Raw genomic sequence first — 54,158 nt, forward strand, 5'->3', positions numbered from 1 at the left:
CAATCGCCGGCCATGACGTGCACGCCGGGCATAATATCATTCGCCGGCAGCCGCGAGGTGCCCGAACCGGCCGACGATTGGCCGTCTCCCATCATCGCCATGCCCGACATGGACATGCCGTGTTTTTCCGGCGTCGTGGATTGTGGCGGAGAAGGCCGGGCCGGCATCGCCATGCCGGGCATGTCCATACCTCCCATCGATTGCGCCAAGACGGCGCCGGGCGCGTGCGCGCATAGCGCCGCACCGATCACGGTTCGAATCATCGTTGAAACTCCTGTCGCGTGGGCTCGTCGGCGCGACAGGAGACATCCCGCCGCGCTCAGGCCGCGCGCGGCGGAGGAGGATCGAAGCCCGGACGGTGATCGGACAGAGCCGGGATCGGTCGCGCGATCGCCGCCGGAATCGCGACGAACAGCATCGGCTCGACGCGCGCCGGCTTGGCCGGATCGACTGCGCAGCCGAGACACATATGGACCGCCGCCCGCCCGTCGTCTTTGCAATGGCCCGGCGGCAGAGCATGGTGATGCGCTGCCGTCGGCATCGCCTGCGCGGGCGCCATCGGCAGCGTCGTGCCGAACGCCAGCAGACCGAGCAGGAGGAGGAGCAGATGCCGCATAGCATCGCCGCGCTACCTCGGCCCGATGCCGCTTGGCAAGGCGCGCGGGCGCGGCGACAAGGGGCCATGCACAGCCTGCCCCTCTTCCTGCGGCTGCAAGGGCGCCCGATCATCCTGCTGGGGGATGGCGACGCGGCCGTCGCGAAGCGCCGCCTGCTGGAGCGCGCCGGCGCCGCGGTCGTCGGCGAGGCGGAAAACGCCACGCTTGCGATCGTGGCGATCGATGATGCCGGCGGAGCCCAGGCGGCCGTCGCCCGGCTTCGGGCACGCGGCATCCTCGTCAACGCAGTCGATCGCCCGTCCTTGTGCGACTTCACGCTTCCCGCCATCGTCGATCGCGATCCGGTGCTGGTCGCGATCGGCACCGGCGGCGCCTCGGCGGGACTCGCCAAGGCGCTGCGCCAGCGGATCGAGGCGTTCCTGCCCGCCAACCTCGGCGCGCTCGCCGAACGGCTCCACGCCGCGCGGCCCAGGATCCGAACCCGTTTTCCCGATGCGGCCGACCGCCGCCGCGCGATCGACGCCGCGCTTGATCCCGGCGGCCTGCTCGATCCGCTGGCGCATCATGACGCCGATATCGACCAATGGCTGGCGGCGGCGAAGGAGCAGCCTCCGCGAACCATCCACATCCGCCTGCGCTCCGCTGATCCGGACGATCTCACGATCCGCGAGGCGCGCGCGCTGGCGCAGGCCGACACGGTTCATCTGATCGGCGACATCCCGCCCGCAATCCGCCACCATGTCCGCGCGGACGCCGCGCAGATCGAAGGATTGCCGCCGACAGAGCCCTTGACGGGCCAGACCGTCATTCTGGAGGCGGCGGTTTGACGTCCATTCGCGCCGCTTCCGCTTGTCGCAAGCCTCCGGCCGCGCTAACGCGCGAGCAGTAGCATGGCTCGCCCTATCCGTCAGACGCCCCGACAGGCCCCACCGCCTCCGCCCGAGCCGCCCCGCCGCCAACGGAGTGGCTTCGTGAAAGCGTTGATCACAGGTGCCAAGCTTCTGGGTGCGTTGTTGTTCCTGGGGCTGGTCGCGCTCGTCGTGGCGGTCGGCATCGCGATGTCGAGCCTGCCGAGCTTCGATCAGTTGAAATCCTCGCCCAACGGCCAGATGATCCGCGTCCACGCGGTCGACGGTACCGTGCTCGTCTCGCTCGGGCCGAGCTACGGCCAGTGGCTGCGATCCGACCAGATCCCGCAGGTGATGAAGGACGCGATGATCTCGGTGGAGGATCGCCGCTTCTACAAGCATCCCGGTGTCGATCCGATCGGCATCCTCCGCTCCGTCAGCGTGCGGGCCGAAAAGGGGCACTGGACCCAAGGTGGATCGACGATCACCCAGCAGCTCGCCCGCAACATCTTCCTGACGAGCAACAAGACCTTCGCGCGCAAATTCCGCGAGGCGATCATCAGCCTGGCGCTGGAGCGCAAATTCTCGAAGGACGAGATCCTCGAACTGTATCTGAACAAGGTCTATTTCGGCGGCGGCAGTTACGGCATCGACGCCGCCAGCCGGAAGTTCTTCGGCCACGGTGCCGATCACCTGGATCTCGGCGAGGCGGCGATCATCGCCGGGCTGGTGAAGGCACCGTCAAACTATTCCCCCACCGCCGACGCGCAGGCCGCCGCAGGCCGAGCGGGCGTGGTGCTGGAAACCATGGTCGAGACCGGCAAGATCACCGAAGCCGACGCGCAGGCGGCGAACCCATCCGCGATCAAGCTTGCGCCCGAGCCCAAGCAGAACAGCGTCCGCTACTTCACCGACTGGGCGCTGCCGCAGCTCAACACGCTGATCGACGACACCACCGATCCGCTCGACGTGTGGACCACGCTCGATCTCAACATGCAGCGCCAGGCTGATCGCGCGATCGGATCGGACACGCCGGACGGCCTGCAGGGCGCGCTCGTCTCAATGGAGCGCAACGGCGCGGTGCGCGCGATGGTGGGCGGCAAGGACTATATCACGTCCAACTACAACCGCGCCGTCACCGCCCAGCGCCAGCCTGGCTCGGCGTGGAAGCTGTTCGTCTACCTTGCCGCGATCGAGGCAGGCCACAAGCCCGACGAGGCGATCGTCGACGAGCCCGTCACCATCGACGGCTGGAGCCCGCGCAACGACGAGCGCAGCTATTCGGGCCAGATCAACATCCGCACGGCCTTCGCCTTCTCGCTCAACACGGTGGCGGCGAAGCTGGGGCAGGCGGTGGGTTTCGACACGGTGGCGGACATGGCGCGCCGCTTCGGCATCACCACGCCGATCAATACCCATCCCTCGATGGTGCTGGGCACGTCCGACGTCCACCTGATCGACATGGTCCGCGCCTTCGCCGAGGTGGACAACAAGGGCGCGATGGTCGTGCCTTACGCGATCGAGAAGGTCGTCGGGCCGGACAACAAATTGCTCTACCAGCACAGCGCACCCGAGAACCGGGTACTGGTGGCGCCGTGGGTGGCACAGGAGATGACGGACCTGCTGCAGACCGCGGTCAACACCGGCACCGCGCGCGCCGCGCAGATCGGACGGCCGGTGGCGGGCAAGACCGGCACCACCTCGTCGAGCAAGGACGGCTGGTTCCTCGGTTTCTCCTCCGGCCTCACCACCGGCATCTGGATGGGCCGTGACGATGCCAAGCCCAATCCCGGCCTCTATGGCGGCCGAGCGCCGGCGCGCGCCTTTGCCGATTACATGAAGGTCGCCGTGGCGAACCGGCCGGTCGAGCAGTTCGACACGCAGGTGACGCTGCCCGAATGGCAGCTCGAGCCGGACGACGAAGCTTATTACGGCCAGCCCGACGACAATGGCATCCCGACGATCGACGAGAACGGCCAGGTGATCCAGCAAGGTGGCGACGATCAGAGCCAGCCGATGAGCGACGGGAGCGATCAGGGTACGCCGCAGGCCCGCCGCCAGCAGCAACAGCAGGACGACAGCGATTGGCAGGGCCCGCCGCCCCCGCCGCCGCCTGGCCAGAAGCTCGATCAGAACTGGCTGAACGGCGTGCTCGGCCGCAAGGGCAGCGGCGCGCAGCAACAGCAGCAACCGCGCGATTAGGACCGATCAGCCGAGCCAGTAGAGCCCGGCGCCGTGCTGCTTGAGCCAGTCCCGCGCTGGCCGGGGATCGGCACCGTAGAGGCGCTTCTCCGCCGCGCGAAACGCCGGAGAATGATCCATGTGCAGCCGGTGCGCGACCTCATGCGCGACGGTCGACGTCAGTACGAAAGGCGGCGCGAGGATCAGACGCCACGAATAGCGGATGTCGCCATTGGCGGAGCAACTACCCCAGCGCGCCTTGGGATCGCCGATCGCGACGCGGCTGACCGTCACCCCAGCTTCGGCCGCGATCGCGCGCGTCTCCGTCTCCAGCTGCTTCAGCGCCTCGCGCCGCAGCCAGGCGATGACCCGGCGGGGCACCGCCTCCATCGGCCCACCCACCTTCAGCCGATTGCCCTCCAGCTGGACGACTCGCGAATGATCCGGCGACCAATCGACCAGCACCTCTTCGCCCCGGAACGGAATCGTACCGCCAGGAGCTATCCGGCGCGGTTTGGGCAGCTTGGCGATCTGCGCCTCGATCCAGGCGCGATGGGCCTCCGCCCACATACGTGCCTTCCGTTCGGACCCACGAGTGGGCAGGGTCAGACGAACGTCGCCGGTGCGCGGATCGATCGAGAGGCGGGTCTGCCGCGCCAAGGCGCTGCGCCGTATCACCAAAGGGCGACGCGCCTCGCCCTCGCCGAAGAAGGTCTCAGAGCTCACGCTCGACGATATGGTGCTCGAGGTCGCCGGCTTCATCCTCGGACACGGTCCAGCCCTTCACCGAGATGCCGGCCTTGTGCACCGAATCCGGATCGCCCGAGATGAGATAATGCCAGTCGCGCAGCTTCTCGCCGTTGGCGAGCAGGCGATAGGCGCAGGTCACGGGCAGCCAGTCGATCGTTGCCAGCGCGCGCGGGGTCAGCCGCACACATTCCGGCACATAGGCGTGGCGATGGCGATAATCCTTGCAGCGCCCGGTACGGCGATCGAGCAGGCGGCAGGCGACGTTGGTCGGGTAGATCTCCCCCGTCACGTCGTCCTCCAGCTTGTGCAGGCAGCATTTGCCGCAGCCGTCGCACACCGCCTCCCACTCCTCGCGGCTCATCTCGTCGAGCCGCTTGGTCTCCCAGAAACGATCCGCCAGCGCACCCATCAGCGCACCCACTGGGCGAACGTGTCCGTCACCGCCTTGGCGCCCTGGTCGGTCGGCACGATGGTGATCGGCTGCCCATCCGGCCCGAACAGGATCGCCACGCTCGAATGCGACATCAGATAGCCACTCGCGCCTTTGGCCGCCGGCTCCTTGCTGTAGGAAACGGCATATTCCTTCGCGACCTTCGCGATCTCCGCCGACGTGCCGGTGAAGCCCTTGAGCTCCGGGCCGAAGGCGGCGACATATTGCCTGAGCACCGGCGGCGTATCGCGATCGGGGTCGACACTGATGAAGATCGGCACCAGCTTCGCCGAACTGCCCGGCGCATTCTTGGCGAAGGCATGATAACCCTGCATCAGCACTTGAAGCGTCGTCGGGCAGACGTCCGGGCAAAAGCTGTAGCCGAAGTAGATCGCACGATACTTGCCTGCGAAATCCCTGTCGGTGACGGGTTTGCCGTCCTGATCGGTCAGCGCGAAGGGCCCGCCGATCGCGGCGCCGGCCAGCGGCGGCTGTTCGGACGACGCGCGGCCACACCCGCCGAGCGGTGCAGCGGCAAGCAGCAAAACGGCAAGAGCGGTACGCACGTTCATGGCAACGCCAGCCATGCTTTGCTATGGCGCGTGATGCAAGAACAGGGAGTGACCTCATGAAGCGTGGCGTGCGGGCGGCGATCCTTTGTGGGCTGATGACGACGCTGGCGGCGCCAGCGTTGGGCCAGCAGCTTACCTCGCCCGGCTACGAATTCCTGAAGGCGGTGAAGGACCGGGACGGCCAGAAGGTCACCGATGCGCTCAACGTGCCCGGCAACACGATCATCACCAGCCGCGACGATGACGGCCAGACCGCACTGCATATCGTCGCCAAGCGGCGCGATCTCGTCTGGATCCAGTTCCTGCTCGCCAAGGGCGCGCCGATGGACGCCCGCGATCGCAGCGGCGACACCGCGTTGATGGCGGCCACGCGCATCGGTTTCTCTGACGGCGAGCAGCAGCTTCTGGAGGTGGGCGCGCAGGCGGATCTCGCCAACAATCGCGGCGAGACGCCGCTGATCGTCGCCACCCAAGCGCGAGATCTCGCCTCGGTGCGGGTGCTGCTGCAATATGGCGCCAATCCCAAGCTGCAGGATCATGTCGCCGGTCTGTCGGCGCTGGATTATGCCCAGCGCGACAACCGCGCCGCGGTGATCCTGAAGTTGCTGCAGGACGCCAAGCCCGCGGTGAAGAAGCAGGTATCCGGCCCCTCGCTCAACTGAGCGCGGCGATCTTCTCCAGATCGGGATCGATCCCCGCCATCGCGCGGCGCGCCGCGCGGCGGGCGAAGCGAAGCGTCTCCGCCTTGCGCCGCGCCGCCGCCACCGGGCGGTGGAGCGGCTCGCGGATGATCGCGGCATCGTAGCGATCCGCCACGATCAACCCCGTTATGTGCGGCCGGAACCCCTCGGTCTCGAACGGCGACAGATCGAAGCCCGGCGGCACCGCCCAGAAGAAGCGGTCGCAATACTCAAGATAGTCGGGCCACTTCATGTCGCCGAGGAGATCGGCACGCGACACCTTGATCTCGACGATGGTAAGTTGGCCCCTGCCGTCGATCGCCATGATGTCCGCGCGGCGCCCGTTGCCGAGCGGCACCTCGCACAGCGCCATGCAGTCCGCCCGGAACATCAGACGCGAAACGCCCCGCGCGACGTCCATCGCGACGGGCGGCGCATCGGCAAGACAATATGGTTCGGAAGGCTGAGTCGCCATGTCACTTGGCTAGAACATCAGGCGAACGAAATAAAGGGTCAGGATTTGACGGGACTTCCGCGCCGCCGGACCTCTCGGCCCGGCTTGAAATCGTTCAGCGGAAGAAGATGTGGTTGCCGAGCGAGGCGACCTTGACCTTGCCCCAGCCCGGGGACACGCGACGGGCGTGGAAGAACAGGGCGGCCGGGGCGATTTGCTTCCATAGGCCCTGGCGCGCGATGGTGGCGATCGCCACGGCACGTTGCCACGCATTGTTCGCGTGGCTCGGCTCGGGGATCGAGCCCCCCTTCAGGAAGGAGAACTGACCGGGCTGCTTGACGACACCGCACACCGTTTCCGGGAACCGGCCCGAGGTAGTGCGATTCATGATCGTCTGCGCGACGGCGAGCTGGCCGTTCAAGGGCTCGCCCTTCGATTCGTAATAGACCGAGCTCGCGAGGCAATCGCCCTGCTCGTCGCCAGTGGTCGCAGCGACATGCGCAGCGACCATGTCCTCAAGCGTTTGCGGGGTCTGGAGAGCCGTGTCGCTATCGGCCTGCGGCGCGATGGGGGAACCATTGGCCTGCCCCGCCGTTGAGAAATCCTGATCGCGATTCTGAAGCGTATTCACATCGACGGCGAGCAGAGGCGCCGTGACTGCTGCCAACATCGCCGTGGCCGGGCCTGCCGAGTCGGTTCCCTCGGCGGCGAGCGATGGAACCGCGACGGTTACCGCTCCGAACAGGCAGGAAAAAGACGCCACCGCGAGGGCAGCGCGCGTAAATATGCGCATCATGATCCGCGAACCTGCGGCAGACCCCGCCCTGACCCCCAAAACAACCGGGCCGGTTTGTGATCCCCCGACTACGGAAGCCGCCCGAATAAACGAAAGGCAGCAGCCGTTACCGAAATGTGTCGGCCTCTTGGCCCATGCTGCACTGCACGGTCAACCCATTGCAGTCATTTCAGCGGCGAACCGTTCCACTCCTGCGATATCAAGCTCGACCAGCCAAAGATCATCATCGGATCGTCGGCGACGCTCCATATAGGCGTTAACCTCTTGGTAACCCTGTATATATTGTGGCCCGACACGCCGCCATCGATACGATCCCGAAACATCCAGAACGCGTTCCAGCACGGTTTTCGGCGCGCCGCGGTCGCATAGCAGAAGCAGGATCGCACCAGCTTCGCGGTCGCCCTTGGCGAGCACGACCCCGCTGCCACCCTCGCCTTCGATTCGCCGGATCAGCGCGGAAACCTGGATGTGCGCGGCCAGCCGCGGCGTCATTTGGCATAGCCGGGCAGCGACGAAAGCGGGATGTGCGAGCGCATGAACGTGCCCGTCCCGCGCGCCACTTCCTCGCCTTCGGCATCGATCAGCCGCGCGTCGGCGACGAGGACCCGGCGCTTGCCGGACACCCATCGCCCCTCCGCCACCAGCGGCCCCGCCTTGACCGGGCGGGTCAGCAGCAGATTGAAGGCGGTAGTGAGCAGGAAACGGTCGCTCACCAGCGTGTTGGCCGCATAGAAAGCGGCATCGTCGAGCATCTTGAAATAGATGGTGCCGTGCGCCGCGCCGGCCGCGTGATAGACCCGGTCATCCACCTCGAAGTGGATACGCGCCGCTCCTACGCCGATCACCTCCAGCCGGGAGGCAAAGAGCCGATTGATCGGCGCGGCCGCATAGAGCGATTCGAGCGCGTCGAAATGCGCCCGCTCCCCCGCCGATACGCCTTCGCTCACGCGGCCGAACGGGTTTCGCCGCCGGCGAACAGGGCATAGAGCGCATCGGCCGATCCCGCTCCCCGCAACTTGGCGACGAACGCCCGGTCGCGCAGCCGCCGGCTCACCCGGGCGAGCGCCTTGAGATGGTCGACCCCGGCATCCGGCGGTGACAGCAGCAGGAAAACAAGATCGACCGGCAACCCGTCGATCGCCGCGAATTCGACCGGCTGTGCCAGCTTGGCGAACAGGCCGACGACATGGGGCAACCTCTCGATCTTGCCGTGCGGGATCGCGACGCCGCCGCCGAATCCGGTCGACCCCAGCCGCTCACGCTCACCCAACCGCTCGCCGATATGGCGCGCGTCGAGGCCCCTCTGCTTGGCGGCGAGACCGGCCAGAGTCTGGAACAGCGCCTTCTTGGAAGACGCCGCCAGATCGTGGAGCACGGCCTCGGGCGCGAGGATGTCGCTGAAATCGTCCATATGAGCGGATGACTACCGTCAGCCTGCGCGGTTCGGCTCGACCCAACCGATCGTACCGTCACCCCGACGATAGACCATGTTGAAGGCGCCGGTGCCGGAATTGCGGAACAGCAGAGCGCCGGTATTGCGCAGATCGAGCATCATAACCGCGTCGGATACTGTCGCGTCGGGCACGTCCACCCGCGTCTCGGCGATGATCAGCGGGGCGTCGGAGACCTCCGCCTCGTCATCGCCAATCTCGAACACCGTATAGCCGGCATTCGCGTCGATGCCGCCGTCGATCTCGGCGGCGACGCCGCTGCCGTTCTTGGCCTTGAGCCGCTTGGTGTAGCGGCGCAGCTGCTTTTCGATCTTATTGGCCGCATCATCGAAGGCGGGGTGCGCCTCCTGCCCGGTGCCATGCGCCTTGAGCACCACCCCCTGGTTCACATGAGCGATGATGTCGCACTTGAAACTGTCATGCGGCGCCTTGCCGAAGGTGGCGTGGGCCGAGAGCGCTCGCGAGAAATATTTGTCCGCGATGGCGCCCAGCCGGTCCGAGACATGCTCCTGAAGAGCCTCGCCGGTGTCGACCTGATGGCCGGATACGCGGATGTCCATGTCTCGTTCTCCTTCTTTTGGCCGGCGGGCGGGCTAGGCCTGCCCCCCCGGCGCGTCAACCGCTGGAGCCAAAGTGGCCCAGACGGGATTCACCAACGTCGCGACGAACGACTGGTGCCGTTCCAGTTCGTCCGTGCTCGCGGAATGCGGGCGCGGCCGCCGGATAGGGCGTGTTGCCGAAGCGACAGAGATATCCGCGACGATCGTCTCGGCAACGATGGACACCGCTGAATCGGCCAGGCCGAGGCCGATCTGGCGACCCCCAGTCAGCTCGACGTAGAGTTGCGCGAGCAGCTGCGCGTCGAGCAGCGCGCCATGCTTGATGCGATGGCTGCGATCGATTCCGTAGCGGGTGCACAGCGCGTCGAGGCTATGCTTGGCACCGGGATGGCGGATGCGCGCGATGGCCAGCGTGTCGACCATGCGCTGCATGGCGACGATCGGGCGACCGCAACGCTCCAGCTCGGCATTGAGGAAGCCGAAGTCGAACGCGGCATTGTGCGCGACCAGCGGCGAATCGCCGATGAACTCCAGCAGGTCCTGAACCGATTCGTGGAAGCGCGGCTTGTCCGACAGGAAGGTGATCGACAGGCCGTGGACCCGCTCGGCCTCCATCGGCATGTCCCGGTCGGGATGGAAATAGGCATGATAGGTGCGCCCCGTCTCGACCCGGTTGACGATCTCAACACAGCCGATCTCCACCAGTCGGTCTCCCGTCAGTGGGTTCAAGCCGGTGGTTTCGGTGTCGAAGACGATTTCGCGCATGGGCGGCAATATCGGATTCCTCGGGCGCGGAGGCAAGCGAGGAGACGCATCACCTGATTACGCGTTTCGAAGCGGGTCGTTCCTGTGTCGATCACGAAATCGGCGCGGCGGCGCTTCTCGCGATCCGGCACTTGCAGGCGCAGGATGTGGGTGAATTTCGCCTGGCTCATGCCCGGCCGCGCGAGCACGCGCTTGCGCTGCATCCAGGCCGGCGCGGAGACAACGATGGTGGCATCCATGCGCCGCTCGCCGCGCTTCTCGAAAAGCAGCGGCACGTCGTCGATCAAGATCGCGCGGGAGCGGTGGCGGCGCACGAAATCGCGGCGCATCGCGTGGACGGCTGGATGGACGATCCGCTCAAGCCGCCGCAGCGCGTCCCGATTCCCGAACACCGCCTTGCCCAGCGCAATGCGATCGACACCTTTGAGACCGGTGACACCGGGAAAGGCAGCCTCGATGGCGGGCAACAGAATGCCGCCCGGGCCTTGGAGTTCGTGCACGGCCGCATCCGCATCGAACACCGGCACGCCGGCGGCGCGGAACATCGCAGCGACGGTCGACTTGCCCATGCCGATCGAACCGGTGAGGCCTATGACTATCATGACGTGAGCATCGCCCGCAATTCGGCATCGCGATCGCGCGGCGGATCGGCGCCGAAGAACAGCCGGAAGGCGACGGCCGCCTGGCCGATCAGCATCTCCAGCCCGTCGACCGTGCGCAACCCGGCGACGCGCGCTTGCTGGAGGAACGGTGTATCGGTCGGCGCCGTGACGATGTCGTAGGCGATGCTGCCGGGCGGCGCATGACTGAAATCAAAGGCGAGCGGCGGCTGGCCGGTCATGCCGAGCGAGGTGGCGTTGACAATCAGATCGAGGCAGCCGGCGCGATCGTCGAACGCGAAGTCGGACGGCGTCGCGAACTGATCGAGCGGCGCGACATGATGCTCCCCCTCGGCCAGCTCGGCGAGCAGGGTCTCGGCCTTGGCTGGATCGCGACCCGCCAGCACCAGCACGAAGCCTTCCCCCGCCAGCGCCGAGACGATCGCCCGCGCCGCGCCGCCGGTGCCGAGCACGCGCGCCATGCGGAAAAGATGTCGATGCCGCAGGAAAGGCCGGAGCGGCTCGATGAACCCCGCCGCGTCGGTGTTATGCCCCGTCAGCAAACCATCGGCCTCGCGAACGATCGTATTCACCGCGCCGATCGTCTCGGCGGACGGATCGAGACGGTCGAGAAGCGGCATAACCGCCTGCTTGTGCGGCATAGTGACGTTGCAGCCGCACCAATCCGGATCGGGGCGGCGTTCGGCGATGTAATCGGCGAGATCGTCGGCCTTCACATGAGCGCAGCGATAGTCGCCGGGCAGGCCCAGAGCCTCCAGCCAGAAACGGTGGATCTTCGGCGACTTGGACTGCGTGATCGGATCGCCGATCACCTCGGCATAGACGGTCACGCCAGCATCTCGCCGATATCGCGCAGCCAGCCGAGCAACGGCATCAACGGCATGCCGAGGATGGTGAACTGGCTACCCTCCAGCTTGGAGAAGATCTGTACACCCGGCCCCTCGATCCGGAAGCAGCCGACGCAGCCGGAAATCGCCGGCCATTCGGCATCGAGATAGGATTCCAGGAAGGCATCCGAAAAATCGCGGACCTGCAGCCTGGCGACATCGACATGCCGCCACACCGGCATGCCGTCCCGCGCGCCGACCGCGGCGCTCACCAGCCTGTGCGATCCGCCGCGCATCATGCGGAGTTGTTCGGCCGCCCGCTCACGCGAATCCGGCTTGTCGAGCATGGCACCGTCCGCCAGCGCCATCACCGAATCGCTGCCGATCACCGTTCGCCCTGGCATCCGCAGCGATACAGCGACCGCCTTCAGTTCGGCGAGTGCATCGGCGAGGCCCCGCGCCGCGATCCCATCCGCTTTCAGTGATTCTTTCGCGGCATCTTCATCGACCTGCGGGCGTACCACCTCGAACGACACACCGGCTGCCTCCAGCATCGCACGACGCGACGCGCTACCCGATGCGAGCACGATCATGCGCGCGCCGGCAGCTTCTCGCGCCGCTCGGTGACGAGGTTGATGATCGCCGCCGCCGTTTCCTCGATCGAGCGCCGGGTGACGTCGATGGTCGGCCAGCCATGATCCGAGAACATGCGGCGCGCATAGGCCAGTTCGCGCGTCACGCGATCCTGATCGACATAAGCCGTCTCGGCCTTCTCGTTCAGCGAAAGCAGGCGGTTGCGGCGGATCTGGATCAGCCGGTCGGCGCTGGTGGTGAGGCCGACGACCAACGGCTTCTGCAGCGTGAAGAGGTTGGGCGGCGGCGGGCTTTCCACCACCAGCGGGATGTTCGCCACGCGATAACCGCGATTGGCGAGATAGATGGAGGTCGGCGTCTTGGACGAACGTGAAACGCCGGCGAGCACGATATCTGCCTCCTCCCATTCGTGGGCATCGATGCCGTCGTCATGCGCGATCGTGTAGTGGATCGCCTCCACCCGATCGAAATAGGCCGCATCGAGCGCGTGCTGACCGCCCGGCCGGCTGATCGTCTCCTTGCCGAGCAGGCGAGACAGCGCGCCGATCACCGGATCGAGCGCCGAGACCGCATGCAGCCCCATCGCATGGCATCGCGATTCCAGACGTCGTCGCACGGTGGAATTGACGAGCGTGTAGATGACCAGGCCGGGTTTGGCGGCGATCTCGGTCAGCACGCGATCGAGATGGCCCTCGGAGCGCACCATCGGCCAGAAATGCTTGACCGCCTCGACGCCTTCGAACTGGGCGAGGCCGGCCTTGGCGACATTCTCCAGCGTCTCGCCGGTGGAATCCGAGAGAAGGTGGAGGTGGAGACGCGTCATATCCTCGGGCTTGATCCGTTGCCTGCCGCTCTTGGGCCGAAAGCTGTGGATAAGCATGGGTGAGGCACGCCGACAAGCCGAGGGATACCGCAATGGCATCGATTCGCTACCGCTGTGTGGCGGTAATCCTACGGATTCGCTCACAAGGGGGCGGAGATTCCCCCAGCCTGTGGAAAAGGGGGAGGAATCGAATCGACTCGCGCCGACTCCGCGAGTCGCCGCGACAGCGCTTCTGTTGGCAATTGCGGGCCATCCGAATAAACCCCGCGACCAAGCCGCCTACTGACTATCAACCACCCATGACTCTAAATAAGGAATGATATGGGGTCCGGACCCGATCGCCCTCTTCTCGCCGTGCTCAGGGGCGAGCGGCGCAATCCGCCGCCCGTCTGGCTCATGCGTCAGGCCGGCCGGTACTTGCCAGAATATCGCGAGCTGAGGGCAACCAAGGGCGGGTTCCTCGAGCTGTGCTACGATCCGGAGGCCGCCGCCGAGGTGACGCTCCAGCCAATCCGCCGCTTCGGCTTCGACGGCGCGATCCTGTTTTCGGACATCCTCGTGATTCCGCATGCGCTGGGACAGGATCTCAGTTTCACCGTCGGCGAGGGGCCGAGGCTCGCACCTCCGCTCAAGGATATGCCGCTGGAGGGCCTCCGGACTGCCCATGAGCGCCTACGACCCATCTATGAGACCGTGAGACGGGTCGCGGCGGCGCTGCCGCCTGAGACCACCTTCCTGGGCTTTGCAGGGTCGCCGTGGACGGTCGCCACCTACATGGTTGCCGGCGAGGGATCGAAGGATCAGGCCGAAACGCGCAGGCTAGCCTATCTGGAGCCGGAGCGGTTCGGCGCGATCATCCATGTGATCGCCGAGCTGACGGTCGAGTATCTGACGGGGCAGATCGAGGCGGGCGTCCACGCCGTCCAGCTGTTCGACAGCTGGTCGGGGACGCTTTCTCCCGAGCAATTCTCGAGCTGGGTGATCGAGCCCAATGCGCGGATCGTCCGCGAATTGCGCAAGCGCCATCCCGAGACGCCGGTCATCGGCTTTCCCAAGGGTGCCGGCGGCAAGCTTGCTCTTTACGCGCAGGGTACCGGCGTCGACGCGATCGGGATCGACGAGACGGTCGATCCGCACTGGGCAAACGAGGTGCTGCCGGAAGGCCTGACCGTGCAGGGCAATCTCGATCCGCTGGCGTTGCTGGCCGGCGGCAAGACGCTGGAGCGCGCCGTCGCGGTGATCCGCGAGGCTTTCGCCAACCGCCCGCATGTGTTCAATCTCGGCCATGGCATCACCCCGGAGGTGCCGGTGGCCCATGTCGAGCAGCTGCTAGAATTGGTGAGGACATGATGACGAATGCTATCGGCTGGTTGGGCGAGGCCTATCCGTGGGTGAAAGCAGCGCACCTGATTGTCGTGATCTTCTGGATCGCCGGCCTGTTCATGCTGCCGCGCTTCATGATCTACCAGTGCGAAACCTTAACGGGATCGCCTGAGGACAAGGCCTGGACGGAACGGGTAGAGCGGCTGCGCAGGATCATCATCAATCCATCGATGATCCTTGTCTGGATTTTGGGCTTATCTCTTGCCTTCGACATCGGCGCATTCGATCAGGGCTGGTTTCACGCCAAGTTCGCGCTCGTCATCGCTTTGTCCGGATATCATGGCTGGGCGGTCGGCGCGGCGAAGAAGGTCGCGCGGGGCCATCGTCCCGCCAGCACCAGGGCGCTGCGCATCATGAACGAGATCCCGAGCATCGCGACGATCCTGATCGTCATCCTGGTGATCGTGAAGCCATTCTGAGCGGGGAGATCGCCAATGCTGTTTGCCGCCCTTGCCATGTCCACCGTCAGCCCGACAGTCTCGACCTTCGATCCCGATCTTCGCTGCGTGGCCGTGTTCAGCTATGCTGAAACCAAGGTGGATGCGTCGGCCCAGGCCGGGATCACCGCGGGCCTGATGTATTATTACGGCCGCCTCGATGGACGGCATCCGGGTTACGACATGGAAGGCGAGATGCGAAAGCTGACGTCGGCCGGCTACGATGCGCAGTCGGTGCAGGCCGACCTGCAGCGCTGCGGCGGCGATATGCAGAGGAAGGGCGAGTACCTTCAGCAGATCGGCCGTGCGCTTGAGGGAAAGACCGGCACCGCTCCGTGAGATATGGCCGCCTTGCCACAGGCCGCCGCGCTTCCCATATCCGTTCGGCGTAAGCGCCGCGCGCTCGCTTGACTTGCGAAAATCCGCAGCCTAACCGCCGATTCAAGGCCAACCCATCCGGGCCGGCCTTCATTCCCGACATCGACGTATCCCGTCCCTCACCCCGTCGCGAATCCCCTTCCAGGACCGTCATGCACCTCAAAGACCTCAAGAAGACCGCCCCCGCCGACCTCGTCACCATGGCCGAGGAGCTCGGCGTCGAGGGCGCGTCCACGCTGCGCAAGCAGGACCTGATGTTCGCCATCCTGAAGGAGCAGGCGGAACAGGGCGATCAGATCATGGGCGAGGGCACGATCGAGGTGCTGCCCGACGGCTTCGGCTTCCTGCGCTCTCCCCAGGCCAATTACCTTGCCGGGCCGGACGACATCTATGTCTCGCCCAACCAGGTGCGGAAGTTCGGCCTGCGCACCGGCGACACCGTTGATGGCGAGATCCGCGCGCCCAAGGACGGCGAGCGCTATTTCGCGCTGACCAAGCTCAACACGATTAATTTCGACGATCCCGACGCGGTCCGTCATCGCGTCAATTTCGACAACCTGACGCCGCTCTATCCCGAATCGAAGCTGACGCTCGATCCGGGCGATCCGACCCAGAAGGACAAGTCGGCGCGCGTCATCGACATCGTCTCGCCGCAGGGCAAGGGCCAGCGCACGCTGATCGTCGCCCCGCCGCGCGTCGGCAAGACGGTGATGCTGCAGAACATCGCCAAGGCGATCACCGACAACCACCCCGAAGTCTTCCTGATCGTGCTGCTGATCGACGAGCGGCCCGAGGAAGTCACCGACATGCAGCGCAGCGTGAAGGGCGAAGTCGTCTCGTCCACCTTCGACGAACCCGCCACCCGCCACGTCCAGGTCGCCGAGATGGTGATCGAGAAGGCCAAACGCCTGGTCGAGCACAAGAAGGACGTGGTGATCCTGCTCGATTCGATCACGCGCCTCGGCCGCGCCTACAACACCGTCGTCCCCTCCTCGGGCAAGGTGCTGACCGGCGGTGTCGATGCCAACGCGCTGCAGCGCCCGAAGCGCTTCTTCGGTGCTGCCCGCAACATCGAGGAAGGCGGCTCGCTCTCGATCATCGCCACCGCCCTGATCGACACCGGCAGCCGCATGGACGAGGTGATCTTCGAGGAGTTCAAGGGCACCGGCAACTCCGAGATCGTGCTGGACCGCAAGGTGGCCGACAAGCGCATCTTCCCGGCGATGGACGTCGGCAAGTCCGGCACCCGCAAGGAGGAACTGCTGGTCGAGAAGGGCAAGCTCTCGAAGATGTGGGTGCTGCGCCGGATCCTCATGCAGATGGGGACGACCGACGCGATGGAGTTCCTGCTCGACAAGATGAAGGACTCCAAGACCAACGAGGATTTCTTCGACTCGATGAACCAGTAAGCGCGGCGGATGGCGGCGCTCGACTTCGCCGACATCCTGTCCGCCGGCGGGCTGGCGGCGCTTGCGCAGGTTCTTGCGATCGACCTGATGCTGGCCGGCGACAATGTCGTCGTGCTGGGAACACTGGCGGCGGGGCTGCCGGCGGATCAGCGCCGCAAGGTACTTACCATCGGTGTCGGCATCGCGCTCGCCTGCCTGATCGCCTTCGCGCTGGTCGCGACGCAGCTGCTCAAGGTGATCGGGCTGCTACTGGCGGGCGGCCTGCTGCTGCTCTGGGTGGCGTGGAAACTGTTTCGAGAACTGAGAGCGAGCGATCACGCTTCAGCCACGGAAAGAGCCCCGCCCCCGCCTCGCAGTTTCGGCCGCGCCGTTCTCCAGCTGGCGCTCGCCGATCTCTCCATGAGCCTGGACAACGTGCTGGCGGTGGCGGGCGCCGCCCGCGCGCATCCGGCGGTGCTGTTCATCGGCCTGGCCACTTCCGTGACCCTGATGGCGGTGGCCGCCAACTTCATCGCCCGCTTCATCGAACGCCACCGCTGGATCGCTTATGTCGGTCTGTGCGTAATCCTCTGGGTCGCCGGCCGGATGATCTGGCAGGGCATGGTGGACCCGGACATCGGACTGCTCGGCGTTCTCTAACCCCGTGCGCCGAACAGCGCCGTTCCCACTCTCACCTCGGTCGCGCCGAGCATGATCGCGGTCTCGTAATCGCCCGACATGCCCATGCTCAGGCGCGCCAGATCGTAATCCTTGGCCAGCTTGGCGAGCAGCGCGAAATAGGGTGCTGCCTCCAGGTCCGCCGGTGGCACCGCCATCAAGCCGACGATTGGCAGACCGGCCTCGCGTGCTTCGGTGAGCAAAGCCGGAAGATCGGCGATCGCGCAGCCACCCTTCTGGTCTTCCTCGCCGATATTCACCTGGATGAAGCAATCGGGACGTTTGCCGACTGTCGCCATCGCCTTGCTGATCGCTTGCACCAGCGAAGATCGATCCACCGAATGGATCGCATCGAACAGCGCTACCGCGTCTGCCGCCTTGTTGGACTGGAGCTGGCCGACGAGGTGCAGCACCACGTCCGGGTAACGCTCGCGAAGCGCCGACCACTTCGCCTGCGCCTCCTGCACGCGATTCTCGCCGAACACGCGATGGCCGGCTTCGAGCAACGGCACGATGCCGTCTGCCGATACCGTCTTGGAGATCGCGATCAGCGAGACGGACTTTGCATCCCGCCCGGCGATCCTCGCGTTATGGGCGATCGTCTGGCGGATGGCCGTCAGGCGGTCGGCGGCGGTAAGCGCTTCGGTCATGGCGCGCCTATAGAGACGGCAACGTCACCCCGCCAAGCTCGACGATCAGAACTTGAAGGCGGTGCCGATATAGACGGCCTGGCTGTCGCGCCGGTCATCGGAAAGCTGGACCAGCCTGTCCTTCTCGACCCGGTAACGCACGCCGCCGGTCACGTCGAACCGGCTGTTGATCGAATAGGAGCCGCCGAAATCAACCGCGACCGCCTGCTGCTCGGCGCCGATCAGGCGCGAGGTATCGCCGAAGCTGCGATCGGCGGCCACCGCAAGGCGGGTGCTCCAGTGCTTGCCGCCATAGCTGAGCGCAACGTCGGCGGCCTCGTGGCTGCCGGGCACCGTGCCGAGATCGACCTTGCTGTAATCGCTGGTGACGGCGAAGCGCTTCCAGCCCACCGCGACGCCGAGATTGTAGGCGTAAGGCGTGAAGCCGGCATAAGTGTTGGCCACCGCAGTTGCGCCGGGGGCGGGCGTGGCCCGGCTCGCGCGCACCGCGACGGTCACGCGGCGGCTGGCGCCTGGCCCGAGCGACGGAGTGAAACGGAAGCCGGACGATGCGAGGCCGCCCCGGCCGAAGGTCGATCCGAATCTCGGATCGGCCGCGGCCGGTGTGAAAGAGCCGATCGAACTGGCCACATTCGCGGCGGGTTTGGGCGCGCGCTTCTTCTGGATCTGCGCGGCGGACGCGGCGTCGGGAACGAGCAGCAGCGCGAGACTCGCGACGACGACCCCCTTGCTGATTCCACTCATGATCCGACTCGCACGCATTCGTCTGACGAACTCCCCTGCGCTTCGGCGCCTAGCACGGCCAGAACGCGCGTGTCATCGGTTCGGACGGCCCCGTGGTACGGAATCGGGAGCCCTGTTGCATCCTATCCACATACCGGGTGGATCGGGCCTGTCCGCGGCGCTTGCCCAACCCCGCTTTGCCTCTATAGATGCGGGCTTCCACGCGCGTCCGAAGGCAGCTTGATGATGCAGTTTCCCGCCCGCACCCTGCGCCCGATCGCCGGCGCCCTCACCGCCGCATTGCTGCTCGCCGGGTGCGCGCATCACGACAAGAGCAAGGCCAAGGCGCTCAGCGCCGATCTGGCCGCATCGAAGGTCACCCAGATCGGCGTCAACGCCTATCTGTGGCGCGCCGCGCTCGACACCGTCTCGTTCATGCCGCTGGCGCAGGTGGATTCGAACGGCGGCGTGATCGTCACCGACTGGTACGCCAATCCCTCGACGCCGAGCGAGCGGATGAAGCTCACCGTCTCGATCCTCGATCAGGACCTGCGGGCCGACGCCATCCGCGTCGCCGCCTCGCGCGAGATCAACCAGGGCGGCAACTGGGTCGAGGCGCCGGTCGCCGCGCAGACGGTGCAGAAGCTGGAGGATGTCATCCTGCAGCGCGCCCGCGATCTGCGCCGCGGCGCCATCACGGGCTGACGCCCGCAAAAGGACTTATGGAAAAGCGCTTCAACCCGCTCGCCGCCGACGGCCGCTGGCAACAGGCGTGGGACGAGGCACAGGCCTTCCGCGCCGACGATCACTCGCCCAAGCCCAAATGCTACGTGCTGGAGATGTTCCCCTATCCGTCGGGGCGCATCCACATGGGCCATGTCCGCAACTATACGATGGGCGACGTGCTGGCCCGCTACAAGCGGATGACGGGCCACGAGGTGCTCCACCCGATGGGGTGGGACGCTTTCGGCATGCCGGCCGAGAACGCCGCGATGGAGAAGAAGGTCCATCCCGGCGACTGGACCCGCGCCAACATCGCCGCGATGAAGGCGCAGCTGAAGCGTCTGGGCTTCGCGCTCGACTGGAGCCGCGAGCTGGCCACCTGCGAGCCGGATTATTACGGCCACGAGCAGGCGCTGTTCCTGAAGATGCTCGAGGCCGGCCTCGTCTACCGCAAGGAGAGCGAGGTCAATTGGGACCCGGTCGACATGACCGTGCTCGCCAACGAGCAGGTGATCGACGGGCGCGGCTGGCGCTCCGGCGCGCTGGTCGAGCGGCGCAAGCTGGCGCAGTGGTTCCTCAAGATCACCGACTTCGCCGAGGATCTGCTCGACGGGCTGGATGCCCTGCCCGACTGGCCCGAGAAGGTGAAGCTGATGCAGGCCAACTGGATCGGCCGATCCAGGGGGCTGCGCTTCGGCTTCAAGCTGGATCAGGCGGCGGCCGGACATGACGGCATCGATGTCTATTCGACCCGTCCCGACACCATCTTCGGCGCGAGCTTCGTGGCGATCGCGGCGGATCACCCGCTGGCGCTGGCGCTGGCCGAGCAGGACTCGGCGCTTGCCGCCTTCGCCGAGGAGTGCCGCCGTACCGGCACCGCCGCCGAGGAGATCGAGACCGCCGAGAAGAAGGGCTACGATACCGGCCTCAACGCCGTCCATCCTTTCGACCCGGAGTGGAAGCTCCCCGTCTTCGTCGCGAACTTCGTGCTGATGGGTTACGGCACCGGCGCGGTGATGGGCGTGCCCGCGCACGACCAGCGCGACCTCGATTTCGCGCGCAAATACATGCTCCCCGTCCCCCGCGTCGTCGCGGCCGAGGGCGAGGCGGACAAGCCGATCCATGACGAGGCCTATACCGGCCCCGGCCGCCTCGTGAACTCGCACTTCCTCGATGGGATGAGCGTGGACGAGGCCAAGGCCGCCGTCATTGCCAAGGCCGAGGATGGCGGCTGGGGCCAGGGCACCACCGTGTTCCGCCTGCGCGACTGGGGCGTCAGCCGCCAGCGTTACTGGGGCACGCCCATCCCGGTGATTCATTGCGCGGACTGCGGCATCGTGCCGGTGCCCGCCGACCAGCTGCCGGTGGTGCTGCCCGAGGACGTCAGCTTCGACGTGCCCGGCAACCCGCTCGATCGTCACCCGACCTGGCGCGATGTTAGCTGCCCCACCTGCGGTGCTGCGGCGAAGCGCGAGACCGACACGCTCGATACCTTCGCGGATTCGAGCTGGTATTTCGTGCGTTTCGCCAGCCAGCCCGAGGACAAGCCATTCGACAAGGCCATCGCCGAGCAATGGCTGCCGGTCGGCCAGTATATTGGAGGTATCGAGCATGCGATCCTCCATCTCCTCTACGCCCGCTTCTGGACGCGTGCGCTGAAGCATCTCGGCATGCTGGACTTCGCTGAGCCCTTCGGCGGCCTGTTCACACAGGGCATGGTGACGCACGAGACATACAGCGCGTCTCATTACGATCAGCCAGAGGGATCTGAGCCGGCAAAACTCTACTGGGTTGCACCTGAAGACGTCGAATATATCGATGGTAAGCCGGTCGAACGTGTTTCCGGCCGGCCGATCACCGTCGGCCGCGTCGAGAAGATGTCCAAGTCCAAGAAGAACACGGTCGATCCCACCGCGATCATCGATCAGTACGGGGCGGACGCGGCGCGCTGGTTCATGCTGTCGGACAGCCCGCCCGAGCGCGACCTCGAATGGTCCGAAGCCGGAATCGAGGGCGCGTGGCGCTTCGTCCAGCGCGTCTGGCGCCTCGCCACCGATCGCGAGCCGGCGGCGGGCGAGGACAAGGATCTCGATCGCAAGCTCCACAAGACCATCGCCGGCATCGCCGAGGATATCGAGGCGCTGAGCTTCAACAAGGCGGTTGCCAAGCTGTACGAGCTGGCCAACGCGCTGGAGAAGGCGCAGCCGTCAGCCAGCCGTACGCAGGCGATCGACGCAATGCTACTGCTGGTCGCGCCGATGATCCCGCATCTCGCCGAGGAAGCGTGGTCCGCGCGGGGCCATGAGGGCCTGATCGCGCTCGCCGACTGGCCGAAGGTCGATCCGGCGCTGCTGGTCGACGACGAGGTTACCATCGCCATCCAGGTCAACGGCAAGCTGCGGGACACGCTGACGGCTCCCAAGGGCGCCGACAAGGCCTCGCTGGAGGCGATGGCGCTGGAGTCTGAGAAGATCATCGCCTTCCTCGAAGGCAAGGCGCCAAAGAAGGTTATCGTCGTCCCCGATCGTCTGGTCAATCTGGTCGCATGAAGCGGATCGCCGCCCTCCTCCTCCTTTTGCCGCTCGCCGGTTGCGGCCTGCATCCGCTCTACGAGAGCGGCACGCATGGGCCGGTTGCGGCCAAGCTGTCGCAGATCGAGGTCGGGCCGATCAGCGGCCAATCGGGCTGGCTGATGCGAAACGCGCTGAACGATCGGTTGGGTGCCACCGGACATAGTGATGCGCCGCGCTACAAGCTGGTAGTCGATCTCAGCGACGACATCACTGGGCTCGGCATCAACCAGGAAGGCACCGTCACCCGCGAGCGGCGGACGCTGCGCGCGCGTTTTCGCCTCATCACCAACGATTCGGCGGGCACCACGCTGCTCGACGCCAGCGCCGGTTCGGATGCCGGGATCGATTCGGTGAGTTCGGATTACGCCACGGTTGCCGCGGAACAGACCGCGCTCGAAAATCTCGTCAACGACGTGGCCGATCAGATCGTCGCGCGCGTCGCCGTCTTCGCGCGGCACAACAAGGGCCGCTGATGGCGGCGAAAGACGCCACGATCCGGGCCGCACTCGACAAGGTCGATCCATCGATACGCTGTTACCTGCTCTACGGCCCGGATGAATCCGCGTCCCGCGCCCTGGCGCGGCGGCTGGCGACCGCGATGGGGCCGGAGGCCGAGCGGATCGATCTCGAACAGGGGCAGATCATCTCCGACCCCGCTCTGCTGACCGATGAGGCCGCGTCGATCTCGATGTTCGGCGGCCCGCGTCATATCCGTGTCGAAGGCGCGACCGACAGCTGTCTCGCGGCGGTGGAGGCGCTGCTGGAGGCGCCCGCGGCGGGCAATCCCGTGGTGCTGATCGGAGGCGCGCTGCGAAAGGATGCGAAGCTGGTCAAGCTGATGAGCAGCCATCCGGCGGCGATGCAGCATGTCAGCTATTTGCCCGATGCGGGCGATATCGATCAGGTGGCAATGGAGCTTGGCCGCGATCAGGGCTTGCGCATCGGTCGCGATGTCGCGCGTCGTCTCTCGGCCTCGGCGGGCGGCGATCGTGCCGTGCTGGCGTCCGAAATCGAGAAACTGGCGCTCTACGCCGACGCCTCGCCGGAACGGCCGAAGGATGCCGAGCACGCGATGCTCGACGCGGTCGGCGCCGACATGGGCGAGGCCGACCTCTCCCGTTTCACCGATGCCGTTCTGGGCGGTGACGAGTCCGTGCTCGATGTCGAGGTGACACGGTTGGTACAGGAAGGGCGCGAAGGAGTCGGACTGGTGCGCGCCCTGCTCCCGCAGCTTGTCCAGTTGGCGGCGATCCGCATGGAAATCGATCGCGGGGCCTCACCGTCCCAAGCCGTAGATAAAGCCGGCCGCGCGATATTCTGGAAACAGAAGGACAAGATGGCCGGCTATGCGATGCGCTGGTCCTCCGCCCGCATTGCGCGCGCGATCGAGCGCATTTCGGAAGCCGGGCGCGAGATCATGCGCGCGGCGGGTCCCGGCCCGATCGCCGTGGAATCCGAGCTTTTCATCATTGCCCGTCAGGCGGGACGACGCCGCTAGCTAGATCCGCTCGCCGCTCAGCCGCTGGCAGATCATGTCGAGCTGGTCGAGACTTGAATAGGACAAGGTGACGGTGCCCCCCTCCCCGGCATGCGCGATCCGCACGGCAAGACCGAGCATGTCACCGAGCTGGCGTTCCAATGCGACGATGTCGGCATCGCCGGAAGGCTTGGCCTTGAGCGACCGCTCCTTCGTTGTGCCGCCCTTAGCCGAACGGGCGAGCTTTTCCGTATCGCGCACCGACAGACCGCGCTTGATCACTTCGGCGGCGAGCTTTTCAGGATCTTCGGCGGTGATCAGAGCGCGGGCATGACCCATGCTGAGGTTGCCGTTCGCGACTTCCTGCCGGACCTTCCCTGGAAGATCCAGCAATCTCAGTAGGTTGGTGACATGACTGCGTGATTTGTGGACCAGCTTGCCCAATGCTTCCTGCGTATGCCCGAAATCCGAGACGAGCCGCTGATAGGCCTCGGCCTCTTCGATCGCGTTGAGATCGGCGCGCTGGATGTTCTCGATGATCGCGATTTCGAGAGTTTCGGTGTCGTTGAGATCGCGAACCAGCGCCGGCACTTCGTGCAGCCGGGCGCGCTGGGCTGCCCGCCAGCGCCGTTCGCCGGCGACGATCTGGTAGCCGGTTCCGATCTTGCGGACCACGATCGGCTGGAGCAGTCCGCGCTCGGCGATCGATTGGGCCAGTTCCTCCAGCTTTTCCTCGTCGAAATGTCGGCGCGGCTGGTCCGGGTGCGGGCGGATATCTGCGATCGGAAGCAGCCGCACACCTTCGGCACGGAGCTCTCCGGCTTCGATCGGCTGTTCGCGTTCGACCTCGCCCAGCAGGGCGGAAAGACCGCGGCCCAGTCCGGAGGGGCGCCGCCGGGCGGGGGTGGGCTCCGTGCTCATGCCGCAGCAAGCTCCCGCAGCGGCAAGCGCGCCATCAACTCGCGGGCGAGAGCGATATACGCCTCCGATCCGGAACAGCGATGATCGTAAATCAGCGCTGGCAAGCCGTGGCTTGGGGCTTCGGACAGGCGCACGTTGCGCGGGATGCTGGTCTCGAAAACCAGCTTGCCAAGCGCGGCCCGAACATCGGCGGCGACCTGTTCGGACAGACGGTTGCGGCGATCGTACATGGTCAGCGCCACGCCCAGGATCTGGAGCCCTGGATTGAAGCGCGCACGGATCCGCTCGATCGTCTGAAGCAGCTGGCTCAAACCTTCGAGGGCGAAGAATTCGCATTGCAGGGGGACAAGCAACGAGTTGGCGGCGCTCATCGCGTTGACGGTCAGCAGGCCTAAAGACGGCGGGCAATCGATCATCACCACGTCCCAGCGACCGGCCGGGGCCTCCGACAGCGCGATATCGAGTCGGTGCGCGCGCCGCTCGATGTCGACCAGCTCGATTTCAGCCCCCGATAGATCGACCGTCGATGCCACGAGATCCAGGCGCGGCACCCGCGTCGGGATGACCGCTTCGGCGATGTCGCAATTGCCGACCAGCAGATCGTAACTCGATCGTTTGCGCAGCGCACGATCGATACCCAGGCCGGTTGAAGCGTTGCCCTGTGGATCGAGATCGATGACCAGCACCTTCCATCCGGTAGCTGCCAGCGCTGTGCCGATATTGATGGTTGTGGTCGTCTTGCCGACCCCGCCCTTCTGGTTGGCAACCGCGATACGAATCATCGAGTTCGTCTCCGTCGAACGCCCTCGGCGATGACGATGGCCGCTTCGGCATCGGTCACGCTCGGAACGAGGCGGAAATCACCCTGCCATGTTCGGCGGGCTTCTTCCAGTTCCGATGCGGCGCCACGGCCCTTTGGCAGCACCCATCGTGTTTTTTCGTCGGCAAGATGATGGGAGATGGTGAACAGGGTCGAGAGATTGGCCACCGCGCGCGCCGTTATGTTGGCGACGGGTGGAAGTGCGACGCGCTCGACCTTCTCGGCATGGACAACGACGTTGCTAAGTCCGAGCGCGTTCGCCGCATCGCGGAGAAACTGGGCACGCTTGGCGCGCGGCTCCACGAGATGGACAGGCGTCGTCAGTCCGCAGGCGATGACCAAGCCGGGAAAGCCGCCGCCAGAGCCGATATCGAGCAAAGAACCGTCCCGAATATGCCGGCCGAGTTGTAACGAATCGGCGATGTGCCGTTCGTCAAAAGACTCGATCGTCGAGGCAGCAACAAGATTTTGCCGCTCGTTCTCCGCGATAACGAGGGCCTTCAGGGTCGTAATTTGCGCGGATGTTTCACGTGGAACGTCGGTCATGCAACGGCACGGGCGGCGACGAGAAGCGCGGTCAGGGCGGCCGGCGTAATGCCATTGATCCGAGACGCCTGCTCCACCGAATCGGGGCGCGCCAGGGACAGTCGCTCGATCATCTCGGAGGATAGGCCGCCAACGGACATGAAATCAAATCCGACCGGCAGGCGCGTACGGTCCGATCTTAGCCGCGCCACTTCGGAACGCTGTCGCTGCACATAAGGCGCGTAGTGGCGATCCGTCTCGATCTCCTCGCGTATGGCACGCGGAATATCCTCGCTGCCGGCATCCTCGTTCCCGGCAAGCGCCGCCGCTCGTTTCCTTTGTAGCGCACGACGCTCCATGGCAACCGCCTTGGCGTCGCTTATCGCGCCACTTGCGACGGCCGTAACCCGCAATCGCGCTTCCGCATTGTCGGCCCGGAGGTGGAGGCGGTGCTCAGCCCGCGAGGTGAGCATTCGATACGGCTCGGTAACGCCTTGCAGAGTGAGATCATCGACAAGGACACCGATGTAGCTCGATGTTCGATCGAAGATGGGCGCGGGGCGATCCAAAGCGCGGCAGGCGGCAGACAGACCTGCGACGAGGCCCTGTGCGGCCGCCTCCTCATAACCCGTCGTTCCATTGATCTGGCCCGCCATGAACAGACCCTCGACGTCGCGCACCCCCAATTCCCTTGAGAGAATACGGGGGTCGATGTGATCGTATTCGACCGCATATCCCGGCACGACGATCTCCGCTTTTTCGAGCGCCGGAATCGAGTGGATAAACGCTTGCTGAGTGTCAGCCGAAAGGGACGTCGAAATTCCGTTGGGATAGATCAGGCATCCGTTCAGCGTCTCCGGTTCGAGAAAAATCTGATGACTGTCCCGATCGGCGAAACGCCGGATCTTATCCTCGATCGACGGGCAGTAACGTGGTCCCCGCCCTTCGATATCGCCGCTGAAGAGCGGGGAATCGCCGAAGCCCGCGCGGATGATCTCGTGGGTTGTCGGCAGGGTTCGCGTGATGCCGCAGAACAGCTGGGTGTTGCGACGCGCTGGCGCATCGGCGGACATGTGCCAAGGCTCGGTGTCCGAAGCCTGGCGAGCGGCGCGCGACCAATCGATCGTTCGCCCGTCGAGCCGCGGCGGCGTTCCCGTCTTGAGCCTTCGGATCGGGAGAGACAGGGAGCGAAGCTGCTGCGAGAGCCGATGAGCACCGGATTCGCCGATCCGTCCGCCGTCGAACCGTTCCTTACCACGGAATAATCGGCCGCCGAGGAATGTGCCCGTGGCCAAGATGACCGCTTTCGCGGCTATAACATCGCCGCTCGCCAAATGGACGCCCGAGAGCTTTCCACCATTGAAGTCGAGTTCGATCACCTCTCCTTCGACGATTTTAAGCGTTGGGAAGTCCTTCATGCGGCGCTGAATGGATTGGCGGAACAGATTGCGATCCGCCTGGACGCGCGGTCCTCGTACCGCAGCGCCTTTGCTGGCGTTCAGCATGCGATAGTGGATCGCCGCATCATCGGCTGCGGCGGCGATCAACCCATCGAATACGTCGATCTCGCGAACGAGATGACCTTTGCCGACCCCACCGATGGCAGGGTTGCAAGACATCGAGCCGACGGCGGCTGCATTGATGGCGATGAGCGCCACACTGGCACCAAGCCGCGCCGCGACCGCCGCCGCCTCGCAACCTGCGTGGCCCCCGCCAACAACTACGACATCGAATTTCATAAGGTGTCAAAGACCATGTTTCACGTGGAACTTTATTTGCCGAGGCAGAACCGGCCGAAGAGCGCATCGAGCATGTCCTCTACGCCGTCGCCGCCCAGCACCCGATCCAACTCACGTATAGCGAGACGGATGTGCTCGGCAACGAGGAGAGGATCCGTCGTCCCTACGGCGACGGACAGATCATTTCTCACCGCAGCCAGCGCCTGCCTATACCGACGATCGAACGCCACCTCGCCCTGCAAAGGAATCATCGCGGCGGCCATCTCGACAAGCCGTTCCTGCAGCTGGACGATACCGGTATCTTTGTGCACGGATACCGCGAGGGTGCCGGGCCGGGCATCGGTCACATCGGCTTTTGCCGACACCGCGACGCAACGTTCGCTATCCCGGTCGGCAGCGAGATCGACCAGGATGTCGGCCAGTTCGGCCTCGTCCCGCGCCTTCCCGACGCCGATCTTTTCTATCGGATCGGCCGTGGTCCGAAGGCCTGCGGTATCGACGAGGAGGAATGGGATGCCATCGATGGCGATCGGGCATTCGATCACATCCCGCGTGGTTCCCGCGATGTCCGAAACGATAGCAGCATCACGGCCAATGAGCTGGTTGAACAGCGTGGACTTGCCGGCATTGGGCGGGCCGATGATTGCAACCCGGATTCCCTCGCGCAATCTCTCCGCCGGCGCGAGCGCCAGCACGCGCTCGATCTCGCGAAGGAGTGTACGAATCCCACCGATGACATAGACAGGGTCGCCGCCGACCTCCTCCTCGCCATCATAATCGATGGCGGCTTCGATCGCCGCGGCCACATGGGTCAATCGGCTCCTCCATTCATGGAGTCGCTGCGGGATAAAGCCGCGCTGTCGGCGGATCGCATCGCGGCGCTGACTTTCCGTTTCCGCGGCGAGAAGATCCGCCAGCCCTTCGACCGCGCTGAGGTCCATTTTGCCGTTGAACAAAGCGCGGCGCGTGAATTCGCCGGGATCTGCCATCCGCAACCCGAGGCTTTGCAATGCTGCAAAGCAGGCATCGACCACGGCGCGGCTGCCGTGCAGGTGAATCTCGGCGACGTCCTCCCCGGTCACGGTGCGCGGGCCCGCGAACCAGAGCAGCATCGCCTGGTCGAGGATTTCGCCATCGTGGCGAAGTGTGCGCAAGGCGGCGCACCCCACCTCGGGGACGGCACCCGCAAGGTGATCGAGTGCGTCGCGCGCCCGTGGTCCGCTGATCCTCACGATGGCGATCGCGGACGGCAGCGCTCCGCTGGACAGCGCGAAGATAGTGTCGGGATCGCGGCCCGAATTATTTTGAGCTCGTGCCACCCATATTGTCCAGAAGCTGGCGCCATAGATTGAAGCCGGCCTCGCTCATCGGCCCCCAGCCCTGCATCATCGACTGGATGGTGTCGGGCGTGATCCCTTGCTCGATCGCACCACGCATTTTGGCGAGATAGGCTTCATGGACGCTCGATAGGTCAGGAAGTCCCATGAAACGCCTTGCTTCCTCTGGCGTGCAATCCACATCGACCGTGATCTTCACCATCGTCTCCAGCGCTGGGCGTCGTCCCAGTCTTAGCCGAGCGGCGTCGGATCGCCAATATGGCGGCAGATTTCGAGGACGGACGCCGATGTGAGGCGGGGAAGCAGCGCTTCCATCACTTCGTAATCGATTGCGATACATCCCTCTGTGGGCAAAACGCCCCTCAGGTGCAGGAAGATCGCACTGCCGCGATCAGGAACCGGTGGGTCATCGTTGTAGCCGAGCATCAGAACAGCGTCATAACGGCCATCGTCCCGCCACATGCGCTCGGCTGAAAAGACGTGGGGGTGGCGCACCGGGCGATTGTAAGCCGGATCGCGCCCGCTGTCGGACCAGCCATCGTCCGGTCGCAGCCAACGCCACGGCAAGAATGCCGGGGGCGAAAAGCGGCCACCGGGGCGCAGCAACGCCGCACGGATAGGCCAGCGGCCGAGTGGGGTGAAGCCGTCGCCTTCCCGCTTGTCCGCAACACTGCAAGCACCGCTCCGGCCGATCGCGCACGGAAATGCTTCATGCTCCACGTGGAACAAGCTCGGATCGGTTTCTGCGACGATCCGCATCAGAGCATATGGCCGGTACGGTCGCGCTTGGTATCGAGATAGCCGGTATTGTGGGGGTTGGGCGCCACGCGATGTTCGACGCGTTCCACGACATCGATGCCGGCTGCGGCAAGGCCCGTCACTTTCGCGGGGTTGTTCGTGAGAAGTCGGATGCGCGTCTGGCCGACGAGATCAAGCATCCGTGCGGCCACTCCGAAATCACGCATGTCGATCGCGAAACCGAGCCGAAGATTGGCGTCGACGGTATCGAACCCCTGATCTTGAAGCGCATAAGCGCGCAGTTTGTTGATCAGGCCGATCCCCCGCCCCTCCTGTCGAAGATATAGCAGGATGCCCCAACCTTCTTCCGCGATTCGATGAAGCGCACCGTCGAGCTGCGGCCCGCAATCGCATTTGAGCGAACCGAAGACGTCGCCGGTCAGGCATTCGCTGTGGAGGCGGACGAGCGGAGCTTTGCCATTGGGCGCGCCGATCACGAGCGCTACGTGCTCGGTTGCCTCGTCGTTTGAGCGGAATGCAATGATTTCAGTATGTTGTGGGTGCGATTGAACCGGCAAGCGCGCGCGTGAGGCAATCGCAAGGCGCCCCGGCGCATCGTAATCGAATATGTCCGCGGTCGCGGGCATGGGGGCATCGCCCGGCCCATCGTCGTTGCGTATGAAGAACGCCGGCAGCACGCCAGCCAGGCGTGCGAGCTTCAGCGCAGCCTTGCCCGCTGCGTCGGCTCCCGTCGGCTTCGTGGCGAAGGGACCCTTGAGAGGCGACGACAAATCGAGCGCCGGATCGGCCAGCAACGTCGCCGCATCGAAATCCAGCCACGGAACTTGCACAACGCGAACCGCAGCGGACGACACCGCCGCCGGCCGCTGGTTGGTGAGCCGCAACGTCGCAGCGCGTTCAGGCGACAGCAGCAGGTCGTAGCGCCCGTCCGGAGCGAAGCGGGCGAGGCGTCCGGCGTCGGCAGTCTCGACAGCCAGCAGGTTGAGAGCCGCACTCCCTTCCCCCACGACGATCGGCCAGCCCCGTCGTAGCGCGTCGATCGCGCGAGCCACTTCCCGCCGGTCGCTCACCAGTCGAACTCGGTGACCAGAGGCACGTGATCGGATGGCTTGAGCCAATTGCGGCAATCCTCGTGCACGTGATGCGCGAGTGCCGTCCGGGCGACCTCGGGGCTTGCCCACATGTGATCGAGGCGGCGGCCGCGATCGTTCACCGTCCAGTCGGGCGAGCGATAGCTCCACCAGGTGTGCAGGCGCGCCGGCGCAGGGTAGAATTGGCGGCCCAGATCGACCCAGCCGTGAGCGACCTGCATCCGCGTCAGCGCCTCGACCTCTACCGGTGTATGGCTTACCACGCCCAGCAGCTGCTTGTGGCTCCACACGTCGCTTTCCAGCGGGGCGATGTTGAAGTCGCCGACGATCAGCGTTGGCTCGCACAGATCTTCGGACCAGCGTGTCATCCGTTCGACAAAGGCGAGCTTCTGCGCGAACTTCGGATTCAGCGCGGGGTCCGGGATGTCGCCGCCGGCGGGAACGTAGACGTTCTCCAGCCGGAAGCCGTTGGGCAGGCGCGCGCCGACATGGCGGGCCTCGCCATTGTCCTGCCAGTCGTGCCGGCCATGCTCGCCGAGCGGGATCTTCGACAGGATCGCGACTCCATGGTGCATGCGCTGCCCGGCAAGCAGGCGGTGTGCGTAGCCCAGCCGCTCGAAGGGCGCATGCGGGAAGGTACCGTCCTCCACCTTGGTTTCCTGCAGGCAGAGGATGTCGGGTTGCTCGTTGCGCAGGAACTGCTCGACGATCTCGATCCGGGCGCGGACGGAATTGATGTTCCAGGAGGCGATCTTGGTGGTAGCCATAAGCCAGCGATGTAGGCGAGCCATGCGCCATGCGCCAGATACGGAAAGGCCCCCGTTCCGGGGGCATGGAACGGGGGCCGACCTGGCGTTCGTCACGCAGGCGGGACACGGAGACTGAGTTCCGGACAACAGGGGGAATTCCGGAACGGCCCCGTGGCCGCAGGGGAAGAATTAGGCCCCCCAGCCTTTCGCCCGGATGAACAGGGTCGGTAAGATCGTGTCATCGGCTCGCCATGTCGCCGAGCCGACACCGTTCGTCGTTAATGGTGCGGCCCCTTCGGGCGCGGATCGGTCCACTGGAACGCCGAATCGTCGACCGGCACGTTGAAGCGCTGGTTCGACAGGCGGACGGCAGTCCGGTTGTTTTGCGCATCCAGCACGCTCCAGCCGTCGAGCATCAGCCCGCCCGGAGCGCCGGGCGAGCGACGGAAGGTGACGGTGATGCTGCCATATTCGCGATGCTTCTTGTCCTGGCCCGCAAGCACCACGAGATCCGGCCGCCCGCTCGGAATGATCGATGCGTAGCGCGTCACGTCCTTGCTGGGATCGAGCAGCAGCGCGAGCGGCGTGTTGCCGATCGGGTAGCGATTGGCCTGCTTTACCGAATAGTCGATGAACCACAGCGCCTTGCCGTCGCCGACCACGAGGATCGGCACGCTCTTCTGATATTGGAAGCGCACCTTGCCCGGCTTTTTCAATTGGATGGTACCGGAAACGATCTGGCCCTTGGCGTTGGTTTGCTCGAAATCGGCGGTCATCGTCTTCACGTCGCGCAGATGCGCCTGCACTGCCGCAAGATCGGGCGACGGTGCGGGCGCCGACGCGGCGGCTATGAGGGCTGGCGCGGCCAGCATAAGCGGCGCGACGAACGAAAAGCGCATCAAGGAGAACTCCGGATCATGACGGTCGCGGACTAGCGAAGAGGCGTTGAACGGGTTGTGAACCCTTCCCGGCGCTCAAATCGTGCGGGCGAGCGTCGGTTCCCGAGACGAGATGTCAGACCGGCTGCCCGTCGCGATCGATCAGCACCTCGCGGCGGCCGACATGGTCCGGGGCGCCGACCTTGCCCTCGCGCTCCATCCGCTCGATAAGGCGCGCGGCCGAGTTGTATCCGATGCGCAGCTGGCGCTGGACGTAGCTGGTCGAGGCTTTCTGCGATTCGGCGACCACCTGCACCGCCTTGCGATACAGCGCGGCATCCGGCGAATCGTCGTCGGCCGGCGCACCGTCGAGTGCGAAGCCGCCGTCCTCCGGCTCTTCCGTGACTGACGAGATATAGTCCGGCCTCCCCTGCGATCGCCAGTGATCGGCCACCGCCCTCACCTCCTCGTCGGAGACGAACGGCCCGTGGACGCGGGCGATCTGCTTGCCGCCGGGCATGTAGAGCATGTCGCCCTTGCCCAGCAGCTGCTCGGCGCCCTGCTCGCCCAGAATGGTGCGCGAATCGATCTTGCTCGTCACCGCGAAGCTGATGCGCGTCGGCAGGTTCGCCTTGATGACGCCGGTGATGACGTCGACCGACGGGCGCTGCGTCGCCATGATCAGGTGGATGCCGGCCGCGCGAGCCTTCTGCGCGAGGCGCTGGATCAGGAATTCCACCTCCTTGCCCGCCGTCATCATCAGATCGGCGAGTTCGTCGACGATCACGACGATCTGCGGCAGCACCTCGTAATCGAGCTGCTCCTCCTCATAGACGGGATGACCGCTCTCGCCGTCATAGCCGGTCTGCACGCGCCGGCCGAGCCGCTGGCCCTTGGATTTGGCGACCTTCACCTTCTCGTTGAACGAGGCGAGGCTGCGCACGCCGACCGAGGACATCATCCGGTAGCGCTCCTCCATCTGCTCGACCGCCCATTTGAGCGCGCGCACCGCCTTGGCGGGCTCGGTGACGACCGGCGAGAGGAGATGGGGGATGTCGTCATAGATGCTCAATTCCAGCATCTTCGGATCGATCATGATCATCCGGCACTGCTTGGGCGTCAGCCGATAGAGCAGCGACATGATCATGCAGTTGAGGCCGACCGACTTGCCCGATCCGGTGGTGCCGGCGACGAGCAGGTGCGGCATCGGCGCGAGATCGGCCACCACCGGATCGCCGGCGATGTTCTTGCCGAGGATGATCGGCAGCTGCGCGGTGCCGTCCTCGAACTGCGCGCAGGCGACCATCTCGGAAAAGACCACCGCCTCGCGCTTCACGTTGGGCAGCTCGATGCCGATCACGGTGCGGCCCGGAATGGTGGCGATGCGGGCCGACAGCGCCGACATGTTGCGCGCGACGTCGTCGGCCAGCGCGACGACGCGGCTCGCCTTGATGCCGCTCTCGGGCTCCAGCTCGTACATGGTGACGACCGGGCCGGGACGGACCTGGGTGATCTTGCCGTGCACCTTGAAGTCGTCCAGCACGGTTTCGAGCAGGCGCGCGTTGCGCTCCAGCGCCGCCTTGTCGATCGCCTGGCCGCCGCCGGTCGGCACCGGCGAGAGCAGATCGAGCGAAGGCAGCACATATTCGTCGCGCAGATCGAGCGAGGCCTGGCGCTTGCCCTCGGGCTTCTTGGGCGCGGACTGCTGGCGATCGGCGATGATCGGGCGGGAGGGCGCGCGCGGCTCCTTGGCGATGGCTGGCGCGGGCTCGTCGTCGAGATCCTCGATATCGTCGAAATCGTCCTCGATCGCGGCCTGCCGACGCGGACTGCGCTTCTGCGCGACGCGGGCGACGGGCTTGGCGCCCTTCGCGCCGGTGCGGACCAGCCAGTCCCACTCCTCGGCCTCGAGGCCGACCGCCTTGATCCAGAGCCACAGGCCAAGACCGACGCCGATCAGCTCGATCGCGTAGCGCAGCGGCACGTCGAAACCGGGTGCCTTGATGAGGCTCAGGCCGCCATCGATCGCATCGGCGCCGAGGATGCCGATCGCCCCGCCCCACCCGGCCGGAAGCTGCAGGCTGGCTCCTTCGTGGAACAGCGTGACGGCGGTGCCGGTAAACACCAGCGCCAGCAAGGTTACGAGCGCCGCCTTGACCCAGCCGACTGCGCCGCGTCCGCGCACCAGACGGATGCCCGGCACCAGCACGATCGGCACCCAGGCGATGGCGAGCGGCCCGAACAGGGTGAGCAGCGCGTCGGCGGCCCAGGCCCCGATCGGACCGATCCAGTTGAGCGTGGCGCCGCCCGACACCGTGTTGAGCGCCGAATCGCTGCGGTGATAGCTCGCCAGCGCGATCGCCAGCAGCACCGCGGCGACGGCGAGCGCCACGCCGATGATCACGCTGCTCGAACGTGCGATCGCCTGAGCGACCGTATCGCGCCAGGGCGCCTTCCGCACCGCCACGCTGCCCGCCATGTCCAAAGCTCCCCTAGGGCACCACGCGTGCCCCAAATGTTCCGCATTGGTAACCTGTCTTTCGAAATCCTACTAGTCAAGCGGTGCGCCTTCCGCCCTTGGTCGATGGGAGTCCACCGCACGCCGAGCCGCACAAGATCCTCCCCCTTGCGGGGGAGGATTTCGACGCCGTAGAGCGGCGATATGAGCGACACCCTGCACAGCGACGTGATCATCCTCGGCGCCGGCCTCGTCGGCTGCGCATTGGCGACGGCGCTGGCGGGCGGGGGCGTGACCGTCACGCTGGTGGACCCCGCCCCCGCAACCCAGATCCGCGACACGCATTTCGACGGCCGTGCCTCGGCGGTCTCCTCGACCAGCTGGCGGATGATGGAGGCGATCGGCGCCACCGAGCGCTTCGCCCAGTACGCCAACCCGATCGAGCGGATCGAGGTCGGCGAGCAGGGCGCGCGCGGTCTGCTCAACTTTCAGCCCGATCTGGAGAATGACGGTCCGCTCGGCATGATGGTGGAGAATCGCTACCTCCGCATCGGCTTGCGGGAGGCGGCCGAGGCGTCGGAGGGCGTCACCGTGCTGATGTCGCGCAGCGCCGCGCAGGTCGAGCGCGATTCCGCCGGCGTGCGCGTGACGCTGGACGATGGCCGCCCGCTCAAGGCCGCGCTGCTGGTCGGTGCCGAGGGCCGCCGCTCGCCGACGCGCGACGCCGCCGGCATCGCGGTGGCGCGCTGGGAGTATCATCACACGGCGATGGTCGGCATGCTCGAGCATGAGGCGGATCACCGCAACATCGCGCACGAGCTGTTCTTCACCGCCGGACCCTTCGCGCTGCTGCCGATGCAGGGCGGCCATCGCTCGGCGCTGGTGTGGACGGTGTCGGAGGCCGATGCGCCCGCCATGCTCTCGCTGTCCGAACGCGCCTTCACCGCCGAGGCGCAGAAGCGGATGGGCGGGATGCTGGGCGCGATCAGGCTGGCCGCCCCGCTCGCCAGCTTCCCGCTCGGCTTCCACCATACCGCACGGATCACCGCCGAGCGGCTGGCGCTGGTGGGCGATGCCGGCCACGGCATCCACCCGATCGCCGGGCAGGGCGTCAATCTCGGCTTCCGCGATGCGGCGGCGCTCGCCGAGGTGCTGATCGAGGGCGTGCGCCTCGGCCTCGATCCGGGCGACCACCAGCTGCTGCAGCGCTACGAGCGCTGGCGTGGGCTGGACACCTTTCTGGTCGCGTCGGCGACCGACGGCCTCACCCGCCTTTTCGGCATCCCCGGCAAGCCCGCCAGCCGCATCCGCCGCTTCGGCATCGGCATGGTCAAGCGCATCGCGCCGCTGAAGGACGTCTTCATGGCCGAGGCTCGCGGAGAAAGCGGCACGCTGCCGAAGCTGCTGACGGGGCAGATGGTTTAACGAACGTTCTCCCGCGGGGGGATCAGAGATCGATCGCTTTTCCTGAACTTCTCATCCAGAACACGGTGGTCCTGAGCAGCAGGTTTACGCCTACGAAAAGCAGGGGCGAGAAAAATACGAAGATCATATTCCCGGTAATCATCGTTACGATCAGGCCAGCGGTAAACGAAGCAAGCCACAAAACGAGTTGGGTTTTGATCGATATTCTGAACTTTGAGAAAATCGCCACGACGCGTTTCATGGGAATTCATCCAAAGAATTATTCGACGGAATATATCCGCCGCGCCTCTTCGACCAGCAGCACCGGCACGCCCTCGCGGATCGGGTAGGCCAGGCCGGCCTCGTCGGAAACCAGCTCCTCGCCCTCCTGCCGGAGCGGGGTGCGCGTCAGCGGGCAGACCAGCAGGGCCAGCAGCTCGGGATCGATCCCCCCTGCCCCGCTCATTGCAGCGTCGCCCCACTCTCGTCGCCGTCGCTGTCGTCGAGGCGGAAGAAGCGGAGGAACTGTACCACCAGATCGGCGCGAACCGCGATATTCGGCGCCTCCAGCAGCGCCTGCTTGGTGGCGACGTCGAACGGCGTCACCTGCGCCACGCCGTTGACCAGCCCCTCGTCGTCGAGCCGCTCCACCGCCGCCCAGTCGATCGCATAGCCCTTGGCGTCGGCATAGCGGCGCGCCTCGCGCTCCAGATCGGCGCGCAGCGCGATGCCGAGCGGATCGGGATCGGCGCCATCGCCCGCGAATGCGTCCATGTCCGCCTCCACCTGGCGGAAGGGCGTGGTGACGTCGAGCTCGCTCACCAGCCGGAAGCGGGTGAGGCCTTCGAGGATCAGGTTGAAGCGGCCGTCGTCCAGCGCCTCCACCTCGGCGATGCGGCCGATGCAGCCGATATCGAACAAGGCGGGCTTCTGCGCGGTTTCGTCGCGCGGCTGGATCATGCCGATGCGCCGGTCGCGCGCCATGGCGTCGGACACCATCGCCCGGTAGCGCGGCTCGAAGATGTGGAGCGGCAGCAGCGCGCGGGGGAAGAGCAACGCGCCCGCCAGCGGAAAGATGGAGAGGCGCGCCACTTGGATCAGCCGAACAGCACGGTGGACAGCCGCCGCCGCTGCGCCGAGACCCACGGATCTTCCAGCCCGATCGAGGCGAACAGCTTGAGCAGCCGTTCCTTGGCGGCGCCGTCGTTGTAAGCGCGATCCTGCGCGATCGAGGCGAGCAGCTGGTCCGCCGCCCCGTCGCGATCGCCCGCCGCCATCAGCCCGCCGGCCAGCTCGTAGCGCGCGTCGAGATCCTCGGGGTTGGCCTCCACCGCCTGCCGCAGCGGGGTGAGATCGTCGACCGGCGCGGTCTCCTTGGCGAGCGCCACCGCCGCCTTCACCTGCGCGAGCGTCGGATCCTTGGCCTTGTCCTCGGGCAGCGCCGCCAGCACCGCTTCAGCCTCGTCCGCCCGGCCGAGCTTGAGCAGCGCCTGCGCCCTGCCCGCCGCCACCGCGACATGGTCCGGCGCCATCTCGGCGACCTGCTCGAAGATACCGAGCGCGCGTTCGGCGTCGCCCTCCGCCAGCACTGCCTCGCCCATCGCGACATATTGCTCGATGTCCGCCGCCATCGGATCGCCGGCCGCCTCGATCGGCAGCTGGGCGAGCAGTTGGTCGAGCATCCGCGCCAGCTGCGATTCGGTGCGCGCCTGGGTCAGGTCGGCGACCGGCTGGCCCTGGAAGATCGCATAGACGGTAGGGATCGAGCGGATCTGGAACTGGGCGGCGATGAACTTGTCCTTGTCGACGTCGATCTTCACCAGCGTTACGCCCTTGGCCGCGTAATCGGCGCAGACCTTCTCGATCACCGGGCCGAGCTGCTTGCAGGGGCCGCACCATTCCGCCCAGAAATCGACGACGACCAGCTGCGTCATCGACGGCTCGACCACGTCGCGCCGGAAGGCCTCGACCGCCTCGCGGTCCGCCGCGCTCATTCCCAGGGTCGCCACGTCGTCACTCCTGCCTGTCATATTCGGGGCGCCTTATGTGGCCCCGAAGGGCCGCCTGCCAAGCCCTGCGAAAATTCCCGACGAATCGGCTTGCCGGGGTGGGAAGCCTTTGCTAGTGGGCCGGCCTCCCGCGACGGATCGCTCCGTCGCCAGCGCCAGAGCGGGCGTAGCTCAGGGGTAGAGCACAACCTTGCCAAGGTTGGGGTCGAGGGTTCGAATCCCTTCGCCCGCTCCAGGTTTTTACGAGAATCAGTTATCTAGACAGCCCTCACAGGGGCCTGCGCAGCTGTTTCAGATCTTGCTGTCCACTAGGCTAAGCTCTATCGCGGTGGATCAGCCTGCCGGTCGATTCGTCGGAGAGTCTGGCATGCGAATCCATCAGTTCGAGAGATCCAGTTAGAGGAGTACGGCGGGACCACCACGCCTGACCCGTCGAAAGACCGAAGCGGGGCACCCCGCGCCGACCGGCCGATTCGGCCATCATCTCTCCGAACAGGACTGCTACTCCAGAGCTGCCAATCCCGCCCTGAGCCGCAGTGCCCCGTCAGTGGCGAGACATCGACGCTGCGCTACTCGGCAAGCGCGACGCGTTCATATGGCCGTACTTCCATGTCTGCAGGGAGGGTCACGACCGCACCGGCCGGGCGAACTTCCACTCCCGCTGGCGCGCCATGACGGCAGCTTCGGCCCGCTCCTCCGATGCAGCAAACTGGTTGACAGATAGATTGCGCGCGCGTCGATAGCGCAATCGCGCCTCATCGGTGGGCGGGGGCCAGGCGATGGAGCGCTCCATGACCGCTGAAATCCATAACCTTGAAACCAAGTTGACCGACTCCGGCCGGGATATGGGCCGGATGGCAGATGCGCTCGCGATCAAGACGGCGTTTAGCGTAGCGACGCCGTCCGACCCTCGTGTCATCTGTCTCAGAACGACGTGATCACGCTCCGCGCAATCGCACCCTTCTTCAGCTCGCTATACGCTTCGTTGATTTCGTCGATGCGGATCTCGCGAGAGATGAGGTCGTCGAGGTTGAGTTTCCCCTGGAGATAGAGGTTCGCGAACTTCGGGATATCATGCTTGATGTTCGAGGAGCCCATGTAAACGCCGCGTAGCTCGACTTGGTTCGTGAGCAGGTCGATGGTGACATTCACGTCGATCGTCGATGCAGGATTGTGGACGCCGATCAGATAGGCGCCGCCGCCCTTGCGCACCATACGAATCGCCTGCTCCGAGGTCGGCTTGATCCCGACCACCTCGAACGCATGGTCGACGCCGCCTTCGATGAGCGCACGCACCGCCTCGACCGGATCGCCGGCGGACGCGACCACGAAATCGGTTGCGCCGAACTTCCGGGCGAGATCCTCCTTGGCCGGCTGCATGTCGACGGCGATGATCCTCGCCGCGCCGGCCAGTTGCGCGCCGCTGATCACGTTCAATCCGACGCCGCCGATGCCGATTACCGCCACGGTGTCGCCGGGCCGGACCTTCGCGGTGTTGATCGCCGCGCCTGCGCCGGTGATGACGCCGCAGCCGAGCAACGACGCCTGTGGGAAGGGGATTTCCTTCGGGACCTTCGCGAGTTGGTTTTCGTGAACAAGTGCGCGTTCCGCAAACGCGCCGGTCCCGAAGACCTGGCTGACCGGAGTGCCACCGCGAGTCAGTCGGCTGTCCTCGTCAGCACCGCGAAGTGTCTCGTCCGTGTGAGTGCATTGGTAGGTGCGGCCGCCGATGCATGCCGGGCAGTGACCGCAGAATTGGATGAGCGATCCGACGACGTGATCGCCTTCGACGAACTCCCGTACCTCGGGGCCGACAGCGACCACGATGCCAGCGAGTTCGTGACCGAGCACCGCGGGCAAGGGAACGCCGAAGTCCTGCTCCGCAAAGTGCAAGTCGGAGTGGCAAAGGCCGGAGGCCTTTACCTCGACGAGCACTTCCCGGCCGATCGGGGCGCCAAACTCGATTTCCTCGACCTGGAAGGTCCCATCTAGCTCGTTGAGCACCGCTGCTTTCATTCAAGATCTCCTGAGGGTTTGGGCCGGCGCGGCCGGGACAAGTTGATCGGTGTCGAGCGGTCAGGCCGTCATCGATTCGACGAGTGACTGGACGTCCTGCACGCCTTCGAGGTTGCGGCAGAGCTCGACAAGCCGGTCGAGCTTAGGCTCGGGAAGCGAGACCGCCGCAAAGCCCGCGCATCGCTCTAGTTTCGCCTGCAGATCGGTCCACGTCATCGGGTTCCTGGTGTGTCCCTTCGTATAAGGCGTGACATGGGTGAACCTGCGCCCATCGCGCATCGTGATGGTGACCGGGAAGCCTTCGAACTGATCGGTGATCGAGGGATCGGAGACGATCGAGACACGGCGCATAAGGTCGCGCTTGTCGTCGCGCATGATTTCGGCGGTATTGAGGTCGTCGAGAAAGAAGCCGCCGGTTATCGCGGCGGACGCGATTGTATAGGGAGCGCTGAACATCGCCTCGGGCACGCTGCGGGGATTCCACTTCGCGGCGGCCGGCTCAAAGGTCATGCGCGAAGCATCGCTGCCGACGCATTCGATGCTTTCGATCTGGCGATGGTCCAACTCCTCGCGCGCCATGATCGCGGCGGTGCTGGCGATGAACGAATGGGTGAACTTGCAAGCCGAATAGGGCTTCATCGACAGCCCCTCGGTAAGCTGCCATCTTGTCCCCAGTCCGTCGGTGAGCAACTCGGGTTGTACGTCGTCCCAGGCGATGTGGCGCAGGATGCCGCTCGGCACTCCCTGGAAAACGCCCCTCGGCGCGGTCACGCCGGCGCGGGTCAGCAGCGCCGCCTTTACCGCGGTATCGCCGGCGAAGGCGTGCTGCACGCGCGCCATTTGGGTGCCTTCGGAGTATTTGTTGTACTCCGACATCCCGTGGACGGTGTAGGCCATGCCCAACGCGTTCCACGTTTCGTCGGCGCTGAGGCCGAGCAGTCGCGAGACCGACGCCGTCGCGCAGAGCGGCCCGTTCCATTCGCCGGGCATGCCCCAGGTGGTATGATAGCGTACGAGGTTGAGCGCAGCGCTCGCGCGGACGCCGACCTCGGCGCCGGTGACGTATGCCGCGATAAACTCCTTACCCGTCACCGGCCGGCCGGCGATGCCGATCACCGACATCATCGCCGGCACGTTCCACTCGGTGACGTGGCCGCCGGTCTCGTGGACGTCGCCCATGTCGATCGCGCGCGCCATTACGCCGTTGGCGAACGCGGCGAGCGGGGCGGGCACCCGGTGCCCGTGTACCAGGATAGTCGCCTCGGGCTTGCCACCCCACTCCGCCGCGAGCGCGGCGATCGCAGGGGTGACCTCCCACCCCGATCCGGCAATGGTGACTGCGAGCGTGTCCATGATCGCGCGCTTGGCGAGATCGATGACCTCGGCGTCAAGGTCCTCGAAGCGTGTCTCAGCGACCATCCGCGCCAGCTCGCCGGCGGGATCCTGGCTCGGATGGACCGGGTTTTCGTGCTTCATGATGCAGCACTCATGGTCTGGGCGATCGTCGGCAGCTCGGCACGGTCCGGATCGAGGCCGGTCGCTGCGAACCAGCTCCGCTCGCGTCGTGCCTGGCGATGGCCATAGTCGATGATCGCGGCGAAAGCGGCTGGCGCGAGCGCAAGCCGGCCGTCCTCTCCGAGGATGATCCGGTCAATGACGCTACCGAGGTCGTGGATCGCGGTCGCTAGCGCTTTCTGATCGTCGGAGTCGGTGTTCCGTGCCACCGAAAGTGCGTCGGCAAGCGACTGGCGATAGATCGGATCAACCTGATCGGCGAGCTCGTCGCCGAGCCGCATCATGTTTTCGAGCGATCCAGCCTCGAACTTCACCGCGAACCGCCACTGGTCCTTCATCATCCGGAGATGACCGATGACGAGGTTGACTTGATCCCGTGCCAGCCGCTCGCCCGACGGGAGGGCGGGGATCACGACCTGTTCGAGCGCCTTGAGCATGTTGTCGATGCGCAAATCGATGTCGGGCAGCATCAACGGTCTCCGATCAGCGTGACGATGTGGTCGAGAAAGACCGCGCCGGCCGAACCCAGCCAAGTCAGCACGACCTCCTGATGGTTGTTGCCCTCCTTGGCCGCGCGCATCGCCTGGCCGAGGTCCATCACCGCACATTTATAGGCGTTGAGCACCTCGTAATAGTGCAGCCGGACCGGATCGATGCGGTTGCCCGAGGCTTCCTCGTAAAGACGGAAGAACTCGTCACGCGGAAGCAGGCCGCTCACTAGGAACACGCCGTCGTCGCGCCACGCACCGAAGATCTTCTGCGTCGTCCAGGCGAGATCCTCGTGCAGATCGCCGATATGCGCGAGTTCCCAGTCGAGCACAGCAGTGAAATCGCCGCTCGGCTCCTCGAACATGAAGTTTCCCATGCGCAAGTCGCTATGGACGAGCACCGGCGTATCGCAGACCGGTGCGTTCTCGCGTAGCCAGCGTTCAGCGAGCGTGACCATGGGCACCGGCTCGACGAGACTGTCCCACCACACCCGCGACCACCAATTCACCTGCCAGATCGCCGCCTGCCGGCTGTTCGCGCGCGGTACCGAAAAATAATCGAACGTCGTGTTCGCGACGTCGAAGCGATGGGTGGTGGCCAGCGCGTGGATGTATTGCGGAGCGAGCTTGGCGGCGAACTCGCCGAGTTGACCTCCCATGCCCGACACGCCCTTGCCGCGGAGCGCGGTCGGCTCGGTAACACCCGCCACGAACCCCAGGATCACCGCAGGCTGGCCGAGCAGGTCGCCATCGGCGTCGTGGAAGCGCACCGGCGCGATCGGGAGGTGATCCGCCATCAGCCGCTGAACTTCGGCTTCGCGGCCGCGGCAGGTCTGTGCGATCGCCTCGAGCGGATCCATCCGCAGGACGAGGCGCTCGCCCTCGGTGTCGCCGGCATGGCGGAACGTGAAGGCGAACTGTTCCTTGGACGCGCCGCCAGACATCCGCGAGACCTGCGTGACCGCGACCTCGCGATACCCCTTGTGTGCGAAGAAGCGGCCGAGCATCGCGATGACCTCGGCATCACTTTTGGGGCGATAGGGGCCGGTCGCCCGCTGGCGGACGGTGCGATCGAGGATCGTTTTGATCCGCGGTTCGATCTCGCCTCGATCCCACGCACCGACATCGTCGCTCTTCCCAATCTCGACGAGCGGGGCCGCGGCGCCGGAGGGCGTCATGCGAACCTGCCGACGAACGGCTTGGCGTAAGCGAGATAAGCACGGCTCCAGCAGAATTCGAGCCAGCCTGTGCCGTCCTCGCCGCCGATCTTCGCCTCCAGGATGGCTTCGTTCAGCAGCACTTCGGGATCGAGATCGAGCTGGTAATTTGCGTAAGATTTGCAGTCGACGAACACCGACCGACCGGCCTCGTCCTTGACCGTGACGCGGAAGCCTTTCTGCATCATCTCCGCATCGTAATCGATATCGTAATCGACCGTTTCGATGTGGTGCATCACCCCGTCTTTGAACAGGTAGCCGCGCAGTTCGACCCGGCCGAAGCATAGCATCTCAAAGAAGTGGACCGAGACGCTCTGGGTGGTGACGTGGAACCACTTGTAGTGCTGGTTGAGGCCCCACACGCGTGGGCCCCAGCTATGATCGCGGATCATGAAATGATCCATGGCGTAATCCTTGCCGTCGATCGTGAGCAGCCCCTTGACGATGCCGTGCTGCTCGGTCCGGTCGTCGCCATAATGCGGGGGATTGCCGCGGGGGTGCGAACTGAACGCATAAGGTGGATGGATCGCCTCCCAAAGACCCTCGAACTGGATCCGCTCGCCTGTCCATTTCAGGGCCACGGTCTGGAACGGTTTGCGTACCTGCATTTGGATGCTGCCGAGCCGCCAGTCGTCGAAGTTCATGTCGACCGGCATGATGCCGTCGACCTGTTCCTCGATCGGCCTTTCAAGCGCAGGCCCGAACAGGAAGAAGCGGGCCTTGCCGCTGCCGTCGCCGCGCACGGTCGGATAGATGAACCCGGCGATTCCGTGCTCGGGCATGACGACCTGATGAGTAAGCGACTCCCGGCCATCGAGCGCAAGCGCATGACGGAAGGCGTTCGATTCGGGGAAGCTTGAGAACTTCTCGTTGGCGTCCGGCATGGAAAATCCGCTCCCTGAGGTTTTGGGCGTATTGTTGGGCCGATGCAGTACGTCGGCATCGTCTCGCTTGTCTGGATTGGGCTTCGGGTAGTCCTGCTCCTCGCCGTCGCGGCTGCGAGACGCTGTTCGCGCCTTTCGCTTATCGAAGCAGACCTAGGCGCGCAGAAGGGAACCGACCTAATAAGTTTCGGGCAGAGCTATTCATAAAACGGATAGAACCGGATTCTCGACTGCGCGGCGGCTTAGGCGGAGATCACATCTGCCTGCCGCGTCGTTGGCTCGATCATCGCTGCCGTGATCGTGGCGACCTGATCATCGGAAAGGCCATGATGGAGGAGATAGTCCCGCGTCGTGCCGAACCGGCTCTCGAGCGCGGCGAAGAGCGCGTCGAGATAAGCGTGGTCGGTTCCCAGCATGACCCGGCGGCATTCGATCGGCAGATCGGAGTAGAGATCGAGCTTGGCGTCCGACAGCATGTTCTCGAAGTGGGCGTCGCTGTCGAGGAGCATGCTGCTGCGCAGATAGTCCTCCAGGATCGTCGCACGGTCGACGCCGAGGAGATCGAGGATCAACGCGGCGGCGGCGCCCGTCCTGTCCTTGCCGGCCGAGCAATGCACGAGGAGGGGCAGATGGTCGTCGGCAATGGCCCGGAACATGGCCACGAATTCAGGCGCGTAATCGTCGAGCATCATGGCATAGAAGTCCGCGAAACTGCGCGCCCAAGCTTCGGCCGTCCGATCCGCCTTCGCGAAAATTCGATTGAAGATGAAATCGGTATCTGGCTTCGGTGAGACGTGCTCGAAGGCGCTTCGTGCTCCTGCTGCGGTCGGCTGGGCAGCGCGCTCCTGCGCACAACGCAGGTCGATCGTCGCGCTGAGGCTTAAGGCCTGGACGGTTTCGATGTCGGTATCGGTTAGGCGGGATAGCTGACTGGATCGATAGATCTTCCCGCGTCGCACATGACCGCCGGAACGCGTCGTGTAGCCGCCCAGATCCCGGAAATTCGGCGCTCCCGTCAGCATCTGCGTTCCGTCCACCGCCAAGTCACGCGCCGCTTTCCCGAAACCGGGCGGGCGCGCCAATAGGGAATGCGTGCCCACATTGAAAAAGCGGACCCCGGGCCCACCCTCGAAAATGCGCGGACGCTCATCCACGCTTTTGGTAGGTCCATTGAACAATTGATTGACAGGTGCGCTGCAGTGGAATTACGTGACGCCATAACGCAAAACATTGCCGTTTGAAGGTTTGGAAGCGGCCCGGCGAGAGATGCAATGGATTTTTGGCGGCCGGTCATTCCGTGATCGTGCAACTCCGTCGTGGTGCGACCGGCTAGGAAGCGCTCGCCGCGGCTTGCTTGCCGCCTTGCGGAGGAGCGCCCCCGGATCCGAGGATTTAACTGGTACGAGGAGCTGGCCCTGTGAGTGAGCTTGCAACGAATTTCGAGGAATTTCCGGTTGAGCACGCCCATCGCCACAGGCTCGCGGAAAATGGTCGCGAGTCCCTCGCGCACATCTTCCTCATGCCCGAATACGGGATGGCCGGTTTCCTCTATCCCAGCATGCTCGGCACGGGCGATGCGCGTGGGATGGCGTGTTTCTTCGGTCCCAGTTTTCCGCAGCAGGTGGAGGAAAGCCACAACGGGGTGATCGCAGAGGACATGACGTTTGCCGATTGGCGCCTCGGGCCGATGCGCATGGCGGTGACCGAGCCGCACAAGAAGGTGAGCATCTCTTGGGTGGGCGAACGGATCAAGGTGGCTGCCGAGTTCGAGGCGACCCACCCCCCCTATGCGTTCAGCATGCATCCGCGCGGCAATCCTCCCTATTTTGGCGACAACCGTACCGAGCAGCACGGGCGTGTTTCCGCCACGATCGAGATCGATGGCAAGTCGTTTCCGCACGAGGGATTGATGATCCGCGACCATAGCTGGGGTCCGCGTATTTGGGGGATCAACCAGCATTATAAGTGGATTCATGCCACGACCGGCGAGGCGTCGATGCATTTTTTCGAGATGCAGGCGTTCGGGAAGACCGAGTTGCGCGGCTTCCTGTTCAAGGAAGGCAAGATGCGGCATCTGGTCGACGTCGACTATACGTTCGCGTTCGACGAGGCGATGCTCCAGCGCGAATTCCGCGTAACAGTAACCGACTCGGATGGCCGACAATCATCGATCGAGTACGATATTTATGGGACTCTGCAGTCGTCGCACGATCCCAAGACGGTCATCAACACGGGCTGCGCCAAGGTTCGGTTTGATGGCGCGGATGGTGTTGGCGTCTGTGAATTCAACTGGAACAGGAATTATTTCGACTTCGCCAAGGACTACGCCGTTCGATACGGCTGAAGTTGCGGATCGAAATGATGAGGCAGCGCGCCTTCACCAACACGGTGGTTGGACCAATAATCATATCCAATGAATGTCGTTTGGCTGGGCGTCGGGACTCGCGCGCGGCTTTCGAGCTACGGCATTCGGCCCAGGCAATTCCGGTGGAAATGGCCCGACAAATCGCGCTTTGATGCTTGTTGGATTGATAAGGTGAGGATCGGATAGGATCATTCGCGTGCTCCTTGGCTGACATCATCGTCAAACCAAAAGGAGCCATGATCCCGATATTTGAATGCATATCCAACAATCCGAATTTGCCGGCTGTTATGATGAGGGTATGCGGTTCGCAGGCAAGGCGGCGAAGACCGCCCGTTCGGGAAGGACGAGGATGGGATGGCTACCGGCAATCGAAACAGCATCGTGGCGGGACGAACATGACCAGCTTCGGTCCGGCATTTTACGGCCGTGAGGTGGGCAGGGCCCACTAACACCGACGATGCGGGTTTAGCCCGGTCTTCGGCTCGAACCAGGCTGGCGGCGAACCGAACCATGAAGTCGGCAAACAGTATAAAGATACAATTGGAGGGGTTTCATGAATTTCGTCACGCGTTCATCTCTGCTTGCGGCGGTGTCCTTCGGCAGCCTGATGAGTCCCGCTTTCGCCCAGCAGATCGCACCGGCCGATGCTCCGGCTCCTGCAGCCGCTGAGGCCGCGCCCGCCCAGGCTTCAACGCAGGCCGCTCCGGTCGGCGGTGCCGGTACCGACATCGTCGTGACGGCCAACAAGCGCGAGCAGAAGCTGAACGACGTCGGTCTCACCATTACTGCCATCTCGTCCCAGCAACTCGCAGAGCGGCGCATCACGTCGCTTCAGGACGTCGCCGCTGCGGTCCCTGGTCTCACCTACGCGTCCAGCACCCAGAACACGCCAATCTACACGCTACGCGGCGTCGGCTTCAACGAAGCCGCGCTTGGCGTGTATCCGGCGGTGAGCGTCTATCTCGATCAGATACCCCTCAACTTCCCTGTGATGGCGAGCCATTCCGCCTACGACCTCCAGCGCATCGAGGCTCTGAAGGGGCCGCAGGGCACGCTGTTCGGCCAGAACGCCACCGGCGGCGCTATCAACTACATCGCGGCGACGCCAACCAACGAGTTCCACGCCGGCGGTGACCTCTCCTACGGCCGGTTCAACGATTTCGTAGGCAACGCGTATGTGAGCGGTCCGATCGCAGAGAACCTTACCGGTCGCATCGCTATCACGGGCGAGCATGCCGATGGCTGGCAGAAGAGCTATACGCACGACGGTACGATGGGCGATTCCCGCTACATCGCGGGTCGCATCCTCCTGAAGTGGGAGCCGAGCGACCGGCTCCGCTTCAACTTCAACGCCAATGGCTGGATCGATCACTCCCAGCCGCAGGCGCTGCAGTATATCGCCTTTTTCCCCGCCAAGCCCAACGTCGCGACCGAGCCCGCTCTCGCTGCAGTGCCCTTTTCGCCGCAGACGCCGCGTGCTGCGGACTGGTCCACGGGCGCCAACGAGCCGTTCTCCCACCGCAAGTTCGGCCAGATCGCGCTGCGCGCCGACTATGACCTTACCGATTGGGCGACGCTCACCTCGATCACATCGTACAACGCCTTTAGCCAGAAGCAGGCGACGGACGGTGATGGCATGGCGCTCGTCGATTACGATCTCGGCGTCAACAACGGCACGCTGCACTCGTTCAACCAAGAGCTCCGGCTCGCAAATTCCGGCCACTCGCATTTCCGCTGGGTGATCGGCGGCAATTTCGAAAAGAGTCGTGCCAAAGAACAACAGTCGCTCAACTACATAAATTCGACGAATTACGAGCCTTCGGTCAATTATATTTTCGAAAGTGGCAACAAAACCGATCAGCGCATCCGCAACATGGCGGTATTCGGCAATATCGAATACGATCTAACTTCAAAACTGACGCTCAAGGGCGGCGTGCGCTACACCGATGCGCGCAATCACGCCAACCTTTGCGGCTATGATCTCGGCGACGGGCACGTTGCCGGCCTGTTCACCCTGCTCGGCGGCTTGCTCAGCGGATCGCCGGTCACGCCGCTCTCGCCTGGGGAATGCTACACGCTGACCCCTGCCAACGTGCCGGAATACACGCCCTACAATCGCGTTCTGCATGAGCACAACGTCTCTTGGCGTGGCGGTTTGGACTATAAGATCGCACCGGGCTACCTGCTCTATGCCAACGTGTCGCGCGGCTACAAGGCGGGTAGCTTCCCGACGGTTGCCGCCGCCACCGAGACGCAGCTCGCGCCGGTGACGCAGGAATCCGTCACCGCCTATGAGGCCGGCTTCAAGTTCACACTGCTCGACCGGATGTTGCAGTTCGATGCCGCTGGCTTCTATTATGATTATCGGAACAAACAGGTCCGCGGCAAGGTACTCGACCCGATCTTCGGCATCCTCGACACGCTGATCAACGTCCCGAAATCCCGGATAACGGGTGCGGAAACGGAGATTACGCTCACCCCGACGCGTGGTTTGACGCTCACAGCGGGCGTGACGTACCTCCAATCGAAGGTCCTGAAATACACCGGCGTGAACGTCACCGGCGCGACCGAGGACTTCCGTGGGGTCGATCTGCCCTTTACGCCCAAATGGACCTACACCTTCGACGGCGAGTACAAGCTGCCGAGGTTCAGCAATGGCGGCGGCCTTTTCGTGGGCGGCACGGTCACCGGGCGTTCCTCGGAGACGGCGGCTTTCGATGGCGACGGGCTCACTCTCGACGGGCTGCCCAAAGCCAAGAGCGCGCCGGGAGCGGAGCGTCCCTACCATATCGATGGCTACGCGACGCTCGATCTGCGCGCTGGCTACGAGGCTCCCGACGGCAGGTGGCGGGTGCAGGTGTGGGGTAAGAACGTCACGAACAAATACTATTGGACCAACGTGATCCCTGCCACCGACGTTGCGGGCCGCTTTGCCGGCCGGCCGGCCACGTACGGGGTCACGCTCGGCTTCAAGATGTGATCACCTGCCGCCGGTCGGATTTTCCGGCCGGCGGCACGGTGCTTGACATTGGCTTCGAGGGAAGATCGCTTCGGCCCGGAACTCGCCGGGCGGCCACCGGTCGAGGAGCGGAAGGAAGGCAAGGAACGGGATGGCCAGTTTGGTCTCGTCGGCTGCTCGGACGGTCGGATCACCGTGGGATCTCGATGACATGGAGCCGCGGGTACGAGAGATACTCGACCGCAAGCTCATCCTGCGCCGGCAGGGACCGTATGTCGCCAAGTCGGACGATCAGGTCGAGGCGATATTGTCGCGGCTGTACCGGTCGCAGGGCCTGACGGGTGTCGAGATCACGCATCTCGACAGAATGGCCGGCGGGGCCTCCAAGGAGCAGTTTGCCTTCACCCTTCGGCATGACGGCGATCCTGCAGGCGCGCGCCTCGTCCTTCGCATGGATCCGTTGGAGAGCATCGCGCAGACCTGCCGCGGACGCGAGGCGCAGGTTCAGCGCGCGATGCTGGGTGTCGTCCCCGTGCCGGAGGTCGTGTTCTGCGATCAGGAAGGCGTCACGCTAGGGCAGCCCGGGCTGATCACTCGTTTCGTCACCGGCGTGACGAAACCGACCGAGGTATCAGCCCAAGGCGTATCTGGCATAGGCCTGCGCTTCGATCTGTGGGCCGACACGCTCGGGCGGCAGTTCGTCGAGAACCTGGCCCTGATCCACGGCTTTGATTGGGCGAACGCGGATCTTTCCCTTTATGTCGCTCCGGCTGCAGATACACACCAAGCCGCACTCCATCAGGTCAACTGGTGGTCGCACGTGTGGCGGCATGACGTGATCGAGCCAGTCCCCGTGGTTACCTTGGCCGAGCGATGGCTGCGCGAGAATGCGCCAGTCACCGAGCGTCCGGTCTTGGTCCACGCGGACTATCGCATCGGGAATTTCATGTTCGAGGAACCGAGCGGGCGTTTCACCGCGGTCCTCGACTGGGAACTCAGCCACATCGGCGATCACCACGAGGATCTCGCCTGGTCGATGCAGCGACTGTTCGGAACCTTCCGCGAGGACGGTGCCTTCCTAGTTTCTGGCCTTCTGCCTAGGGACGAGTTCATCTCGCAGTACGAAGCGGCGTCGGGCAACGTGGTCGATCTCGAGACGCTTCGTTATTTCGAGATACTCAATGCCTACAAATGCGCTGTCCTGGATCTCGGATCGGGCCTGCGGGCGGCGGCGGAGAGCAACAATCACCAAGATCTGGTGTTGAGCTGGCTGGGGTCGGCCGGGGCCGTCTTCCTGGCCCAGATCGTCAAGCTCATTCGCGACGCGGAGGCTGCCCGTGCTACCCGGAATTGATCTGCGCCTGCAGAATGTCCTCAAGGCTTTGCGCGAGGTCGTGCTTCCGGCGATACCTGCCGATCAGCGCCTGGCGCGGGACCAGGCAATGCTCGCCATCGGTCATATCGCGATCGTGGCGGACCAATGGAGGGAGGCGGCCCGATACGAGGCGGGATCATTGCGTGGTCTCGTCTCCCTGGCCAAGAAGTTGATGGCGGACGAGATCATTGGAATCGAGGTAGAGACGCGGCAACGGTTAGCCGACGTCATCGCACGGGCCTCGACGATCGACCTGTCCGACCTCGCGCTGGTCGAGGCGCTGATCATGGAGCTCGGGGCGCTCGTCGACGCGGTCATTCTGAGCTGTGGTCGCCCTGGGCCGCTTTCACCGGCGCTGCTTGACGCCGTTCTGTCCTATGGCGAAGGGCAGTCGCATCGCGAGCGGGTATGGTTCGCCGGGACCAAGCTTGATCCCGATGTGGCAGAGCTCGAGGCGATTTCCGACATGCTCGCGGCCGACTGACAACATGCCCGACCTCGGGATGATCGGGGCATTCGGCTGCAATCTGTCCGCGCCGCGCAAACATGCTTTGATGTTTACTGAGGAGTGTTCGTGCGAGACGATCCGATCTACGCCCGCGAAGATGCGGGATCGCCGCCATCATTCCTTCCCGACTACCGCTCGGCCGCGCTGCGGTCGCCATCGCGGCCACTTGTTCGCATTCCCGAGACACTGACCGAGATGACTGGCCCAGCTGGTGCCCGGGATCGCCTATCCCATGCTCGCATTGATATCCGAGCAGCGCCGCGGTACGCTGATAGCCCGCGCGAGACGGTCTTTTTCGGCCTGTGAGCGACCTGCTGCGCATCGTCGTGGCGACCACCGCCAGCCTTGGCCGCTGGGAGGAATTCGCGCTCCACGTCCGGGGCTGGCCTCGCCCAAGGTGGCTTCACGCGCGACGCGTTCAAGGAGGTACCGATGCAGACCGCCATTCATGCAGGCGTACCCGGCCGCCAACATCGGATTCGCCGAAGCCGCGAAGAGTATCGTGGAGTTCAACGGCTGATTGGAAGACAGGGCGGCGCTCATCGTAAATCGTAGAATGCCACCCCTGCGGGAGGAGTGAGGAATTGATCCCGACTAAGCGCGACGATGTCCTTGTCATCCCGCCGACCGTGATTTTGGCGATGCGCGAGATGCTGCCACGCCAGAGCAAGGATTGCGTCATGGAGGTATTGGGCGTTAGCTCGAATACCTGGACCAAGATCAAGCGTGGCGAAGCGATCCGGCGATCGACCGGCGAGCGCTTGCTTCAGCGCTTCGGCCACGATCTGCCGAGGGCCTGAAACGCCTCAGCGCGCCGTGGGCCGCGTCACGCTATTCAGTCGATACCGATGGCCCTCAGTTCCTCCGAGACTCGCCTTAGTGCCGGGAGATAGCGAGAGTGCAGCTCGGCCTCGGCGATCCTTTCCCGCTGGGTTCCGATATTGAGCGCGGCGACGACACCTCGTTTCCCGAGAACGGGCACCGCCACCGACCGGAGACCGTGTTCGAGTTCCTGGTCGACGATGGCGTATCCCTTGTCTGCAACCTGGCAAAGCGTGTCGACAAGCTCTCCGGGGTCCGTTCGCGTGGAAGGCGTGAAGCTGCGAAGTCGCGTGCGCCGCAAATAAGCTTCCTGTTCGGTGCGCGGCATCGCCGCGAGCAGAACGCGGCCCATCGAAGTGCAGTAGAGGGGGAGGCGGCTACCAGCCCTCAATGCGATCGACATGATCCGCGAGACCTCGGCGCGTGCGACATAGTAGACCTCGTCCTCCTCGATCACGCCGAGCGAGCAGGATTCGTGCAGCTCGTCTCGCAGGGCGTCGAGCAGCGGCTGGGCGCGCATCGCGAGCGTACTCGACGAGAGGTAGGCGTAACCGAGCGCCAGCACCTTGGGACGCAGCGTGTAGCTCACGCCGTCCTGCGCGGCATAGCCCAGCCGGACTAGCGTGTGCAGGCAGCGTTTCACCGCCGGTCGACTCAGACCGGTCGCCCGGCTCGCCTGCGCGATCGTCATCGGCTTCTGTTCATCTGCGAAGCATCGCAACACCGCCAGCCCACGCGCGAGCGAGGTCATGAACTCGGGATCGCCATGTGCGTCCAGCATAAAATTTCTCCAACCGATAATCGAACATTATTACGTTTATCGATTGACCTGCAAGTTTCGTTCGCTGAGGACGCCGTTACGGATCGGGAGAGTCGGATGATCGACAAGAGCTTCGTTAGCGCCGAAGCCGCAGTGGCGGACATCACGGACGGCGCGGCCGTGATGATCGGCGGCTTCGGTACCGCGGGGATGCCCGAAGAGCTGATTGACGCGCTGATCGCGCGCGGCGTGAGGGATCTCACCATCATCAACAATAATGCCGGCAACGGCGAGAGCGGCGTCGCCGCACTGATCCGCGAAGGTCGGGTCAGGAAGATCATCTGCTCTTTCCCGCGCCAGTCGGACTCGCATCATTTCGACGCCGCCTTTCGCGCGGGGAAGATCGAACTGGAACTGGTGCCGCAGGGAAATCTCGCCGCGCGCATCCAGGCGGCAGGCGCCGGTCTCGGTGCGATCTTCACGCCGACCGGCTATGGTACACTGCTCGCCGAGGGCAAGGAGACGCGCGAGATCGATGGGGTCCACTACGTGTTCGAACATCCGATCTGCGCCGATTTCGCGCTGATAAAGGCGCAGCGCGGCGACCGCTGGGGCAATCTCGTCTACCGGAAGACCGCGCGCAATTTCGGGCCGATCATGGCCATGGCGGCGAAGATCACGATCGCGCAGGTCACCGAGATCGTGCCGTTGGGTGAGATCGATCCCGAGGTGGTCGTGACGCCCGGCATATTCGTCCAGCGCGTCGTCGCAATCGCGCCCAGCGCGACCAATCTGGAGCAGGCTGCATGAACCGCCTCACCCGCGACCAGATGGCCGCCCGCGTTGCCCGCGACATTCCCGAGGGTGCGTACGTGAACCTCGGCATCGGCCTGCCGACCAAGGTCGGCAATTACCTCCCGCAGGAGCGCGACATCTTCCTCCAGAGCGAGAACGGCCTGCTCGGCATGGGGCCGGCGCCAGCCCCCGGCAAAGAGGATTGGGAGCTTATCAATGCCGGCAAGCAAGCGGTGACGCTGCTCACCGGCGGCTGCTTTTTCCACCATGCCGACAGCTTCGCGATGATGCGTGCCGGACATATCGACATCTGTGTGCTCGGCGCCTTCCAGGTGTCGACGCGCGGCGACCTAGCCAACTGGCACACTGGCGAGCCCGGCGCGATC

The 54,158-nt window shown here is 64.9% G+C and carries 63 protein-coding genes and 1 tRNA gene (2 of these 64 running past the window's edge); 23 read left to right on the forward strand and 41 right to left on the reverse strand.

The window, feature by feature from the left end; all coding sequences use genetic code 11:
- Window positions 1-263 carry the 5' end (the start) of a hypothetical protein gene (locus HZF05_RS15395; protein WP_246332032.1) on the reverse strand. The gene continues 1,063 nt to the left of window position 1, outside the view, so the window shows 263 of its 1,326 coding nt (coding positions 1-263); its start codon is at window positions 261-263; the stop codon falls past the left edge of the window.
- A 56-nt stretch (window positions 264-319) separates the two neighbouring features.
- A complete protein-coding gene (locus HZF05_RS15400) occupies window positions 320-616 on the reverse strand; it encodes a hypothetical protein (RefSeq protein ID WP_160365446.1) in 297 nt (98 codons plus the stop codon).
- Window positions 617-682: 66 nt separating this feature from the next.
- Between HZF05_RS15400 and HZF05_RS15405 the strand changes: the two genes are divergently transcribed.
- Both HZF05_RS15405 and HZF05_RS15410 read left to right on the forward strand, forming a co-directional pair.
- Entirely contained in the window at window positions 683-1,444 is a 762-nt protein-coding gene (locus tag HZF05_RS15405) for a precorrin-2 dehydrogenase/sirohydrochlorin ferrochelatase family protein (protein ID WP_160365447.1), read from the forward strand.
- A 231-nt stretch (window positions 1,445-1,675) separates the two neighbouring features.
- Window positions 1,676-3,667, forward strand: a complete 1,992-nt coding sequence (locus HZF05_RS15410) for a transglycosylase domain-containing protein (protein WP_246332048.1) — start codon at window positions 1,676-1,678, stop codon at window positions 3,665-3,667.
- A gap of 6 nt (window positions 3,668-3,673) precedes the next feature.
- Here the strand turns inward: HZF05_RS15410 and HZF05_RS15415 are convergent, their stop codons facing one another.
- Genes HZF05_RS15415 through HZF05_RS15425 form a run of 3 tightly spaced genes read right to left on the reverse strand, consistent with a single transcriptional unit; the run spans window position 3,674 to window position 5,398 of the window.
- Window positions 3,674-4,372 carry a M48 family metallopeptidase gene (locus tag HZF05_RS15415; protein WP_343046899.1) on the reverse strand — a complete coding sequence of 233 codons (699 nt, stop codon included), beginning with the start codon at window positions 4,370-4,372 and terminating at the stop codon, window positions 3,674-3,676.
- Window positions 4,362-4,805, reverse strand: a complete 444-nt coding sequence (locus HZF05_RS15420; protein ID WP_160365450.1) for a YcgN family cysteine cluster protein — start codon at window positions 4,803-4,805, stop codon at window positions 4,362-4,364. The genes HZF05_RS15415 and HZF05_RS15420 overlap by 11 nt, the downstream gene beginning before the upstream one ends.
- On the reverse strand, window positions 4,805-5,398 hold the full coding sequence (locus tag HZF05_RS15425) for an SCO family protein (RefSeq protein WP_246332033.1): 594 nt from the start codon (window positions 5,396-5,398) through the stop codon (window positions 4,805-4,807). The genes HZF05_RS15420 and HZF05_RS15425 overlap by 1 nt, the downstream gene beginning before the upstream one ends.
- 56 nt (window positions 5,399-5,454) lie before the next feature.
- On the opposite strand from HZF05_RS15425, the gene HZF05_RS15430 reads away from it, so the two are divergent.
- Window positions 5,455-6,060 (forward strand): ankyrin repeat domain-containing protein, encoded by a 606-nt coding sequence (locus tag HZF05_RS15430; RefSeq protein ID WP_160365452.1) that lies wholly within the window; start codon window positions 5,455-5,457, stop codon window positions 6,058-6,060.
- Here the strand turns inward: HZF05_RS15430 and HZF05_RS15435 are convergent.
- From HZF05_RS15435 to HZF05_RS15485, 11 genes are all read right to left on the reverse strand, one after another.
- Window positions 6,053-6,553, reverse strand: a complete 501-nt coding sequence (locus tag HZF05_RS15435) for an MmcB family DNA repair protein (protein WP_160365453.1) — start codon at window positions 6,551-6,553, stop codon at window positions 6,053-6,055. The genes HZF05_RS15430 and HZF05_RS15435 overlap by 8 nt on opposite strands.
- Before the next feature lie 94 nt (window positions 6,554-6,647).
- Window positions 6,648-7,328 carry a cell wall hydrolase gene (locus HZF05_RS15440; RefSeq protein ID WP_246332034.1) on the reverse strand — a complete coding sequence of 227 codons (681 nt, stop codon included), beginning with the start codon at window positions 7,326-7,328 and terminating at the stop codon, window positions 6,648-6,650.
- A 150-nt stretch (window positions 7,329-7,478) separates the two neighbouring features.
- Window positions 7,479-7,820 (reverse strand): DUF1491 family protein, encoded by a 342-nt coding sequence (locus HZF05_RS15445; protein WP_160365454.1) that lies wholly within the window; start codon window positions 7,818-7,820, stop codon window positions 7,479-7,481.
- On the reverse strand, window positions 7,817-8,275 hold the full coding sequence (locus HZF05_RS15450) for a hotdog fold thioesterase (RefSeq protein ID WP_160365455.1): 459 nt from the start codon (window positions 8,273-8,275) through the stop codon (window positions 7,817-7,819). Before HZF05_RS15450 ends, HZF05_RS15445 begins: the two co-directional genes overlap by 4 nt.
- Window positions 8,272-8,739 carry a PTS sugar transporter subunit IIA gene (locus tag HZF05_RS15455; RefSeq protein ID WP_160365456.1) on the reverse strand — a complete coding sequence of 156 codons (468 nt, stop codon included), beginning with the start codon at window positions 8,737-8,739 and terminating at the stop codon, window positions 8,272-8,274. Before HZF05_RS15455 ends, HZF05_RS15450 begins: the two co-directional genes overlap by 4 nt.
- Window positions 8,740-8,757: 18 nt before the next feature.
- On the reverse strand, window positions 8,758-9,339 hold the full coding sequence (hpf, locus tag HZF05_RS15460; RefSeq protein WP_160365457.1) for a ribosome hibernation-promoting factor, HPF/YfiA family: 582 nt from the start codon (window positions 9,337-9,339) through the stop codon (window positions 8,758-8,760).
- Window positions 9,340-9,372: 33 nt separating this feature from the next.
- Window positions 9,373-10,104: a DNA polymerase III subunit epsilon gene (gene dnaQ, locus HZF05_RS15465; RefSeq protein WP_160365458.1), complete on the reverse strand. Its 732-nt coding sequence runs from the start codon at window positions 10,102-10,104 to the stop codon at window positions 9,373-9,375.
- Window positions 10,065-10,706: a dephospho-CoA kinase gene (gene coaE / locus HZF05_RS15470; protein WP_160365459.1), complete on the reverse strand. Its 642-nt coding sequence runs from the start codon at window positions 10,704-10,706 to the stop codon at window positions 10,065-10,067. Before coaE ends, dnaQ begins: the two co-directional genes overlap by 40 nt.
- On the reverse strand, window positions 10,703-11,554 hold the full coding sequence (locus tag HZF05_RS15475) for a shikimate dehydrogenase (RefSeq protein WP_160365460.1): 852 nt from the start codon (window positions 11,552-11,554) through the stop codon (window positions 10,703-10,705). The genes coaE and HZF05_RS15475 overlap by 4 nt, the downstream gene beginning before the upstream one ends.
- Window positions 11,551-12,144, reverse strand: a complete 594-nt coding sequence (locus HZF05_RS15480) for a Maf family protein (protein WP_160365461.1) — start codon at window positions 12,142-12,144, stop codon at window positions 11,551-11,553. The genes HZF05_RS15475 and HZF05_RS15480 overlap by 4 nt, the downstream gene beginning before the upstream one ends.
- On the reverse strand, window positions 12,141-12,968 hold the full coding sequence (locus HZF05_RS15485; RefSeq protein ID WP_160365462.1) for a pyruvate, water dikinase regulatory protein: 828 nt from the start codon (window positions 12,966-12,968) through the stop codon (window positions 12,141-12,143). The genes HZF05_RS15480 and HZF05_RS15485 overlap by 4 nt, the downstream gene beginning before the upstream one ends.
- A 321-nt stretch (window positions 12,969-13,289) precedes the next feature.
- Between HZF05_RS15485 and hemE the strand changes: the two genes are divergently transcribed.
- From hemE to HZF05_RS15510, 5 genes are all read left to right on the forward strand, one after another.
- Window positions 13,290-14,318 (forward strand): uroporphyrinogen decarboxylase, encoded by a 1,029-nt coding sequence (hemE, locus tag HZF05_RS15490; protein WP_160365463.1) that lies wholly within the window; start codon window positions 13,290-13,292, stop codon window positions 14,316-14,318.
- Window positions 14,318-14,770, forward strand: a complete 453-nt coding sequence (locus tag HZF05_RS15495; protein ID WP_160365526.1) for a CopD family protein — start codon at window positions 14,318-14,320, stop codon at window positions 14,768-14,770. Before hemE ends, HZF05_RS15495 begins: the two co-directional genes overlap by 1 nt.
- 15 nt (window positions 14,771-14,785) lie before the next feature.
- Window positions 14,786-15,127: a hypothetical protein gene (locus tag HZF05_RS15500; protein WP_160365464.1), complete on the forward strand. Its 342-nt coding sequence runs from the start codon at window positions 14,786-14,788 to the stop codon at window positions 15,125-15,127.
- Between the two features lie 191 nt (window positions 15,128-15,318).
- On the forward strand, window positions 15,319-16,575 hold the full coding sequence (gene rho, locus HZF05_RS15505; RefSeq protein ID WP_160365465.1) for a transcription termination factor Rho: 1,257 nt from the start codon (window positions 15,319-15,321) through the stop codon (window positions 16,573-16,575).
- Between the two features lie 9 nt (window positions 16,576-16,584).
- Window positions 16,585-17,214, forward strand: coding sequence for a YjbE family putative metal transport protein (locus tag HZF05_RS15510; RefSeq protein WP_160365466.1), 630 nt, complete (start codon window positions 16,585-16,587; stop codon window positions 17,212-17,214).
- On the opposite strand, the gene HZF05_RS15515 is transcribed toward HZF05_RS15510, so the two are convergent.
- Both HZF05_RS15515 and HZF05_RS15520 read right to left on the reverse strand, forming a co-directional pair.
- Entirely contained in the window at window positions 17,211-17,882 is a 672-nt protein-coding gene (locus HZF05_RS15515) for a YggS family pyridoxal phosphate-dependent enzyme (protein WP_160365467.1), read from the reverse strand. The two genes, HZF05_RS15510 and HZF05_RS15515, sit on opposite strands and share 4 nt — an antisense overlap.
- 45 nt (window positions 17,883-17,927) lie before the next feature.
- Window positions 17,928-18,626, reverse strand: a complete 699-nt coding sequence (locus HZF05_RS15520) for a hypothetical protein (protein ID WP_160365468.1) — start codon at window positions 18,624-18,626, stop codon at window positions 17,928-17,930.
- Between the two features lie 222 nt (window positions 18,627-18,848).
- Between HZF05_RS15520 and HZF05_RS15525 the strand changes: the two genes are divergently transcribed.
- Genes HZF05_RS15525 through holA form a run of 4 tightly spaced genes read left to right on the forward strand, consistent with a single transcriptional unit; the run spans window position 18,849 to window position 23,399 of the window.
- Window positions 18,849-19,310 (forward strand): DUF3576 domain-containing protein, encoded by a 462-nt coding sequence (locus HZF05_RS15525; protein WP_160365469.1) that lies wholly within the window; start codon window positions 18,849-18,851, stop codon window positions 19,308-19,310.
- Window positions 19,311-19,327: 17 nt separating this feature from the next.
- A complete protein-coding gene (leuS, locus tag HZF05_RS15530) occupies window positions 19,328-21,877 on the forward strand; it encodes a leucine--tRNA ligase (RefSeq protein ID WP_160365470.1) in 2,550 nt (849 codons plus the stop codon).
- Window positions 21,874-22,374 (forward strand): LPS assembly lipoprotein LptE, encoded by a 501-nt coding sequence (gene lptE / locus HZF05_RS15535; RefSeq protein ID WP_160365471.1) that lies wholly within the window; start codon window positions 21,874-21,876, stop codon window positions 22,372-22,374. The genes leuS and lptE overlap by 4 nt, the downstream gene beginning before the upstream one ends.
- Window positions 22,374-23,399, forward strand: a complete 1,026-nt coding sequence (gene holA, locus HZF05_RS15540; protein ID WP_160365472.1) for a DNA polymerase III subunit delta — start codon at window positions 22,374-22,376, stop codon at window positions 23,397-23,399. Before lptE ends, holA begins: the two co-directional genes overlap by 1 nt.
- Here holA and HZF05_RS15545 read toward each other — a convergent pair whose 3' ends face one another.
- From HZF05_RS15545 to HZF05_RS15590, 11 genes are all read right to left on the reverse strand, one after another.
- The gene (locus tag HZF05_RS15545; protein ID WP_160365473.1) at window positions 23,400-24,299 is read right to left on the reverse strand and encodes a ParB/RepB/Spo0J family partition protein; all 900 of its coding nucleotides are present in this window, start codon (window positions 24,297-24,299) and stop codon (window positions 23,400-23,402) included.
- Complete coding sequence (locus HZF05_RS15550; protein WP_160365474.1) at window positions 24,296-25,081, reverse strand: ParA family protein; 786 nt, start codon at window positions 25,079-25,081, stop codon at window positions 24,296-24,298. The genes HZF05_RS15545 and HZF05_RS15550 overlap by 4 nt, the downstream gene beginning before the upstream one ends.
- Window positions 25,078-25,665, reverse strand: a complete 588-nt coding sequence (rsmG, locus tag HZF05_RS15555) for a 16S rRNA (guanine(527)-N(7))-methyltransferase RsmG (protein ID WP_160365475.1) — start codon at window positions 25,663-25,665, stop codon at window positions 25,078-25,080. The genes HZF05_RS15550 and rsmG overlap by 4 nt, the downstream gene beginning before the upstream one ends.
- Window positions 25,662-27,383: a tRNA uridine-5-carboxymethylaminomethyl(34) synthesis enzyme MnmG gene (gene mnmG / locus HZF05_RS15560; RefSeq protein ID WP_160365476.1), complete on the reverse strand. Its 1,722-nt coding sequence runs from the start codon at window positions 27,381-27,383 to the stop codon at window positions 25,662-25,664. Before mnmG ends, rsmG begins: the two co-directional genes overlap by 4 nt.
- A gap of 32 nt (window positions 27,384-27,415) precedes the next feature.
- Window positions 27,416-28,702: a tRNA uridine-5-carboxymethylaminomethyl(34) synthesis GTPase MnmE gene (gene mnmE, locus HZF05_RS15565; RefSeq protein WP_343046900.1), complete on the reverse strand. Its 1,287-nt coding sequence runs from the start codon at window positions 28,700-28,702 to the stop codon at window positions 27,416-27,418.
- Window positions 28,683-28,919 carry a DUF6489 family protein gene (locus HZF05_RS15570; protein WP_181638894.1) on the reverse strand — a complete coding sequence of 79 codons (237 nt, stop codon included), beginning with the start codon at window positions 28,917-28,919 and terminating at the stop codon, window positions 28,683-28,685. Before HZF05_RS15570 ends, mnmE begins: the two co-directional genes overlap by 20 nt.
- A 32-nt stretch (window positions 28,920-28,951) precedes the next feature.
- Window positions 28,952-29,479, reverse strand: coding sequence for a L,D-transpeptidase family protein (locus HZF05_RS15575; RefSeq protein WP_160365478.1), 528 nt, complete (start codon window positions 29,477-29,479; stop codon window positions 28,952-28,954).
- On the reverse strand, window positions 29,479-30,549 hold the full coding sequence (gene ribA, locus HZF05_RS21950) for a GTP cyclohydrolase II (RefSeq protein WP_343046904.1): 1,071 nt from the start codon (window positions 30,547-30,549) through the stop codon (window positions 29,479-29,481). The genes HZF05_RS15575 and ribA overlap by 1 nt, the downstream gene beginning before the upstream one ends.
- A complete protein-coding gene (locus HZF05_RS21955) occupies window positions 30,546-31,337 on the reverse strand; it encodes an exodeoxyribonuclease III (protein WP_246332035.1) in 792 nt (263 codons plus the stop codon). The genes ribA and HZF05_RS21955 overlap by 4 nt, the downstream gene beginning before the upstream one ends.
- Before the next feature lie 260 nt (window positions 31,338-31,597).
- Window positions 31,598-32,218 (reverse strand): LolA family protein, encoded by a 621-nt coding sequence (locus HZF05_RS15585; protein ID WP_160365479.1) that lies wholly within the window; start codon window positions 32,216-32,218, stop codon window positions 31,598-31,600.
- A 115-nt stretch (window positions 32,219-32,333) separates the two neighbouring features.
- On the reverse strand, window positions 32,334-34,676 hold the full coding sequence (locus tag HZF05_RS15590; protein WP_160365480.1) for an FtsK/SpoIIIE family DNA translocase: 2,343 nt from the start codon (window positions 34,674-34,676) through the stop codon (window positions 32,334-32,336).
- A 183-nt stretch (window positions 34,677-34,859) separates the two neighbouring features.
- Between HZF05_RS15590 and HZF05_RS15595 the strand changes: the two genes are divergently transcribed.
- On the forward strand, window positions 34,860-36,080 hold the full coding sequence (locus HZF05_RS15595; protein WP_160365481.1) for a UbiH/UbiF/VisC/COQ6 family ubiquinone biosynthesis hydroxylase: 1,221 nt from the start codon (window positions 34,860-34,862) through the stop codon (window positions 36,078-36,080).
- A 22-nt stretch (window positions 36,081-36,102) separates the two neighbouring features.
- Here HZF05_RS15595 and HZF05_RS15600 read toward each other — a convergent pair whose 3' ends face one another.
- From HZF05_RS15600 to HZF05_RS15615, 4 genes are read right to left on the reverse strand one after another with little or no spacing between them, the layout of a single operon-like run.
- On the reverse strand, window positions 36,103-36,321 hold the full coding sequence (locus HZF05_RS15600) for a hypothetical protein (RefSeq protein WP_160365482.1): 219 nt from the start codon (window positions 36,319-36,321) through the stop codon (window positions 36,103-36,105).
- A gap of 18 nt (window positions 36,322-36,339) precedes the next feature.
- Window positions 36,340-36,525: a Trm112 family protein gene (locus HZF05_RS15605; RefSeq protein WP_160365483.1), complete on the reverse strand. Its 186-nt coding sequence runs from the start codon at window positions 36,523-36,525 to the stop codon at window positions 36,340-36,342.
- Window positions 36,522-37,157 (reverse strand): LON peptidase substrate-binding domain-containing protein, encoded by a 636-nt coding sequence (locus HZF05_RS15610; RefSeq protein WP_181638895.1) that lies wholly within the window; start codon window positions 37,155-37,157, stop codon window positions 36,522-36,524. Before HZF05_RS15610 ends, HZF05_RS15605 begins: the two co-directional genes overlap by 4 nt.
- Window positions 37,157-38,053 carry a tetratricopeptide repeat protein gene (locus tag HZF05_RS15615; RefSeq protein ID WP_160365530.1) on the reverse strand — a complete coding sequence of 299 codons (897 nt, stop codon included), beginning with the start codon at window positions 38,051-38,053 and terminating at the stop codon, window positions 37,157-37,159. The genes HZF05_RS15610 and HZF05_RS15615 overlap by 1 nt, the downstream gene beginning before the upstream one ends.
- 175 nt (window positions 38,054-38,228) lie before the next feature.
- Between HZF05_RS15615 and HZF05_RS15620 the strand changes: the two genes are divergently transcribed.
- A tRNA-Gly gene (locus HZF05_RS15620) sits at window positions 38,229-38,303 on the forward strand.
- Window positions 38,304-38,693: 390 nt separating this feature from the next.
- Here HZF05_RS15620 and HZF05_RS15625 read toward each other — a convergent pair.
- Complete coding sequence (locus HZF05_RS15625; RefSeq protein WP_160365484.1) at window positions 38,694-38,861, reverse strand: hypothetical protein; 168 nt, start codon at window positions 38,859-38,861, stop codon at window positions 38,694-38,696.
- Here HZF05_RS15625 and HZF05_RS15630 point away from each other — a divergent pair.
- Window positions 38,860-39,006 (forward strand): hypothetical protein, encoded by a 147-nt coding sequence (locus HZF05_RS15630; RefSeq protein ID WP_160365485.1) that lies wholly within the window; start codon window positions 38,860-38,862, stop codon window positions 39,004-39,006. The genes HZF05_RS15625 and HZF05_RS15630 overlap by 2 nt on opposite strands.
- Here the strand turns inward: HZF05_RS15630 and HZF05_RS15635 are convergent.
- From HZF05_RS15635 to HZF05_RS15660, 6 genes are all read right to left on the reverse strand, one after another.
- Window positions 38,993-40,084 carry a Zn-dependent alcohol dehydrogenase gene (locus HZF05_RS15635; RefSeq protein ID WP_160365486.1) on the reverse strand — a complete coding sequence of 364 codons (1,092 nt, stop codon included), beginning with the start codon at window positions 40,082-40,084 and terminating at the stop codon, window positions 38,993-38,995. The genes HZF05_RS15630 and HZF05_RS15635 overlap by 14 nt on opposite strands.
- A gap of 60 nt (window positions 40,085-40,144) precedes the next feature.
- Window positions 40,145-41,560 (reverse strand): MmgE/PrpD family protein, encoded by a 1,416-nt coding sequence (locus HZF05_RS15640; protein WP_160365487.1) that lies wholly within the window; start codon window positions 41,558-41,560, stop codon window positions 40,145-40,147.
- Entirely contained in the window at window positions 41,557-42,069 is a 513-nt protein-coding gene (locus HZF05_RS15645; protein ID WP_160365488.1) for a hypothetical protein, read from the reverse strand. The genes HZF05_RS15640 and HZF05_RS15645 overlap by 4 nt, the downstream gene beginning before the upstream one ends.
- Complete coding sequence (locus HZF05_RS15650) at window positions 42,069-43,265, reverse strand: phosphotransferase family protein (protein ID WP_160365489.1); 1,197 nt, start codon at window positions 43,263-43,265, stop codon at window positions 42,069-42,071. Before HZF05_RS15650 ends, HZF05_RS15645 begins: the two co-directional genes overlap by 1 nt.
- Window positions 43,262-44,188 carry a DUF7064 domain-containing protein gene (locus tag HZF05_RS15655; RefSeq protein WP_160365490.1) on the reverse strand — a complete coding sequence of 309 codons (927 nt, stop codon included), beginning with the start codon at window positions 44,186-44,188 and terminating at the stop codon, window positions 43,262-43,264. The genes HZF05_RS15650 and HZF05_RS15655 overlap by 4 nt, the downstream gene beginning before the upstream one ends.
- A gap of 242 nt (window positions 44,189-44,430) precedes the next feature.
- Window positions 44,431-45,342, reverse strand: a complete 912-nt coding sequence (locus HZF05_RS15660; protein ID WP_343046901.1) for a tyrosine-protein phosphatase — start codon at window positions 45,340-45,342, stop codon at window positions 44,431-44,433.
- 263 nt (window positions 45,343-45,605) lie between these two features.
- Here HZF05_RS15660 and HZF05_RS15665 point away from each other — a divergent pair, with 263 nt between their 5' ends.
- From HZF05_RS15665 to HZF05_RS15690, 6 genes are all read left to right on the forward strand, one after another.
- Window positions 45,606-46,532, forward strand: a complete 927-nt coding sequence (locus HZF05_RS15665; RefSeq protein ID WP_160365491.1) for a DUF7064 domain-containing protein — start codon at window positions 45,606-45,608, stop codon at window positions 46,530-46,532.
- Between the two features lie 574 nt (window positions 46,533-47,106).
- Window positions 47,107-49,533 carry a TonB-dependent receptor gene (locus tag HZF05_RS15670; RefSeq protein WP_160365492.1) on the forward strand — a complete coding sequence of 809 codons (2,427 nt, stop codon included), beginning with the start codon at window positions 47,107-47,109 and terminating at the stop codon, window positions 49,531-49,533.
- Window positions 49,534-49,663: 130 nt separating this feature from the next.
- Window positions 49,664-50,866, forward strand: coding sequence for a phosphotransferase family protein (locus tag HZF05_RS15675; RefSeq protein ID WP_160365493.1), 1,203 nt, complete (start codon window positions 49,664-49,666; stop codon window positions 50,864-50,866).
- Between the two features lie 88 nt (window positions 50,867-50,954).
- Window positions 50,955-51,371: a hypothetical protein gene (locus HZF05_RS15680; RefSeq protein WP_220129864.1), complete on the forward strand. Its 417-nt coding sequence runs from the start codon at window positions 50,955-50,957 to the stop codon at window positions 51,369-51,371.
- A gap of 90 nt (window positions 51,372-51,461) precedes the next feature.
- Window positions 51,462-51,701, forward strand: coding sequence for a peptidase associated/transthyretin-like domain-containing protein (locus tag HZF05_RS15685; protein ID WP_160365495.1), 240 nt, complete (start codon window positions 51,462-51,464; stop codon window positions 51,699-51,701).
- Window positions 51,702-51,979: 278 nt separating this feature from the next.
- Window positions 51,980-52,195, forward strand: a complete 216-nt coding sequence (locus HZF05_RS15690; protein WP_160365496.1) for a hypothetical protein — start codon at window positions 51,980-51,982, stop codon at window positions 52,193-52,195.
- A 35-nt stretch (window positions 52,196-52,230) separates the two neighbouring features.
- Here HZF05_RS15690 and HZF05_RS15695 read toward each other — a convergent pair whose 3' ends face one another.
- Window positions 52,231-52,968, reverse strand: a complete 738-nt coding sequence (locus HZF05_RS15695; protein WP_246332036.1) for an IclR family transcriptional regulator domain-containing protein — start codon at window positions 52,966-52,968, stop codon at window positions 52,231-52,233.
- Between the two features lie 126 nt (window positions 52,969-53,094).
- On the opposite strand from HZF05_RS15695, the gene HZF05_RS15700 reads away from it, so the two are divergent.
- Both HZF05_RS15700 and HZF05_RS15705 read left to right on the forward strand, forming a co-directional pair.
- Complete coding sequence (locus tag HZF05_RS15700; RefSeq protein WP_160365498.1) at window positions 53,095-53,787, forward strand: 3-oxoacid CoA-transferase subunit A; 693 nt, start codon at window positions 53,095-53,097, stop codon at window positions 53,785-53,787.
- A protein-coding gene (locus HZF05_RS15705; protein WP_160365499.1) for a 3-oxoacid CoA-transferase subunit B crosses the window boundary here: on the forward strand, window positions 53,784-54,158 show its 5' portion. It continues 261 nt past the right edge of the window; 375 of the gene's 636 nt are visible here — the first part of the coding sequence; its start codon is at window positions 53,784-53,786; the stop codon falls past the right edge of the window. The genes HZF05_RS15700 and HZF05_RS15705 overlap by 4 nt, the downstream gene beginning before the upstream one ends.

This window comes from Sphingomonas chungangi, from assembly GCF_013778325.1.
GTDB classification, from domain to species: domain Bacteria; phylum Pseudomonadota; class Alphaproteobacteria; order Sphingomonadales; family Sphingomonadaceae; genus Solisphingomonas; species Solisphingomonas chungangi.

Bases quoted from the DNA above. Each gene is read 5' to 3' on its own strand.
- HZF05_RS15400 (WP_160365446.1), bottom strand. From the start codon at position 616: ATGCGGCATCTGCTCCTCCTCCTGCTCGGTCTGCTGGCGTTCGGCACG.
- HZF05_RS15405 (WP_160365447.1), top strand. From the start codon at position 683: ATGCACAGCCTGCCCCTCTTCCTGCGGCTGCAAGGGCGCCCGATCATC.
- HZF05_RS15410 (WP_246332048.1), top strand. From the start codon at position 1,676: ATGTCGAGCCTGCCGAGCTTCGATCAGTTGAAATCCTCGCCCAACGGC.
- HZF05_RS15420 (WP_160365450.1), bottom strand. From the start codon at position 4,805: ATGGGTGCGCTGGCGGATCGTTTCTGGGAGACCAAGCGGCTCGACGAG.
- HZF05_RS15425 (WP_246332033.1), bottom strand. From the start codon at position 5,398: ATGAACGTGCGTACCGCTCTTGCCGTTTTGCTGCTTGCCGCTGCACCG.
- HZF05_RS15430 (WP_160365452.1), top strand. From the start codon at position 5,455: ATGAAGCGTGGCGTGCGGGCGGCGATCCTTTGTGGGCTGATGACGACG.
- HZF05_RS15435 (WP_160365453.1), bottom strand. From the start codon at position 6,553: ATGGCGACTCAGCCTTCCGAACCATATTGTCTTGCCGATGCGCCGCCC.
- HZF05_RS15440 (WP_246332034.1), bottom strand. From the start codon at position 7,328: ATGATGCGCATATTTACGCGCGCTGCCCTCGCGGTGGCGTCTTTTTCC.
- HZF05_RS15445 (WP_160365454.1), bottom strand. From the start codon at position 7,820: ATGACGCCGCGGCTGGCCGCGCACATCCAGGTTTCCGCGCTGATCCGG.
- HZF05_RS15455 (WP_160365456.1), bottom strand. From the start codon at position 8,739: ATGGACGATTTCAGCGACATCCTCGCGCCCGAGGCCGTGCTCCACGAT.
- hpf (WP_160365457.1), bottom strand. From the start codon at position 9,339: ATGGACATCCGCGTATCCGGCCATCAGGTCGACACCGGCGAGGCTCTT.
- dnaQ (WP_160365458.1), bottom strand. From the start codon at position 10,104: ATGCGCGAAATCGTCTTCGACACCGAAACCACCGGCTTGAACCCACTG.
- coaE (WP_160365459.1), bottom strand. From the start codon at position 10,706: ATGATAGTCATAGGCCTCACCGGTTCGATCGGCATGGGCAAGTCGACC.
- HZF05_RS15480 (WP_160365461.1), bottom strand. From the start codon at position 12,144: ATGATCGTGCTCGCATCGGGTAGCGCGTCGCGTCGTGCGATGCTGGAG.
- HZF05_RS15485 (WP_160365462.1), bottom strand. From the start codon at position 12,968: ATGACGCGTCTCCACCTCCACCTTCTCTCGGATTCCACCGGCGAGACG.
- hemE (WP_160365463.1), top strand. From the start codon at position 13,290: ATGGGGTCCGGACCCGATCGCCCTCTTCTCGCCGTGCTCAGGGGCGAG.
- HZF05_RS15495 (WP_160365526.1), top strand. From the start codon at position 14,318: ATGACGAATGCTATCGGCTGGTTGGGCGAGGCCTATCCGTGGGTGAAA.
- HZF05_RS15500 (WP_160365464.1), top strand. From the start codon at position 14,786: ATGCTGTTTGCCGCCCTTGCCATGTCCACCGTCAGCCCGACAGTCTCG.
- rho (WP_160365465.1), top strand. From the start codon at position 15,319: ATGCACCTCAAAGACCTCAAGAAGACCGCCCCCGCCGACCTCGTCACC.
- HZF05_RS15510 (WP_160365466.1), top strand. From the start codon at position 16,585: ATGGCGGCGCTCGACTTCGCCGACATCCTGTCCGCCGGCGGGCTGGCG.
- HZF05_RS15515 (WP_160365467.1), bottom strand. From the start codon at position 17,882: ATGACCGAAGCGCTTACCGCCGCCGACCGCCTGACGGCCATCCGCCAG.
- HZF05_RS15520 (WP_160365468.1), bottom strand. From the start codon at position 18,626: ATGAGTGGAATCAGCAAGGGGGTCGTCGTCGCGAGTCTCGCGCTGCTG.
- HZF05_RS15525 (WP_160365469.1), top strand. From the start codon at position 18,849: ATGATGCAGTTTCCCGCCCGCACCCTGCGCCCGATCGCCGGCGCCCTC.
- leuS (WP_160365470.1), top strand. From the start codon at position 19,328: ATGGAAAAGCGCTTCAACCCGCTCGCCGCCGACGGCCGCTGGCAACAG.
- lptE (WP_160365471.1), top strand. From the start codon at position 21,874: ATGAAGCGGATCGCCGCCCTCCTCCTCCTTTTGCCGCTCGCCGGTTGC.
- holA (WP_160365472.1), top strand. From the start codon at position 22,374: ATGGCGGCGAAAGACGCCACGATCCGGGCCGCACTCGACAAGGTCGAT.
- HZF05_RS15545 (WP_160365473.1), bottom strand. From the start codon at position 24,299: ATGAGCACGGAGCCCACCCCCGCCCGGCGGCGCCCCTCCGGACTGGGC.
- HZF05_RS15550 (WP_160365474.1), bottom strand. From the start codon at position 25,081: ATGATTCGTATCGCGGTTGCCAACCAGAAGGGCGGGGTCGGCAAGACG.
- rsmG (WP_160365475.1), bottom strand. From the start codon at position 25,665: ATGACCGACGTTCCACGTGAAACATCCGCGCAAATTACGACCCTGAAG.
- mnmG (WP_160365476.1), bottom strand. From the start codon at position 27,383: ATGAAATTCGATGTCGTAGTTGTTGGCGGGGGCCACGCAGGTTGCGAG.
- HZF05_RS15575 (WP_160365478.1), bottom strand. From the start codon at position 29,479: ATGCGGATCGTCGCAGAAACCGATCCGAGCTTGTTCCACGTGGAGCAT.
- HZF05_RS21955 (WP_246332035.1), bottom strand. From the start codon at position 31,337: ATGGCTACCACCAAGATCGCCTCCTGGAACATCAATTCCGTCCGCGCC.
- HZF05_RS15585 (WP_160365479.1), bottom strand. From the start codon at position 32,218: ATGCGCTTTTCGTTCGTCGCGCCGCTTATGCTGGCCGCGCCAGCCCTC.
- HZF05_RS15590 (WP_160365480.1), bottom strand. From the start codon at position 34,676: ATGGCGGGCAGCGTGGCGGTGCGGAAGGCGCCCTGGCGCGATACGGTC.
- HZF05_RS15595 (WP_160365481.1), top strand. From the start codon at position 34,860: ATGAGCGACACCCTGCACAGCGACGTGATCATCCTCGGCGCCGGCCTC.
- HZF05_RS15600 (WP_160365482.1), bottom strand. From the start codon at position 36,321: ATGAAACGCGTCGTGGCGATTTTCTCAAAGTTCAGAATATCGATCAAA.
- HZF05_RS15605 (WP_160365483.1), bottom strand. From the start codon at position 36,525: ATGAGCGGGGCAGGGGGGATCGATCCCGAGCTGCTGGCCCTGCTGGTC.
- HZF05_RS15615 (WP_160365530.1), bottom strand. From the start codon at position 38,053: ATGAGCGCGGCGGACCGCGAGGCGGTCGAGGCCTTCCGGCGCGACGTG.
- HZF05_RS15630 (WP_160365485.1), top strand. From the start codon at position 38,860: ATGACCGCTGAAATCCATAACCTTGAAACCAAGTTGACCGACTCCGGC.
- HZF05_RS15625 (WP_160365484.1), bottom strand. From the start codon at position 38,861: ATGGAGCGCTCCATCGCCTGGCCCCCGCCCACCGATGAGGCGCGATTG.
- HZF05_RS15635 (WP_160365486.1), bottom strand. From the start codon at position 40,084: ATGAAAGCAGCGGTGCTCAACGAGCTAGATGGGACCTTCCAGGTCGAG.
- HZF05_RS15640 (WP_160365487.1), bottom strand. From the start codon at position 41,560: ATGAAGCACGAAAACCCGGTCCATCCGAGCCAGGATCCCGCCGGCGAG.
- HZF05_RS15645 (WP_160365488.1), bottom strand. From the start codon at position 42,069: ATGCTGCCCGACATCGATTTGCGCATCGACAACATGCTCAAGGCGCTC.
- HZF05_RS15650 (WP_160365489.1), bottom strand. From the start codon at position 43,265: ATGACGCCCTCCGGCGCCGCGGCCCCGCTCGTCGAGATTGGGAAGAGC.
- HZF05_RS15655 (WP_160365490.1), bottom strand. From the start codon at position 44,188: ATGCCGGACGCCAACGAGAAGTTCTCAAGCTTCCCCGAATCGAACGCC.
- HZF05_RS15670 (WP_160365492.1), top strand. From the start codon at position 47,107: ATGAATTTCGTCACGCGTTCATCTCTGCTTGCGGCGGTGTCCTTCGGC.
- HZF05_RS15675 (WP_160365493.1), top strand. From the start codon at position 49,664: ATGGCCAGTTTGGTCTCGTCGGCTGCTCGGACGGTCGGATCACCGTGG.
- HZF05_RS15680 (WP_220129864.1), top strand. From the start codon at position 50,955: ATGCTCGCCATCGGTCATATCGCGATCGTGGCGGACCAATGGAGGGAG.
- HZF05_RS15695 (WP_246332036.1), bottom strand. From the start codon at position 52,968: ATGACCTCGCTCGCGCGTGGGCTGGCGGTGTTGCGATGCTTCGCAGAT.
- HZF05_RS15700 (WP_160365498.1), top strand. From the start codon at position 53,095: ATGATCGACAAGAGCTTCGTTAGCGCCGAAGCCGCAGTGGCGGACATC.